At 43.4% G+C, this 56,534-nt stretch carries 60 protein-coding genes, 1 tRNA gene, 1 pseudogene and 1 riboswitch; of the genes and pseudogenes, 30 read left to right on the top strand and 32 right to left on the bottom strand.

The features are described from left to right. Position 1: 1 nt before the first annotated feature. Positions 2-1,315, bottom strand: coding sequence for an ROK family protein (locus tag BUB93_RS08180; protein WP_073270962.1), 1,314 nt, complete (start codon positions 1,313-1,315; stop codon positions 2-4). Between the two features lie 270 nt (positions 1,316-1,585). On the opposite strand from BUB93_RS08180, the gene BUB93_RS08175 reads away from it, so the two are divergent. The 15 genes and pseudogenes from BUB93_RS08175 (at position 1,586) to BUB93_RS08105 (ending at position 12,876) form a co-directional block, all read left to right on the top strand. Continuing rightward, complete coding sequence (locus BUB93_RS08175; RefSeq protein ID WP_073270960.1) at positions 1,586-2,452, top strand: Rossmann-like and DUF2520 domain-containing protein; 867 nt, start codon at positions 1,586-1,588, stop codon at positions 2,450-2,452. A 6-nt stretch (positions 2,453-2,458) separates the two neighbouring features. Further along, positions 2,459-3,301 (top strand): 3-methyl-2-oxobutanoate hydroxymethyltransferase, encoded by an 843-nt coding sequence (panB, locus tag BUB93_RS08170; RefSeq protein WP_073270958.1) that lies wholly within the window; start codon positions 2,459-2,461, stop codon positions 3,299-3,301. Beyond that, on the top strand, positions 3,302-4,156 hold the full coding sequence (panC, locus tag BUB93_RS08165; RefSeq protein ID WP_073270956.1) for a pantoate--beta-alanine ligase: 855 nt from the start codon (positions 3,302-3,304) through the stop codon (positions 4,154-4,156). It abuts the gene before it with no gap. Next, entirely contained in the window at positions 4,156-4,539 is a 384-nt protein-coding gene (panD, locus tag BUB93_RS08160) for an aspartate 1-decarboxylase (RefSeq protein WP_073270954.1), read from the top strand. Before panC ends, panD begins: the two co-directional genes overlap by 1 nt. 5 nt (positions 4,540-4,544) lie before the next feature. Further along, positions 4,545-5,321 (top strand): phosphopantothenoylcysteine decarboxylase domain-containing protein, encoded by a 777-nt coding sequence (locus tag BUB93_RS08155; protein ID WP_073270952.1) that lies wholly within the window; start codon positions 4,545-4,547, stop codon positions 5,319-5,321. Next, a pseudogene (gene coaBC, locus BUB93_RS08150) lies at positions 5,318-5,833 on the top strand (bifunctional phosphopantothenoylcysteine decarboxylase/phosphopantothenate--cysteine ligase CoaBC); the annotation flags it as partial. The gene BUB93_RS08155 and the pseudogene coaBC, both read left to right, overlap by 4 nt. 520 nt (positions 5,834-6,353) lie before the next feature. After that, complete coding sequence (locus BUB93_RS08145; protein WP_200789482.1) at positions 6,354-6,821, top strand: HD domain-containing protein; 468 nt, start codon at positions 6,354-6,356, stop codon at positions 6,819-6,821. 52 nt (positions 6,822-6,873) lie between these two features. Next, positions 6,874-6,988, top strand: a riboswitch (FMN riboswitch). Positions 6,989-7,113: 125 nt separating this feature from the next. Then, positions 7,114-8,217, top strand: coding sequence for a bifunctional diaminohydroxyphosphoribosylaminopyrimidine deaminase/5-amino-6-(5-phosphoribosylamino)uracil reductase RibD (gene ribD, locus BUB93_RS08140; RefSeq protein WP_200789479.1), 1,104 nt, complete (start codon positions 7,114-7,116; stop codon positions 8,215-8,217). Then, a complete protein-coding gene (ribE, locus tag BUB93_RS08135) occupies positions 8,202-8,837 on the top strand; it encodes a riboflavin synthase (RefSeq protein WP_073270948.1) in 636 nt (211 codons plus the stop codon). The genes ribD and ribE overlap by 16 nt, the downstream gene beginning before the upstream one ends. A 26-nt stretch (positions 8,838-8,863) precedes the next feature. Continuing rightward, complete coding sequence (locus BUB93_RS08130; RefSeq protein WP_278278383.1) at positions 8,864-10,060, top strand: bifunctional 3,4-dihydroxy-2-butanone-4-phosphate synthase/GTP cyclohydrolase II; 1,197 nt, start codon at positions 8,864-8,866, stop codon at positions 10,058-10,060. Between the two features lie 20 nt (positions 10,061-10,080). Then, positions 10,081-10,542 (top strand): 6,7-dimethyl-8-ribityllumazine synthase, encoded by a 462-nt coding sequence (gene ribH, locus BUB93_RS08125; protein WP_073270944.1) that lies wholly within the window; start codon positions 10,081-10,083, stop codon positions 10,540-10,542. A gap of 5 nt (positions 10,543-10,547) precedes the next feature. Next, on the top strand, positions 10,548-11,207 hold the full coding sequence (locus tag BUB93_RS08120) for an HAD family hydrolase (protein ID WP_073270943.1): 660 nt from the start codon (positions 10,548-10,550) through the stop codon (positions 11,205-11,207). A gap of 287 nt (positions 11,208-11,494) precedes the next feature. Beyond that, positions 11,495-11,689, top strand: a complete 195-nt coding sequence (locus BUB93_RS08115) for a DUF1858 domain-containing protein (protein ID WP_073270941.1) — start codon at positions 11,495-11,497, stop codon at positions 11,687-11,689. A gap of 1 nt (position 11,690) precedes the next feature. After that, positions 11,691-12,326 carry a hypothetical protein gene (locus tag BUB93_RS08110; RefSeq protein WP_073270939.1) on the top strand — a complete coding sequence of 212 codons (636 nt, stop codon included), beginning with the start codon at positions 11,691-11,693 and terminating at the stop codon, positions 12,324-12,326. A 1-nt stretch (position 12,327) separates the two neighbouring features. After that, positions 12,328-12,876, top strand: a complete 549-nt coding sequence (locus tag BUB93_RS08105; protein WP_073270937.1) for a hemerythrin domain-containing protein — start codon at positions 12,328-12,330, stop codon at positions 12,874-12,876. 43 nt (positions 12,877-12,919) lie between these two features. On the opposite strand, the gene lpdA is transcribed toward BUB93_RS08105, so the two are convergent. From lpdA to BUB93_RS08070, 7 genes are all read right to left on the bottom strand, one after another. After that, a complete protein-coding gene (gene lpdA, locus BUB93_RS08100) occupies positions 12,920-14,302 on the bottom strand; it encodes a dihydrolipoyl dehydrogenase (RefSeq protein WP_073270935.1) in 1,383 nt (460 codons plus the stop codon). Between the two features lie 16 nt (positions 14,303-14,318). Beyond that, on the bottom strand, positions 14,319-15,617 hold the full coding sequence (locus tag BUB93_RS08095) for a dihydrolipoamide acetyltransferase family protein (protein WP_073270934.1): 1,299 nt from the start codon (positions 15,615-15,617) through the stop codon (positions 14,319-14,321). 18 nt (positions 15,618-15,635) lie between these two features. Continuing rightward, positions 15,636-16,640 carry an ATP-NAD kinase family protein gene (locus BUB93_RS08090; RefSeq protein WP_073270932.1) on the bottom strand — a complete coding sequence of 335 codons (1,005 nt, stop codon included), beginning with the start codon at positions 16,638-16,640 and terminating at the stop codon, positions 15,636-15,638. A gap of 94 nt (positions 16,641-16,734) precedes the next feature. Next, positions 16,735-17,706, bottom strand: coding sequence for an alpha-ketoacid dehydrogenase subunit beta (locus tag BUB93_RS08085; RefSeq protein ID WP_073270930.1), 972 nt, complete (start codon positions 17,704-17,706; stop codon positions 16,735-16,737). Between the two features lie 2 nt (positions 17,707-17,708). After that, positions 17,709-18,704, bottom strand: a complete 996-nt coding sequence (gene pdhA / locus BUB93_RS08080) for a pyruvate dehydrogenase (acetyl-transferring) E1 component subunit alpha (RefSeq protein WP_073270928.1) — start codon at positions 18,702-18,704, stop codon at positions 17,709-17,711. Further along, positions 18,704-19,069 (bottom strand): Lin0512 family protein, encoded by a 366-nt coding sequence (locus tag BUB93_RS08075; RefSeq protein WP_073271002.1) that lies wholly within the window; start codon positions 19,067-19,069, stop codon positions 18,704-18,706. Before BUB93_RS08075 ends, pdhA begins: the two co-directional genes overlap by 1 nt. 303 nt (positions 19,070-19,372) lie before the next feature. Further along, positions 19,373-20,398, bottom strand: a complete 1,026-nt coding sequence (locus BUB93_RS08070) for a calcium/sodium antiporter (protein WP_073270926.1) — start codon at positions 20,396-20,398, stop codon at positions 19,373-19,375. 342 nt (positions 20,399-20,740) lie between these two features. Here BUB93_RS08070 and BUB93_RS08065 point away from each other — a divergent pair, with 342 nt between their 5' ends. Further along, positions 20,741-21,376, top strand: a complete 636-nt coding sequence (locus BUB93_RS08065; protein WP_073270925.1) for a cobalamin B12-binding domain-containing protein — start codon at positions 20,741-20,743, stop codon at positions 21,374-21,376. On the opposite strand, the gene BUB93_RS08060 is transcribed toward BUB93_RS08065, so the two are convergent. Beyond that, positions 21,324-22,688 (bottom strand): MATE family efflux transporter, encoded by a 1,365-nt coding sequence (locus BUB93_RS08060; protein WP_073270923.1) that lies wholly within the window; start codon positions 22,686-22,688, stop codon positions 21,324-21,326. The genes BUB93_RS08065 and BUB93_RS08060 overlap by 53 nt on opposite strands. After that, a complete protein-coding gene (locus BUB93_RS08055) occupies positions 22,678-23,139 on the bottom strand; it encodes a MarR family winged helix-turn-helix transcriptional regulator (RefSeq protein ID WP_073270921.1) in 462 nt (153 codons plus the stop codon). Before BUB93_RS08055 ends, BUB93_RS08060 begins: the two co-directional genes overlap by 11 nt. A gap of 149 nt (positions 23,140-23,288) precedes the next feature. Here BUB93_RS08055 and BUB93_RS08050 point away from each other — a divergent pair, with 149 nt between their 5' ends. Further along, positions 23,289-24,461, top strand: coding sequence for a GGDEF domain-containing protein (locus tag BUB93_RS08050; protein WP_073270919.1), 1,173 nt, complete (start codon positions 23,289-23,291; stop codon positions 24,459-24,461). A gap of 29 nt (positions 24,462-24,490) precedes the next feature. Here BUB93_RS08050 and BUB93_RS08045 read toward each other — a convergent pair. Next, positions 24,491-24,566: transfer RNA gene (locus BUB93_RS08045), tRNA-Arg, on the bottom strand. 65 nt (positions 24,567-24,631) lie between these two features. Between BUB93_RS08045 and BUB93_RS08040 the strand changes: the two genes are divergently transcribed. Both BUB93_RS08040 and gdhA read left to right on the top strand, forming a co-directional pair. Continuing rightward, positions 24,632-25,630 (top strand): M15 family metallopeptidase, encoded by a 999-nt coding sequence (locus BUB93_RS08040; RefSeq protein WP_200789476.1) that lies wholly within the window; start codon positions 24,632-24,634, stop codon positions 25,628-25,630. A 112-nt stretch (positions 25,631-25,742) separates the two neighbouring features. Then, positions 25,743-27,089 carry an NADP-specific glutamate dehydrogenase gene (gene gdhA / locus BUB93_RS08035; protein ID WP_073270917.1) on the top strand — a complete coding sequence of 449 codons (1,347 nt, stop codon included), beginning with the start codon at positions 25,743-25,745 and terminating at the stop codon, positions 27,087-27,089. Between the two features lie 41 nt (positions 27,090-27,130). Here gdhA and BUB93_RS08030 read toward each other — a convergent pair whose 3' ends face one another. The 5 genes from BUB93_RS08030 to BUB93_RS08010 all read right to left on the bottom strand — a co-directional run bounded on the left by BUB93_RS08030 (position 27,131) and on the right by BUB93_RS08010 (position 32,685). Beyond that, entirely contained in the window at positions 27,131-29,680 is a 2,550-nt protein-coding gene (locus BUB93_RS08030; RefSeq protein ID WP_073270915.1) for a PEP/pyruvate-binding domain-containing protein, read from the bottom strand. Between the two features lie 97 nt (positions 29,681-29,777). After that, positions 29,778-31,061, bottom strand: a complete 1,284-nt coding sequence (locus BUB93_RS08025; protein ID WP_073270913.1) for a homocysteine synthase — start codon at positions 31,059-31,061, stop codon at positions 29,778-29,780. Between the two features lie 23 nt (positions 31,062-31,084). Then, positions 31,085-31,999 carry a homoserine O-acetyltransferase MetA gene (gene metA, locus BUB93_RS08020; protein WP_073270910.1) on the bottom strand — a complete coding sequence of 305 codons (915 nt, stop codon included), beginning with the start codon at positions 31,997-31,999 and terminating at the stop codon, positions 31,085-31,087. 79 nt (positions 32,000-32,078) lie between these two features. Continuing rightward, entirely contained in the window at positions 32,079-32,267 is a 189-nt protein-coding gene (locus BUB93_RS08015) for a CooT family nickel-binding protein (protein WP_073270908.1), read from the bottom strand. Beyond that, the gene (locus BUB93_RS08010; protein ID WP_073270906.1) at positions 32,260-32,685 is read right to left on the bottom strand and encodes a DUF3842 family protein; all 426 of its coding nucleotides are present in this window, start codon (positions 32,683-32,685) and stop codon (positions 32,260-32,262) included. The genes BUB93_RS08015 and BUB93_RS08010 overlap by 8 nt, the downstream gene beginning before the upstream one ends. Positions 32,686-32,922: 237 nt before the next feature. Between BUB93_RS08010 and BUB93_RS08005 the strand changes: the two genes are divergently transcribed. After that, the gene (locus tag BUB93_RS08005; protein ID WP_073270905.1) at positions 32,923-33,147 is read left to right on the top strand and encodes a glutaredoxin family protein; all 225 of its coding nucleotides are present in this window, start codon (positions 32,923-32,925) and stop codon (positions 33,145-33,147) included. Between the two features lie 85 nt (positions 33,148-33,232). Then, a complete protein-coding gene (gene rbr, locus BUB93_RS08000; RefSeq protein ID WP_073270904.1) occupies positions 33,233-33,769 on the top strand; it encodes a rubrerythrin in 537 nt (178 codons plus the stop codon). A gap of 96 nt (positions 33,770-33,865) precedes the next feature. On the opposite strand, the gene BUB93_RS07995 is transcribed toward rbr, so the two are convergent. Further along, positions 33,866-34,324, bottom strand: a complete 459-nt coding sequence (locus tag BUB93_RS07995) for a MarR family winged helix-turn-helix transcriptional regulator (RefSeq protein ID WP_073270902.1) — start codon at positions 34,322-34,324, stop codon at positions 33,866-33,868. 172 nt (positions 34,325-34,496) lie between these two features. Here BUB93_RS07995 and mltG point away from each other — a divergent pair, with 172 nt between their 5' ends. Further along, complete coding sequence (gene mltG, locus BUB93_RS07990; protein WP_073270900.1) at positions 34,497-35,549, top strand: endolytic transglycosylase MltG; 1,053 nt, start codon at positions 34,497-34,499, stop codon at positions 35,547-35,549. 55 nt (positions 35,550-35,604) lie between these two features. Here the strand turns inward: mltG and BUB93_RS07985 are convergent, their stop codons facing one another. From BUB93_RS07985 to BUB93_RS07975, 3 genes are all read right to left on the bottom strand, one after another. Continuing rightward, positions 35,605-36,039, bottom strand: a complete 435-nt coding sequence (locus BUB93_RS07985; protein ID WP_073270898.1) for an OsmC family protein — start codon at positions 36,037-36,039, stop codon at positions 35,605-35,607. Positions 36,040-36,128: 89 nt separating this feature from the next. Then, positions 36,129-36,584, bottom strand: a complete 456-nt coding sequence (locus BUB93_RS07980; RefSeq protein ID WP_084117141.1) for a MarR family winged helix-turn-helix transcriptional regulator — start codon at positions 36,582-36,584, stop codon at positions 36,129-36,131. Beyond that, a complete protein-coding gene (locus BUB93_RS07975) occupies positions 36,581-37,273 on the bottom strand; it encodes a Crp/Fnr family transcriptional regulator (protein ID WP_073270896.1) in 693 nt (230 codons plus the stop codon). The genes BUB93_RS07980 and BUB93_RS07975 overlap by 4 nt, the downstream gene beginning before the upstream one ends. A 145-nt stretch (positions 37,274-37,418) precedes the next feature. Here BUB93_RS07975 and BUB93_RS07970 point away from each other — a divergent pair, with 145 nt between their 5' ends. Both BUB93_RS07970 and BUB93_RS07965 read left to right on the top strand, forming a co-directional pair. Next, positions 37,419-38,123 carry a 4Fe-4S binding protein gene (locus BUB93_RS07970; RefSeq protein WP_073270895.1) on the top strand — a complete coding sequence of 235 codons (705 nt, stop codon included), beginning with the start codon at positions 37,419-37,421 and terminating at the stop codon, positions 38,121-38,123. A gap of 31 nt (positions 38,124-38,154) precedes the next feature. After that, entirely contained in the window at positions 38,155-38,475 is a 321-nt protein-coding gene (locus BUB93_RS07965) for a cupin domain-containing protein (protein ID WP_073270893.1), read from the top strand. 54 nt (positions 38,476-38,529) lie between these two features. Here the strand turns inward: BUB93_RS07965 and BUB93_RS07960 are convergent, their stop codons facing one another. The 4 genes from BUB93_RS07960 to BUB93_RS07945 are packed head-to-tail and all read right to left on the bottom strand — an operon-like array spanning position 38,530 to position 41,805. Further along, positions 38,530-39,336 carry a tryptophan-rich sensory protein gene (locus tag BUB93_RS07960; protein WP_084117139.1) on the bottom strand — a complete coding sequence of 269 codons (807 nt, stop codon included), beginning with the start codon at positions 39,334-39,336 and terminating at the stop codon, positions 38,530-38,532. Beyond that, a complete protein-coding gene (locus tag BUB93_RS07955) occupies positions 39,333-40,157 on the bottom strand; it encodes a metal ABC transporter permease (RefSeq protein WP_073270889.1) in 825 nt (274 codons plus the stop codon). Before BUB93_RS07955 ends, BUB93_RS07960 begins: the two co-directional genes overlap by 4 nt. Before the next feature lie 17 nt (positions 40,158-40,174). Continuing rightward, positions 40,175-40,846: a metal ABC transporter ATP-binding protein gene (locus BUB93_RS07950; protein ID WP_073270887.1), complete on the bottom strand. Its 672-nt coding sequence runs from the start codon at positions 40,844-40,846 to the stop codon at positions 40,175-40,177. A 2-nt stretch (positions 40,847-40,848) separates the two neighbouring features. Next, on the bottom strand, positions 40,849-41,805 hold the full coding sequence (locus BUB93_RS07945) for a metal ABC transporter solute-binding protein, Zn/Mn family (RefSeq protein ID WP_073270885.1): 957 nt from the start codon (positions 41,803-41,805) through the stop codon (positions 40,849-40,851). A 112-nt stretch (positions 41,806-41,917) separates the two neighbouring features. Here BUB93_RS07945 and BUB93_RS07940 point away from each other — a divergent pair, with 112 nt between their 5' ends. From BUB93_RS07940 to BUB93_RS07930, 3 genes are all read left to right on the top strand, one after another. Further along, positions 41,918-42,352 carry a Fur family transcriptional regulator gene (locus BUB93_RS07940; RefSeq protein ID WP_073270884.1) on the top strand — a complete coding sequence of 145 codons (435 nt, stop codon included), beginning with the start codon at positions 41,918-41,920 and terminating at the stop codon, positions 42,350-42,352. 79 nt (positions 42,353-42,431) lie between these two features. Further along, positions 42,432-42,749: a NifB/NifX family molybdenum-iron cluster-binding protein gene (locus BUB93_RS07935; protein WP_073270883.1), complete on the top strand. Its 318-nt coding sequence runs from the start codon at positions 42,432-42,434 to the stop codon at positions 42,747-42,749. 284 nt (positions 42,750-43,033) lie between these two features. Further along, positions 43,034-44,617 (top strand): hypothetical protein, encoded by a 1,584-nt coding sequence (locus BUB93_RS07930; RefSeq protein WP_073270881.1) that lies wholly within the window; start codon positions 43,034-43,036, stop codon positions 44,615-44,617. Between the two features lie 5 nt (positions 44,618-44,622). On the opposite strand, the gene BUB93_RS07925 is transcribed toward BUB93_RS07930, so the two are convergent. The 4 genes from BUB93_RS07925 to BUB93_RS07910 form a co-directional block, all read right to left on the bottom strand. Continuing rightward, complete coding sequence (locus tag BUB93_RS07925; RefSeq protein ID WP_073270880.1) at positions 44,623-44,961, bottom strand: cytoplasmic protein; 339 nt, start codon at positions 44,959-44,961, stop codon at positions 44,623-44,625. 119 nt (positions 44,962-45,080) lie between these two features. After that, positions 45,081-47,684, bottom strand: coding sequence for a bifunctional acetaldehyde-CoA/alcohol dehydrogenase (gene adhE, locus BUB93_RS07920; RefSeq protein ID WP_073270878.1), 2,604 nt, complete (start codon positions 47,682-47,684; stop codon positions 45,081-45,083). A 278-nt stretch (positions 47,685-47,962) separates the two neighbouring features. Continuing rightward, entirely contained in the window at positions 47,963-48,898 is a 936-nt protein-coding gene (locus tag BUB93_RS07915; protein ID WP_073270876.1) for a 2-thiouracil desulfurase family protein, read from the bottom strand. A gap of 27 nt (positions 48,899-48,925) precedes the next feature. Beyond that, positions 48,926-49,774 (bottom strand): pirin family protein, encoded by an 849-nt coding sequence (locus tag BUB93_RS07910; RefSeq protein ID WP_073270874.1) that lies wholly within the window; start codon positions 49,772-49,774, stop codon positions 48,926-48,928. 198 nt (positions 49,775-49,972) lie between these two features. Here BUB93_RS07910 and BUB93_RS07905 point away from each other — a divergent pair, with 198 nt between their 5' ends. Then, positions 49,973-50,563, top strand: coding sequence for a hypothetical protein (locus BUB93_RS07905; protein WP_073270873.1), 591 nt, complete (start codon positions 49,973-49,975; stop codon positions 50,561-50,563). Positions 50,564-50,596: 33 nt separating this feature from the next. On the opposite strand, the gene BUB93_RS07900 is transcribed toward BUB93_RS07905, so the two are convergent. Continuing rightward, positions 50,597-51,349, bottom strand: coding sequence for an exodeoxyribonuclease III (locus BUB93_RS07900; RefSeq protein WP_073270871.1), 753 nt, complete (start codon positions 51,347-51,349; stop codon positions 50,597-50,599). Between the two features lie 127 nt (positions 51,350-51,476). Between BUB93_RS07900 and BUB93_RS07895 the strand changes: the two genes are divergently transcribed. Beyond that, complete coding sequence (locus tag BUB93_RS07895; protein WP_073270869.1) at positions 51,477-52,019, top strand: RNA polymerase sigma factor; 543 nt, start codon at positions 51,477-51,479, stop codon at positions 52,017-52,019. Next, positions 52,012-52,767 carry a hypothetical protein gene (locus BUB93_RS07890; protein WP_073270867.1) on the top strand — a complete coding sequence of 252 codons (756 nt, stop codon included), beginning with the start codon at positions 52,012-52,014 and terminating at the stop codon, positions 52,765-52,767. The genes BUB93_RS07895 and BUB93_RS07890 overlap by 8 nt, the downstream gene beginning before the upstream one ends. Positions 52,768-52,805: 38 nt before the next feature. Here the strand turns inward: BUB93_RS07890 and BUB93_RS07885 are convergent, their stop codons facing one another. The 3 genes from BUB93_RS07885 to thiD all read right to left on the bottom strand — a co-directional run bounded on the left by BUB93_RS07885 (position 52,806) and on the right by thiD (position 56,098). Continuing rightward, positions 52,806-53,957, bottom strand: coding sequence for an O-antigen ligase family protein (locus BUB93_RS07885; protein WP_073270865.1), 1,152 nt, complete (start codon positions 53,955-53,957; stop codon positions 52,806-52,808). Between the two features lie 320 nt (positions 53,958-54,277). Further along, positions 54,278-55,258 carry a biotin--[acetyl-CoA-carboxylase] ligase gene (locus tag BUB93_RS07880; RefSeq protein WP_073270863.1) on the bottom strand — a complete coding sequence of 327 codons (981 nt, stop codon included), beginning with the start codon at positions 55,256-55,258 and terminating at the stop codon, positions 54,278-54,280. A gap of 66 nt (positions 55,259-55,324) precedes the next feature. Further along, positions 55,325-56,098 carry a bifunctional hydroxymethylpyrimidine kinase/phosphomethylpyrimidine kinase gene (gene thiD / locus BUB93_RS07875; protein ID WP_073270996.1) on the bottom strand — a complete coding sequence of 258 codons (774 nt, stop codon included), beginning with the start codon at positions 56,096-56,098 and terminating at the stop codon, positions 55,325-55,327. Positions 56,099-56,534: the final 436 nt, after the last annotated feature.

Below are 56,534 nucleotides of genomic sequence, written 5' to 3'. Positions count from 1 at the left end.
TTTATCTTAACAGCCCCGCTATCGCGCTTCCCATAAGGCTTGCATCCTCGACCTTTATCCTTTCCACATGCCTCCCAAAGCTTTCTTTCATAAAATCCAGGTATCTGTCGAATTTTTCCATGAATTTCTTTGAACCGTAGAAAGCAGATCCGTCAATTACCAGGCAAACCGGTTTTTCAGGTGCCGTGCCCTTTCCCGTTTTTACAAGTATGCCGTTTATGTTCACTGCCAAGTACTTTGCAGACCTTTCGTACAAACCGTCTACTATTGCTTCAATCAGCCAGCCATCTTCTTTCGTTCCGTGCCTTCTAATCGCCTTGCCGATCAGATTTCTTCTGCCCTCCGGATCATCAAGCAAGTCTGCTGAATCAACTGAAGACAGCTTTTCCAAATCGCAAATTTCATCAGAAAGGTCCTCTGAAAGCATCCCTTCAGACGCGGCCAGTTTAATCGTTTCAAGAACGAGTTGTCCCATATACGCTCCCGAAAGCATCTTTTCCATCAGCTGTTCCCCAGGATTTATAGTCTTTTCATCCAGCTTTATATCCGCCGTTCCCCTTTTGATATTTCCGTAGCCGCCAGACTCAAGGTTGATTAGAGTATATCCCTCTGTACCGCTGAGAATCTCGCTTTTTTTTACATTTATATTTTTTTCAACATAGCAGGTGTTCATCCCAGTGCCAAGTATCAGGCCAATGAAGTCGTCATAATTTTTATCTTCTGCCATGGCTTTGCCGCTTAATAGAGTAGCAGTCGCATCATTTAACACCGCCACGCTTTTAGAGCTACCACCAGACAGCTTATTTTTAAGCTCTTTTCCTATCTCCACTCCCGTGGCATTTTTAACCTTTACTTCCTTGGTAAGGGATATTATCTTACCCTCTCTGTCAGGCATGATCTCTGCAGGGTATGAAAAGCAAAAACCTATATTTTCGCTTTTGTCAGCTATTGAGTTTAAATATCTGGCAATAATCTCAAAAAATTCATCTACTTCTACCTCTTTATCGACCCCAGGCATGGGATATTTCTTAAATTTGCTTATTATTGGCCCTTTGTTCGTAAACGTCACCAAAGCCCTTCTGAAGTTAGTTCCTCCCGCATCTACCGCAATAACTGCTTTGTTGGTTTCAACATTTGCCGATGGATCTATATAACCAGGTATCATCTTTAAAGTAGATTTTTCTCCAACGTTTAATCCATCTTCCATATCCTTTGCGAACAGACTGCTTTCATGTTCAAAGTCCAACTCATCTGCCCACATTTTATGTTGCTTCAAAAAGCCTGCAGCTTCTTTTCTAAGATTATTTTTGTCCATTTCCTCACCTCTTTTGAAATTGGTTGTTTGATACTATTTTACCACAGCCAATCACTTTAGGCTCTAGTCCTTGCATTTTTTTAAGATTTATTGTATTTTATAGTTAATGATATACAAAAAAAACCGCTTTGATCCCTTTGGGACAGAGACCTGATAAGCTCTTTTGTGCAAAACGTCCTCTATTTAAGGGATGTCTGTTTTGTCATGTCAATCGAGTCATGAAGGTCCTCTTCCAAAAGGCGGAGGACCTTTTTCTTTAGGAGGAAATGTATGAAAATAGGATTTATAGGCGCAGGCAACGCAGGAGTGTCACTGGGAAGGTTCTTTAAGGAAAAAGGTCTTCTTATTTCCGGATTTTATAGCAGAAGCTACGATTCATCTCAATTTGGCGCAAAGGAAACCTCTTCAGCGGTTTTCGATAGCCTGGATGAAGCTGCCGCAGAAAGCGATATAATAATCGTCTCTGTTCCTGACGATGCAATCATCGATATAGCCGCCAAGCTGGTCAAAACAGGCGAAATAACTAAAGACCACCTGCTGATTCACTTGAGCGGGACTCTTGACTCCGGGGTTTTTTCAGAATTTGAAAAAATCGGTTGCGGGTGCTACTCCCTTCATCCGGTGATGACTTTTCCGAACCCCTTAGTCAGCTCTTCGGCTATAAAAAACGGGTGGTTTACTTACGAGGGAAACGGCAAGAACCCAAATCTCCTCGATGCTATGTTAGAATCTGCCGGGATCAATTCCCGCATGATCAAAAGGTCCGATAAGATCTTGTACCACGCCGGAGCGTGCATCTTGTCAAATTACCTGGTAACTCTTCTAAATTCAGGATTCGATGTGCTCAAAGCCATCGGCTGGGAAGATGAGGATTCAAAGGAGGTTTTTATCCCGCTAGTTGAGGCGACATTAGAGAATTTTAAAGAAAAAGGTTCTTCGGCGCTGAGTGGACCTGTAGCTCGAGGGGACATGTCCACTATCGAAAAACATATCACTGCCCTTGAACCATTAGATGATAATCTGCTTGATCTTTACAAAACCCTTGGCAAGGTGACGGCAATAATGGCGGAGAAAAGCTCCTCCGATAAAGATACAGAAAAGATGCTAGAGATTTTTGAGAAGGATAATGGGAGGTGATTGGATATGAAAAGTAAATTCAGCGTCGATTTTTTTGCCCGTCGCAAAGATGAAAACAAAAAAATCTCCATGTTGACAGCTTACGATTATTCTACTGCCAAGATTTTTGACGAGGCTGGCGTAGACGCCTTGCTGGTAGGAGATTCATTGGGAATGGTCATGCAGGGATTGGACTCTACCCTTGAGGTTACCATGGAGGATATGATATATCATTGCAGTTGCGTTTCAAGAGGCGCAGACAGAGCCTTTGTCGTAGGGGATATGCCTTTTTTGTCTTACCACATAAGCGTGGAAGAGTCGGTAAGAAATGCCGGCAGGCTCATACAGCATGGCAAAGCCAATGCGGTTAAGCTCGAAGGAGGAATAAATGTTTCTGACAAGATTAAAGCAATAGTAGATGCTCAGATACCCGTCATGGGGCATATTGGACTGACCCCTCAGTCCGTAAACGTTTTTGGCGGCTTCAAGGTACAGGGCAAGGATTACTCGAGGGCAAAGGCTGTTCTTGAGGACGCAATTGCCGTCGAGGAAGCGGGAGCTTTTGCCGTGGTTTTGGAAGGAATCCCTGAAAAATTGGCAAAGTTGATATCAGAGACTATTTCCATCCCCACCATTGGCATAGGAGCAGGAAGATACTGTGACGGCCAGGTCTTGGTCATGCATGATCTTTTGGGTCTGTTCAGCGGGCAATCTCCCAAATTTTCGAAAAAATATGCAGATTTGAGATCTGTCATGGAAAATGCAGTAAAAGGCTACATCGAGGAGGTGACCTCAGGGGACTTTCCCGAGTCAAAACACACCTTTTCCATGGAAGATAAAATAATAGATGAGTTAAAGGAGAAGCAATAAATGGACAAAATCTACACAGTTGGTGATTTAAAGCGTTACTTAAAGGATAGATATAACAGTACACGGATAGGATTCGTCCCTACCATGGGTTATCTCCACGAAGGGCATTGTTCTCTTATAGAAAGGGCTAAATCAGAAAACGACTTGGTTGTGACAAGCGTATTCGTAAACCCATCTCAGTTCGGTCCTGGAGAGGATTTTGAAACATACCCCAGAGACCTTATAGGGGATATCTCTTTGGCAAAAGAAGCAGGAACGGACCTGTTTTTCCACCCTTCACCCCAGGAAATGTATCCCGGCAATTGTTCCACCTTCGTCGAAATCAAGGGGGATATCGTCAATCACCTTTGCGGCAGCTCAAGGCCGGGACACTTCAAAGGGGTGACTACCGTGGTAGCTAAGCTGTTAAATATCGTAAAGCCGAATAACGTTTATTTCGGAGCAAAAGACGCCCAGCAGGTGGCTGTAATAAAAAAGATGGTAAAAGAGCTGTTTTTCGATTTAAACATCATCGAATGCCCCACCGTGAGGGAATTAGACGGCCTTGCCAAAAGCTCCCGAAACACTAACCTTGCACCTGAAGAAAGGATTCAGGCTCCCCTGATTTATAAGGCTTTATCGAGGGTTGAAGGGGAGTTTAAAAAAGGGCTGCACTCCACAGATGCTCTTCTTGAAATCCTAAAGGACAGCCTTGAAGAAATTACCCTTGGAGAAGTCGACTACGGTGATATACTTGATAAAGAAACTTTCACAAAAACAGATGAAATCAAAAATGACGCCTTGGTCGCAGTAGCAGTCAAATTTAAAAATGCAAGGCTCATAGATAACATCACCTTGAAAAGCGAGGTGGAATAATGTTCATCAGCATGTTCAAATCTAAGCTTCATAGAGCTACCGTGACCGATGCGGACATCGATTATGTAGGAAGCATAACCATAGATGCCGACCTTTTAAAGGCTTCCGACATACTTCCGGGAGAAAAGGTTCACGTCGTCAACATCAACAACGGCGCCCGATTCGAAACCTATACATTGACCGGTGAAGCAGGGTCAGGTGTCGTCTGCGTCAATGGAGCCGCCGCAAGGCTGGTTCAAAAGGGAGATCTTGTCATCATCATATCCTATGCCACAATGGACAGAAAAGAGGCAGCAGAGTTTTCACCCACAATATGCATATTGGACGAGCGTAATAAACTAACCGGCATTAAGCACGAAGAAACGCCGGGTAAGATGGAGTGATAAAAATGTTGAAAGTCGTCGTGACCGCAGGAGGTACGTCGGAAAGCATCGACGGTGTCAGAAGGATCACTAATTGTTCCACCGGAACCCTTAGCAGCATGATCGCCGAGAGGTTCGTAGATTATGGATTGCGCACAGGCAAGGATCTTAAGCTTTACTACATCCATACGGACAACTGCAAAATGCCATCCATCAAGCATGGGATGGAAATGCTTAAGTTCATAAACGCCACCAGCACCTACGAAGTCAAAGACACAGTGGAAAAGCTTTTGACTGAAGAAAAAATCGACTTGTTCGTTCACTGCATGGCAGTTTCAGATTTTTCCATGCACTGTTACTTAAGCATGGAGGAGCTGGCTGGCCACATCATGGAAATGAATTTGCAGTCTCAGCCAACAAGCAAGGAAGATATCATAAAGCACTTTCAGGATCTGGTTCCCCAGGAGCAAAAGAAGATCTCATCCAAGGACGACATATGCATGTTCATGAAAAGGACGCCTAAAATCATAAACATGATTAAAAAAATCAGCCCGGAAACTTTTTTAATCGGCTTCAAGCTCCTTAGCGGAGGAAGCTTTGAGGATCTTTTGGCTTCCGCTCGCATACAAATACTTGAAAACGACTCTGATTTCGTTTTGGCTAACGATACTAAGAACATAGGAAACGGCAAGCACGAAGCCGTCCTCATAGACAGGCACGGCGACATCCTAGGAAGCTTTGAGACCAAGGATCACATAGCAGCAGGTTTAGTCAAGATGCTTGTCAAGAAGGGGGTCATATGAAAAAGACAACCGTAGTTGTAGGTGTAACAGGTGGCATTGCCTGCTACAAGGCTGCCGATCTGGTCAGCAGTCTTGTGAAAAAAGGTTTTGATATCCACGTTATAATGACTGAAAACGCTGGAGAGTTCATCACACCCTTGACGTTTCAGACCTTGTCAGGGAACCGGGTAGCCACCTCGATGTTTGAAAGAATAGCCTCTTTTGAAGTTGAGCACATTTCACTGGCCCAGCGAGCGGATGTTTTTGTAGTCGCCCCAGCCAGTGCAAATTTTATCGGAAAGATGGCAAACGGTATTGCAGACGACATGCTCACTACCACGATAATGGCTACCAAGGCCCCGATAGTGATTGCCCCTGCCATGAATACTGCTATGTGGGAGAATCCAATCCTTAAGGATAATTTGGAAAAACTCAAAAAATTCGGCGTGCAGGTGGTGGAGCCTGATGAAGGCAGGCTCGCCTGCGGAGACCTAGGCAAGGGAAAGCTTGCTGAAGTAGAGGAAATCGTTGAGGCGATCGAGAAAGCAGCAAAATGAGGCGGTGAGGCGGTGGGTCGGGAAATAAAGGTTAAACAGTCGTTGGGCAATCGGGTAACGATTGGGAAACAGTCGTAAAAGCTTTTTCCCCATCGTTCAACAATTGCTTAACTATTGTCCCACCATGGTTTAACGATTATCTGGGGAATACTGTGTTCGGTATTCGGGAAAAGCAAAAGATAAATCTTGAACCACGAAGAACACAAAGGACTCTAAGTTGTAAGAGATACGTTATATGACGGTTGAACGGTCGTTGGGCAATCGGAAAACGGTTGTCAAGCAATCGTATTGGTCGCAAAGCGACTGTGGAAATACATGTTAAACGATTGTGGGGCAATCGGGAAACGGTTGTCAAGCAATCGTATTGGTCGCTTTCTACTTTCCAACTGACCAACTTTCCACTTTCCATTTTCCAACTTGACCCAACCTACCCTTGCGTTATATAATCAAGGTGTGGGAATTAAACCATTATAGCATCCCGAAAGGAAGGTTTTTATTGGATTTTGTAAAAATTTTCGGGCGTCTTCGAAGTGAAAGAAGCGCTTTTATCGAACACCAAAACTGCATATCCGAGCTGCTGGAACATGAGGCAGTTAAAACCATGGACATGTTCAGGCACCACAAGGAGACTTCCTGCCTTGACCACTGCCAAAGGGTATCTTACTACAGCTACAAGGTCTGCAGGTTTTTTGGACTTGACTATGTCTCTGCTGCTCGAGGCGGCCTTTTACATGATCTGTTCTTATATGACTGGCGAACCACAAAACGAGATGAAGGACTTCACGCCTTTGTACATGCGGATATTGCGCTGACAAATGCCCTTGAGCATTTTCACCTCAACGATAGGGAAAAGGACATAATTCAAAAGCATATGTGGCCTGTAACCCTTGAAAGACCAAAATTCATGGAGTCATTTGTCGTAAGCATTATGGATAAATACTGTGCTTTTGTCGAATTGTTTTAAAAAATTTTATTGACATAAGAAAATACTGATGTTATTATTTAGACAATTGAATAACGAACTTCGGGGCAGGGTGAAATTCCCGACCGGCGGTTAAAGTCCGCGAGCCTAACGGCTGATCCGGTGTAATTCCGGTACCGACAGTACAGTCTGGATGAGAGAAGATAAAACAAGTGTATCCATATGCGTATTTGCATGGGATACGTTTAAGTGGATTTATAAGCCTCGAAGTAGCTACTTCGAGGCTTTTGTTATTTGCCGACTAACCGACTTTCCACCGAAAGGATGTGATATCTTGGACAAAAAATATATGCATCGAGCTCTGGAGCTGGCATCAAAAGGCATCGGCAGGACAAACCCCAACCCACTTGTAGGCGCTGTCATCGTTAAGGATGATAAGGTAATAGCCGAAGGATACCACGAATTTTTCGGCGGACCCCATGCAGAGATAAATGCCCTTAGAAACGCAACAGAATCTGTAAAAGGGGCAACGATGTACGTCACTCTCGAGCCCTGCTCTCACTATGGCAAGACTCCACCCTGCGTGGACGCCATAATAGAAAGTGGAATCAAGGAAGTGGTGGTGGCCATGACTGACCCCAATCCCTTGGTGGCAGGACGTGGAATCAGAAATCTTGAAAACAATGAAATCGCGGTTTGGACCGGACTTCTAGAGGATGAGGCCAAAGAGCTTAATGAAGTATTCATAAAATATATTACGACAAAGACTCCTTACGTCGTAATGAAGACCGCGATGACCCTAGACGGAAAAATCGCCTGCAAAACCGGAGAGTCCAAATGGATATCAAACGAAAAGTCCAGAGAATACGTCCACATCCTAAGAAGCCGACTTACTGGAATCATGGTGGGAATCGGCACGGTCTTGAAAGACGATCCTTCCCTCACCTGCCGAATTGGAGAAGGCTTGAGGCAGCCTAGACGCATAATTGTAGATTCCACCCTTAAGATACCCCTTGAGTCAAAGGTACTTAGGGATGACCATGCAGGAGAGACGATAATCGCAACAGCGGAAGGAGCGGACGTCCTAAAGGCCGAGAAGATAAAATATTCAGGGGCCAAGGTTATTTATCTACCCTCCAAAGACGGGCGCGTGGATTTGAATAAGTTAATGGAATCCTTGGGAGAAGAAGAAATAGACTCAATTTTGCTAGAAGGCGGCGGAGAACTAAATTATAGCGCGCTGAAAGCTGGAATAGTAGACAAGGTAGTAACATTTATAGCACCGAAGATACTCGGAGGCAAGGACGCACCCACACCAGTTGAAGGTGAAGGGTCCTGCAGCATGAGGGAAAGAATTGAACTGGGAAAAATCAAAGTCAGTACATTTGGCGATGACGTGATGATTGAAGGAGAGGTGAAAAGATGTTTACAGGATTGATTGAAGAGACGGGAGAAATACTTGAAATAAAAAGAGGAGCCCTGTCCGCTAGAATGAAGATCGCAGCCCACAAAGTCCTTGAAGATGTAAAAGTTGGGGACAGCATATGCGTTAACGGCATCTGCCTGACGGTAACAGAATTTGACGCTTCAAGCTTTTCAGTGGATGTCATGCCTGAGACCATAAGGGCAAGCAGCCTAAAGGAAGCAGGAAGCAATACCAAGGTAAACCTTGAGAGGGCGATGGCTATGAATGGACGTTTTGGAGGCCATATCGTTGCAGGCCACATAGACGGAACCGGCAAGGTCATTTCTAAAAATCGGGAAGAAAATGCCGTGAGGATAAAAATAAGGGCCGATAGGCCGCTTCTGAAATATATCATCAACAAAGGCAGCATCGCTCTTGACGGCGTCAGCCTGACAGTAGCCTCCCTTGGTGCAGATTGGTTTGAGGTATCCATAATACCTTTAACTGCCGAGGATACGAACCTGCTTGACAAAAGGGTCGGAGATCCCATCAACATCGAATGCGACCAGGTTGGAAAATACATCGAACGACTTATGGAATTTAAAGATGACAGCGTGATGGATCTTGACTACCTTTCAAAAAACGGATTTTAAGACTGATAACATATAATATTGGAGGAATAAAGATGAAGTTCAATACAATTGAAGAGGCTTTGGAGGATATCAAAGCCGGCAAGATGATAGTAGTAGTAGACGACGAAGACAGAGAAAACGAAGGCGACCTTTTGATGGCCGCCGAAATGGCAACGACAGAAGCCATAAATTTCATGGCAACTCACGGTCGGGGGCTTATATGCACGCCTATGGAAAAAAGCCGCTTGAGGGAACTTGGAATAAACCAGATGATTCAAAACAACTCCGACCCCAAGGAGACTGCCTTTACGGAAACGATAGATGCAGTAGGAACCACAACGGGAATATCTGCCGGAGAAAGGTCTCTTACCATACAAAAGCTGCTGCAAAATGACACTAAGCCCACTGACTTTACCAAGCCCGGTCATATATTTCCCTTAGCTGCTCAGGACGGCGGTGTTCTTGTAAGAACCGGACACACCGAGGCTGCTATCGACATACCAAGGCTTGCAGGGCTTTATCCCGCAGGCGTGATTTGTGAAATCATGAATGACGACGGCTCGATGGCCAGAGTGCCTGACCTGGAAAGCTATGTTAAAAAGCACGACCTTAAGATCATTACCATAGCGGACCTGGTAGCCTATATAAAAGTAAATGACAATCTGGTGGAAAGGGTGACTGAAGCAAAAATGCCTACCCGCCACGGAGAATTCAAAGTTATTGGATATCGCCACAAAATAACCGGTGAAGAGCATATAGCCTTGATCAAGGGGGATGTCACTAGCGTAGAACCTGTTTTGGCAAGAGTCCACTCCGAATGCCTTACAGGGGAAGTTCTGGGATCCTTAAGATGCGACTGCAAGGATCAATTCGATTCTGCTGCAAGGATGATAGAAGAAGAAGGCACAGGGGTCATCGTCTACCTTAGACAGGAAGGCAGGGGAATCGGTCTAATAAACAAGCTGAAAGCCTACGCCCTTCAAGATACAGGCCTTGACACAGTGGAGGCAAATGTTGCTTTGGGATTTGCACCGGATTTAAGGGATTACCATACAGGAGCTCAAATCTTAAAAGACCTTGGCATAAAGAACATCAAGCTGCTGACCAACAACCCTGAAAAGGTTGCAAATGTTAGCGTTTATGGAATAAACGTAGTGGAACGAGTACCTATCGTAATCACATGCAACAGCGATAATGAAGGTTACCTGAAAGTAAAAGAAGAAAAAATGGGACACATTTTTTAAATATAAGGAGGATACAATCAATGAAAACTTTTGAAGGAAAATTAATATCACAGGGGCAAAAATACGCAATCGTAGTAGGTAGATTTAACGAGTTCATCGGCGGAAAGCTCTTATCCGGAGCAATCGACGGCCTTGTAAGACACGGCGTGGAGGAAAATGATATCGAAGTGGCCTGGGTTCCGGGAGCTTACGAAATTCCCCTTGTTGCAAAAAAAATGGCGAAGTCAAATAAATATGACGGCGTCATAACCCTTGGGGCTGTCATCAGGGGATCTACTCCTCATTTCGACTATGTGGCAAATGAAGTATCAAAAGGAGTAGCCAGCGTATCTCTGGATAGCGATATTCCAGTAGTATTCGGCGTACTGACTACGGATACAATCGAACAGGCTATTGAAAGAGCCGGAACCAAAGCAGGAAACAAAGGATACGAAGCTGCCGTTACTGCTATTGAAATGGCAAATCTTCTGGCTCAGCTTTAAACCGTATGCTATCTGATGTTAAGACCATAATCTTTGATTTTGACGGCACCCTCCACGAGAGCATACGCATCTATGCCCCGGCATTTAGAAAGGCATATGCGTATTTGGTTAACGAAGGCTATGTGGAGGATAGACATTGGGCGGATGAAGAAATTTCCGCCTGGCTAGGCTACAGTCCTTTGGACATGTGGAAAAACTTTTTGCCGGAGCTTGAAAAATCAGTTCGCGAAAAGGCCAGCTTGATAATCAGGGATGAAATGAGCTCTCTTTTACAGAATAAAAGGGGCCGTCTTTACGACGGAGCCATCGAGGTTTTGGAACATCTTAAATCAAGGGGATACCTGCTGGTTTTTTTAAGCAACTGCAGAGAGAGCTACAAGGACGCGGTGAGGGACATTTACGGATTAGACAAGTATTTTGTCGAATTCATAACCACCGAAGCGCATGGGTTTAAGCCAAAGCACCAAATCGTAAGAGAAATAAAGGACAGATTGGACCAGGAAATTCTTATAATCGGCGATAGGCTGCAGGATATCGAGGCGGGATTCTTAAACGACATCGAAACCATAGCCTGCAGGTACGGCTACGGAAAGGAAGAAGAATTTATTCTTGCCAATCATATAATAGACGACATAAGTGAACTTTTAAAGGCTGCGGACATTTGACCGCAGCCTTTTTTATGCCTCCAGCCTTCATAGGCCTGCTCACCTTACTTTATAAACATCTAGAATCTTTACTTTTGTAAAATTTATGTCATCACCATATTCGACGGTTTGTCGATTATTTGAATTCCCAGATCTTTTCTTCAAATACTTCATCCATGGTAGATTCATTTCAATTACTTTCATTTTTGTATCTCAGGCAACAGATTTTTCTTTTGATAAGTATTATCATTAAATCATATTATGGCTTCAGAAATTTGAAGCAAAACTAACTTAACGGAGGAATAAAAATGATTAATAAAGATATGACTATTGGAGAAGTATTAAAGGTTGACAGGAATTTGGCTGCAACGCTGATGGAATTTGGAATGGGCTGCGTAGGATGCCCTTCAGCACAGGCGGAAACTCTGGCTGAGGCAGCAAGCGTCCATGGGATAAATGGGGAAACCTTGGTCAATGCGCTAAACGAAGCAGAGGGTAAATAATATGAGCTTATTTTTAGGCAAGATACACTATTGGCTTTACAACAAGATAAACTGGTTTGAATCCCTAGAGCTCGATATCCTGGCATATGCCACCAAGAAGGGAATGCCTGCAGAAGGCTGGTCTGAAGAAATCTACACAGCTTATGGCTATCCCACAGGCAACAGGCCTCTTGAGGAAATAATCGATACCGGCAATATCCACGGATGGCTTCAATACAAGATACAAAGGGCAGAAGGGCGACATGCGGCATTTATCACAAAAATATTGGACTCCGACCCCTCTTCCATGGCTGAATTGAAGGATGTATTTGCAAAACAAGGCCATAGCGCAGCTTCAAGCCTCCACATCAAGACCGATTCACCTGAAGGCGCATTCAATGCCCTTAACGATTTCCTCCTTGAGGGGATGCCTTGCGACAGGGTAAATGAAGTGCTGGCATCTGACGATAACGAGCTGACTTGGGAAAGCACTCTGTGCCTACATGAATCACACTGGGAAAATGTCGGAGGAGATGTTGCCAACTTCTACAAATTAAGGGATGAATGGATCATGGCATTTGTAGAGACTTTAAGTGACGACCTGACGTTTAAAAGGTTATCGGGCAATACACAATCTATCCGAAGGGAGGCTGCATGACATGGATAGCATACAGTTAATGGTGGACGAGCATGTATATATCAAAAGGATGCTCTCAGTTCTCAGAAAGTACAGCTACCGACTTTTAAAAGGAGAAGAAGTTGATTTTGAGGATTTCTACAAGATGATCGACTTTGTCAGAAATTATGCTGACAAGCACCACCACGGAAAAGAAGAGGATCTGCTCTTTAACAGGATGGTGGAAAATCAAGGCCCGGCTGCTGAAAAGCTCGTAAAAAATGGGATGCTGGTGGAGCACGATCTGGGAAGGCTTCATATGCAGGGACTGGAAGAAGCCATTGAAAGAGTAAAGGCAGGAGATGATGAGTCTAAGCTGGATGTTATCGCAAATGCCATATCCTATACCCATCTGCTGCACAGACATATCGACAAGGAAGATGCAGTGGTGTACAAGTTTGCACAAAATGGCTTGTCGAAAGAGATAATAGATGAAATAAACGCCCAGTGCGAGACTTTTGAAAACGAGGCCTCTGCACAAGGCGTTCAGGAAAGATATATCAAGCTGCTTGAAGAGCTTGAACAAAAATAAACTAGTTATAAGGTGTTGACAGAGTGTCAACGCCTTATAAGCGTCAAATGTGCAAGGTCGTTCCATGCACTCCGTGAGCCGCCTCATGCAAGGCCTCTCCCACCGTCGGGTGGGCGTGAATCGTGGTAATTATCTCGTTGATCGTGGCCTCTAGCCTTATGGCAAGTGCCCCTTCCACTATCAGATCCGTAGCCCTGGGTCCTGCAATATGCAGTCCGAGCACTTCCTCCGTCACAGCGTCGCACACAAATTTCACGATTCCCCCGGTTTCGTTCATGATCATTGACTTTCCATTGGCATATAGGGGAAATGTTCCCGTCTTTACATCGTAGCCCGAATCCTTTGCCTGCTTTTCAGTCATCCCTACCGAAGCCAGCTCAGGCTTTGTATATACACAGTAAGGTATTGTCCTGAAATCCACCTTGGGATTTTTGCCCATTATCGCTTCGGCTGCCACTATCCCTTGGGCACTTGCCACATGAGCCAGCATGGCGCCCCCTGTGCAGTCGCCTATAGCGTATATATCTTCTGAACTCGTCTTCATGTTCTTGTCTATGAGTACCTTTCCTTTATCCCTTTTTATCCCTAATGCCTCAAGTCCTAAATCGTCGGTTACCGGGCTCCTGCCCACAGATAGAAGAACTTTCTGTGCTTCTACTTCCAGGGCGCCGTCCATTCCCTCGGCTGTTATTTTCAACCCATGGGCAGCTCTTTCGATTTTTTTAACCTTTGTATCCGTATATATATCAACTCCATCCCTTATAAGCCCCTCTTTTAGGGGCTTGACTATATCAAAGTCCATGTTTGCAATTATCTCCGGCAGCATTTCGATAATAGTTACTTTGCATCCTAGAGCTTTATATATGCTCGCAAACTCGCTGCCGATCACGCCTCCCCCGATTATGCACATGCTCTTTGGGACCTCTTTAAGGGACAGGGCTTCATTGCTGGTTATCACTCCCTCCAGATCGTGACCGGGTATAGGCACCATGGCAGGAACCGACCCTGTAGCGATGATGGCCTTGTCATATTCTATTTCAAGAATCCTGCCCTCCTTATCCTTTACCTCTATAATGTTGCGTCCTACAAACTTTCCTTGCCCATCAACGACAACGATTCGGTTAGACTTCATAAGTCCTTTTATCCCCGATACCAGCTTGCTTACCGTCTTGTCCTTCCTCTTTTGGAGACTGTCCCAGTCAGCCTTGAAGGCTTCTGCCACTATCCCCAATTCCTTCCCATCATGCTTTAAAGTCTCGAGAAGTTCAGCAGTATGCAACAGAACTTTCGTTGGGATGCACCCCACGTTAAGGCAGGTTCCCCCCAGCTTTTCCTTTTCTATCAAAGTGACTTCAGCCCCAAGCTGAGCCGCTCTTATCGCGGACACGTAACCTCCCGGTCCGCCTCCTATGATCACTATTTTCATCACAATCCACCCTCCATCAAAGTAGCAATCCCGGTTTCTCAATCACCTCTTTTAGCCTAGCCATAAATGCCGAAGCAACTGCACCGTCTACGGCTCTATGATCTGCGGTAAGGCTTAGGTTCATTAGAGGTTTTATCCTTACTTCCTTATTGACTGCTACAGGTGTATCTATGATGGCATTGATGCCCAGTATCGCCACTTCAGGTTGGTTGATTATCGGAGTGAAGGATTCCATGCCATACATCCCCACATTCGTGATGGTAAATGTGCCCCCTTTTATCTCATCCTGATCAAGTTGATTTGTCTTTGCCCGAGATGCAAGATCCTTGATTTCCTTTGATATTGTCTTTAAATCCTTCACGTTCGAATATTTAACTACAGGCACTATAAGGCCATCCGGCAATGCCACGGCCACCCCCATGTTTACATAGTTTCTAGTTATTATTTCATCACCTTCTATGGAAGCATTCAGGAGCGGATACTCTAAAAGCACCTTAGAAAGTATCTTGACTAGAAGGTCTGTGTAGGTTACCTTTTCTCCCGTTTCTTTGAACTGATTGCGTATCTCGTTAAGATTGGTGGCATCCACCCTTAAATTGTAATTTACCACAGGAGAAATCTGTTGGCTTTGAAGCATCCTCTTTGCAATTACCCTTCTCATGGGGCTCATCTGCTTTCTAAAATCCTGAGGCGCAGCGAACTTTTCCAGCTCCTGAGCACCTTTTATCCTTATGACGTCTTCCTTCATTATTCTTTCATCTTTTTGAATCCCGGAAAGGTCCACCTCTAATTTATCCGCTATGACAGCCGCCGCAGGAGAAACCTTATTCTCTTTTGCTTCTTGCTTCGAATACCCTTCCACATCTTTTTCAGTTACGGAACCCTGTGGCCCGGTTCCTGTAATCATGTTGATATCTATACCCATTTCTGCTGCAAGCTTTTTCGCCCTTGGAGACGCTTTTACCCTGCCTTCTGATTTTTGAGGTTTTTCTTTTTCCTCAATATTTTTAACGGGAGCATCAACCTGCTTTTCTTTGGCTATTTGCGGAGCGTCTCCTAAAAGGCTTGATATATCCTCATCAGCAGTACCTATTATCGCAACAGGCTTTAAAACATCTACAGTCCCCTCTTCAACGAGTATCTTTCTTAAAACCCCTGAGACCGTGGACTCGAATTCGTTGGTGAGCTTATCGGTTTCCACGTCAAATATAGCCTCCCCCTGAGCGATTTCATCTCCCTCCTTTTTTCTCCAGTTTGCTATTGTTCCTTCTGTCATAGTAAGACCTAATTTTGGCATCAATATATAATCGGCCATTTGATTTCCTCCCCTTGATTATTTGTCGCACACATTGAAAAAACCGTTTTTTTGTGCCGCTTCCAAAGCTTTTTTAACCTGCACCCTGAAGGGTCCTTTTCTGGTCACCCTGAAGAAATAATCTTCTCCCGGCCCAAACTCTATCTCCCTCTCCCCATCCAAGGCAATCGTCCCCCTGCATCTTGTAGTGTATCTGTACTCCTCACCAAAGGGCAGTACCTGTGGCTGGTCTATGGGTATGGGCACGACGATTCCTGCTGACATCGGTGCCAGTATGCAGCTGTAATCTGTGTTGACGTTTACCATAGCGCCGAAATCATCTTCACAGCTTACTATCATTTTATTTCCAATCACCGAAGAAAAGCCTATGGATGCAGGGTGAGCCCTAGTTACGAAAATCTTTTCTATGGTTTCCACCTGCCAGATGGCTTTTGCCCCTACGAAAACATCCTTTGATATCACCGCATCGATTAGGGCTATATCTATAAGCTTTTCCCGATGGTAAATTTCTATCCGTTTGTCCTTTTGAGTGAATTCCCTTTTGTCAAATTCCCCGGATGCCACCACTGCCGCCGCTATCCCCGCCAGTGTCCCTTCTATCATTTCAGGATAGACGTTGTTGGTGCCGGTTGATATGGCAATCAGGGGAGTCTTTACTATTGACTTGGCGGCTGCCCTATTGGTTCCGTCTCCCCCCAAGGTAATTATGCAGCCTACCTTTTTGGCTTCCATTATCCTGGCGGAATTTATGGTGTCTTCTATGCCTTCGTTTTCGTATATCTCTATGATTTCGATTGAACACTTTAGCTCACCGGTGGTTTTTAGCTTGTCAGCCACCCTGTAACCCATGTTGTATGGATCCGGCATCATGTATACTTTCTCAACTCCACATTGTTGTGCGCCGAGTATCACTCTTTCTACAATGTTTATTTTTTCGTTGTTGTCAATCACAGTGGCGTGTGACACAAGCCTTCGGATGTCTCTTCCTGAAGCCGGATTCGCTATTATCCCTATAGAAGTCATGACAAACCTCCTCCTGATGAAATCAAAAACCGACTGATTCAAATAAGTTTTGGAAACCGCCAAGGCGGCTCCCAAAACCCTAATTGATGCGTATCTAAAATAGCGACTTGACTGCGTCTACTATTTCCTTTTCGCCCGGAATAACGTAATCTTCGAGAACCGGACTAAAGGGTATCGGACAATTTAAAGCTCCTACCCTCTTGATCGGGGCGTCACATTCAAAGAAGCATTCTTCTGCTATCATAGCAGCAAGCTCTCCGGTAAAAGCTCCTCTCTTAGCTTCTTCGGATACCAACACGACCTTATGGGTCTTTTCTATAGAATTGAAAATAGTTTCTTTGTCTAATGGATATAGACTTCTTAGATCTATGACCTCCACGTCGATATCTTCTTTTGCCAAGGTCTCTGCAGCCTTAAGGGAATCGTATACCTGTTTCCCGTAAGTTATTATCGTTACGTCGCTTCCTTCCTTCTTGATATTGGCCTTGCCAAATGGTATTGCCTTTACGTCGTCTTCCACCTCGCCGGTCAAGCCGTATAAAACCTTGTGCTCTATAAACATTACCGGATTGTCATCATCTATCGCCGTCATCATAAGGCCGATAGCATCCTGAGGACTGGAGGGATATACCACCTTAAGCCCCGGCACGTGTGCCAGCCAGGCTTCAAGAGACTGGGAGTGCTGCGCTGCTGCCCTTACACCTGCTCCTGCCGGAAGACGGACCACCATGGGAAGAGTTATTTTCCCGCCGAACATGTATCTCATCTTAGCCGCCTGATTGACAAGCTGATCCATTCCCACAGTAGCAAAGTCGATGAACATAAGCTCCGCTATGGGCCTTAGTCCTGCCGCTGCAGAACCTACCGCTGCTCCTATTATGGCACCTTCCGATATTGGAGTATCTCTAACTCTTTTTTCACCAAATTCGTCGTACATTCCAGCTGTAACTCCGAAACATCCTCCAAAGGGTCCAACATCCTCACCAAATATAAACACGTCGGGATTTTCCAGCATCTTTATTCGCATGCCTTCCTTAATCCCCTGGGCATATGTCATTTTTCTCATATCTATCTTGCCTCCTCTACGATATCGGTATAAATATCTTCAACAGCGGAACTAACATCAGGATCTTTGCTCTCCAGGGCAAAGCTGGTAGCATCCTCAACCTGGCTTTGAATCTCGTCATTTAGTGCCTTGATTTCCTCGTCACTTAATACCTTGTTGTCGATTATATATTTTTCCATCCTGGGTATCGGGTCTTTCTTCTTCCACTGATCCACTTCTTCAGTACTTCTGTATGTGGTAGGATCTCCTTCAAAGTGTCCCCTGTGCCTGTAGGTCTTGCACTCTATCAGTGTAGGCCCCTGTCCCTTTCTAGCTCTCGAAACCGCCTCGCTGACAGCCTCGTATACCGCGAACACGTCATTTCCGTCAACAGTTACCCCTGGGATATTGTAGGATACGGCCCTCATCGATATGTCGGTTATGTTCTGGTGCTTTTCCTGGCTTAAAGATATTCCATAGCCGTTGTTTTCGCAGACAAAAACTACAGGAAGCTTCCATATGCTTGCAAGGTTTAATCCTTCATGGAATGTGCTCTGATTTGTAGACCCGTCGCCGAAAAAGCATACGCAAACCTGCTCGTTTCCTCTATACTGGGCTGCAAGGCCTGCTCCAACTGCGATGTTGTGACCGGCTCCTACGATGCCATTTGCACCTAAAATTCCTTTTGTCGCATCTGCAATGTGCATTGAACCGCCCTTGCCCTTGCAGTATCCGGTTTCTTTTCCAAAGAGCTCAGCCATCATGTACTTAAGGTCTCCCCCTTTGGCTATGATATGGCCGTGTCCCCTGTGAGTGCTGGTTATGTAGTCGTCATCATTAAGGTTTGCGCATGCCCCTGTAGCAACCGCTTCCTCACCTATGTACAGGTGAACAAAGCCAGGTATCTTCCCTTCTGCAAATAGGTTCATGGCTCTTGTCTCAAACTTTCTGATCTTAAGCATCTTTTGATACATTTCAACTACCAAGTCGTTTGAAATTTTCAATGTACTTCCTCCCATCAATCATTTATTTTTACCTGGACGCTTGCAACTGCCACTTCAATGGTGTCATCCTTGTCTCCAAAATTGAGAAACATAAAACCAGGACTTTTCAAGCCTCCTTTTACAGCACTAACTTGGGCCTTTCCAACAGGAAAGCATTCTTCGATCCTCTTGACATCCAGCTCTTCCGGTCGGTCTACCCCCACAATAGCTTCGATATAAACGTTTTCATTTAGGTCGTCCGCTTCAATGCCGCAGATTTCATTAAGCCCCACGAGACAGCTTCTGGATATAGCATCCTTTACTGCTCGGCTTGCAGCGACATTTACATCCTGTCCGTGAAAATCGATTCCCATGCCGAATTCAATCACAAATCTTTTCATATTCAAGTATAATCACCTCCGACCAAAATAGTTCTTCTACGCTGTGAATTGACCTTACAGTTTTATAATAGATGCAATTTATGTGCCAATGATCTCCAACAAGCTATAAGCAACCTCAATCATAGGCACAATGCCTTTAAACTCCAAGGAATAAAAGAATGAGAGTCTGGAATCCATCTTAGGCTGCCCACAGCAACCTCATCCGAGAGTCTCATTTTTTCTCAAATTGAGTCTCAAAATGAGAAAAGCAGTCTCGAGTTGAGACTGCTTTCATTTCAAATATTTAATTCATTACTTAAAATTTCAGATCCAAAGGTAATTAAGAGCCAGGTATACGAAGTACATCCCCAAAAGCACGATTCCTTCAGGCTTTGTAATGCTGTCTCCCCTTTTTTTTGTAAAAAACCTGAATACGAGAAGTATAATAACCATAGCCGGTATCTGCAGCTTGAAATAGTTTGATGGAACTACAAGCCCTCCAGGAGTGACCGCAGCAGCGCTTCCCACCACGAACAATACATTAAGTATGTCCGCTCCTACTATGTTTCCAACCGCAAGCTCTCCGTGACCCTTTCTTACCGCATTAACAGCCGTTATGAGCTCAGGAAGGCTAGTGCCAAAGGCTATCAGCGTAGCCGCTATGACGCTTTGTGGAATCCCCACCCTTACAGCCGTAATCTCAACAGATGATATCAAAACTTTGGATGATAAGATTACCATAGCTATTGCTGCAAATATCTTCCCTATCAAAAGCAGGACAGAGCCATCTGCCTCTTTCGTAATTTCTATCCCATCCTCATCGCCTGGTCCAAGGGCATCAGTTATTTTCGACCACTTAATTGAATAATATATGTATAATCCCAAGAGCACCAGAAACAGGATTCCTACCATCCGGCTTATGTTTCCTCCCTCTCCAGGGGATAGGAAGGGCAGGCAGACGACTGCGAGCAAGATTCCCGCTCCCAGCTGAATCTTTCCCTGCCTTTCCACGACCAGCTTTTCTATAGGCAGATGTCCCAGCAACGAAGCCAAGCCAATTATAAGGCCTGTGTCAGCTATGATCGAACCTATGGCATTTCCCAATGCCAGATCGGCATTCCCCTGCATGGCAGCCAACACCGATACGCTAGCCTCAGGAAGGGTGGTGCCCAAAGAGATTATCGTGGCTCCGATTATCATCTTAGGCACTCCCCACTTAAAGGAAAGGATCACCGCCTCGTCCACTAAAACATCTGCCCCCTTGCTGAGCACCCCAAGGGACACCACTATTATCGCTGCCAACAAGAGCGTGGGTAATGATATTAAATATCCATGTATCAGTTCTTCCATTTCATCCTCCGAGCATGCATTTATTTAATTCTGAATATAAAAAAAGACCCCACAACCAACACCCCTCAATCTAAAGCGGTGATGGCTGCAGAGTCTTGCATGACCTAAGTCATTATAGCCGGGAAACCTGGGTTTCCGTATTGACGACTGTAATCCCACATATGTGGTTAGCTACTCCCTCTAACAATTTAATTGTAAATAAAAATCTCGTCCCTGTCAATACCGCAGCGGCAGTTAAATCCTTTACGCTAATCATAATTAATTTGATTATTATAATATTTAGTGCTATAATAATGAACATTATTCGAGAGACGTTATTGTAAATCAAGGAGGAATTATAACATGATCGACGAAAAAGTAGCACAGCTGATAGGTGATCTGGAGGAAGAGGATGTCCTGGAAATAATCGAGGATTTTGTCGCAAGCTCTCCTTCCGAAGAAGATTCCAAAAAAGTTCTTGCAGCCTGTCAAAAGGGCATGGCCATAGTAGGCGACAGATTTGAAAAAGGTGAATATTTCGTAGGTGACTTGATCTTTGCAGGAGAGCTTTTGACAGAATCCATCGACCTTCTTAAGCCCGTTCTTGGAAGCAGCCAATCTGAAAGAGTTGGAAAGATCGTCCTGGCGACTGTTAGGGGAGACCTTCACGACATCGGAAAGAATATATTCAAGACCATGGCTGAAGCCGCAGGTTTCCAGGTCATAGATTTAGGCATCGATCAGTCTGAGGAAATGATCGTAGAAAAAATCCGAGATGAAAACCCTGATATCTTAGGCATGAGCGGAATTCTTACCCTTTCTTTAAAATCCATGAAAGACACCGTTGAAGCCTTAAAGAGCGCAGAGCTTAGAGATTCAGTAAAAATAATCATCGGAGGCAACCCGGTAACCAAGGAAGCCAGCGACGACATAGGCGCAGATGCCTTTACGACAAATGCCGCCGCGGGAGTGAAGATGTGCCTAGATTTTTTACGCTGAAATAAAACCAAGCTCCAGTCAACATAAAGGAAAATATATCTGCAAAAGGGGCTGCGCGAAGTATTCCGTCCAGTCCCCAAAACCTCGGAAATATCAAAAGAGCAGGAATCAACAGTATTACCTGCCTGGTAAGTGTCAGGAACATAGCCGTCTTGGATTGCCCGATTGCTTGAAAATAACTTGCCGCAATGATTTGAAACCCGATCACCGGCATGAAGAAAAACCATATCCTAAGGGCTTTTGTTCCAAATTCCAGCAGCACCGGATCTCTATTGAACATTGCTATGAGCGCTTCAGGGAACGCTCTGGTCAATGAGTAGCTTATGACCACTATCACCGTGGCGATTGCCACCCCCTGTTTTGCGGCGGATTTTACCCTATCCTTTTTCGCCGCTCCGAAGTTGAAGCTTATGATTGGCTGAAGACCCTGTCTGAGACCTATCACGGGAAGAAGCAACAGCATCTGGAGGCTGTTGATTATCCCCATTGCCGAGACTGCTATATCTCCCCCATATAAAAAGAGGTTCTTATTCAAAATGGCATTCAAAAGACTGTTTGCCATCTGAAGAGAAGCTCCGGGAATGCCCAAGGCAGTGACGCGCTTAACTATTTTAAGCTCCGGCATCAGGTTCTCTTTTTTAATCTTTACCTTGCTTTTACCACTGATAAAATATCTCATGACCCATACAAAGGATATGCCCTGGGCCATAACAGTTGCCAGTGCAGCTCCCCTCATGCCCATCTTCAGGCCAAATATGAACACAGCGTCCAATAGGATGTTCATCCCCGCTCCCATAAACATTGTTATCATCGCTGTTTTCGGCTCTCCGTCAGCCCTTATGAAATTGTTCATCCCCATGCTGCCCACTTGGAACACGGCTCCGAAGAATATCATCCTCATATACTCCACTGCGTATGGCATCACTGTAGCGCTGGCTCCAAACATAGATAAAAGGGGTCTTAACAACATTTGGCCAAATACCATAAATAAGACGCCGGATATCAAGAGCATGGAAAATGAATTGCCAAGAGCCTTTTCCGCTTCTCCTCTTTTCCCTTCACCCAGCTTGATGGAAAACAGCGTAGCCCCTCCTAATCCGAATAATATGCCCATGGACATCAATATGATCATAATAGGAAATGCGACGGTAATTCCCGCGAGGCCATCTGCTCCCAAATCTGGGCTATTGCCTATGAATATCCTGTCTACTACGTTATAAAGGGAATTTACCATCATTCCAACCATGGCAGGCATAGAATACTCTATTATGAGCTTGTGTATCTTTTCTTCTCCCAAGGGGTTATTTGTCATCAACGCCGCTTACCTCCATCTTTTTTCTCATGTCATGCCTTTCGATTTTTAGAACCATCTCTTCCAGTCCTTTTAGCATAAACTCCACCTTCTCCGGCTCCATGCCCTCGGTGAGCATTTCGCTCCAGCCAAGTATCTTTTCCTTGACCTTTGACTCTATCCCTTTGGCCTTTTCGGTCAAAAATACGCGATTGTACCTTTTGTCGCCTTCATCCTTTAGCCTAATGACATATCCCTTTTGTTCCAGGGACTTTATAGCCCTTGCTGTTGCCGACTTGTCTATATACAGATAGGTTGAAAGCTCTTCTTGGCTTGCGCCGCTGTGATGGTACAGATACATCAAAAAAGAATACTCCGCTGATGTTATTTCGAATTCCTTTAAAGCAAAGTTTATATATATTTGAGCCTGTCTGTGCAATATTGACAGATACCTTCCAATCAAACGTTTCATGGAAACCTCCTATGGTTGACTTGTCAACTATTGTACATCCCTTTTATAAAGCTGTCAAATTTCTTATTGTTTGATTTTTCCACTTTTATAGAGTAAAATATTATTACACCCCCAAACATATCCGTTCCATATCGGAAGGACGTGAGTTTTTGACAGCCACTTTGCCACTGCTAATTATTAATTGTCTTTACTTTTCGTTTATATTTGTATTTTTAATCGAAAAACAGATCAGTCCTATCAAGGTTCGGTCATCAGCCGTATTGTACGATCTGTTTGTTTTCTATGCTATTTTTATTTTTCTATTATCCTGGTTTCCTGAATATTATTCCTATCCGGTGTTTTTTTTATCATCCATACTTATTGTTAAAAAAGAATACGAAGTGTCTGTATTCACCTCATCGCTGGTGTCCTTTATAGCTGTTTTTGTTATCGGAATTTCTTTTTCTCTAACTGACCTTGTGTTTTCATTGATGTCAGACAGCGAATTGGTCAGTTTAATTCCGGAATTTGCCTTAATGGGGGCAAACGGATTTTTGACCTTTGCCTTTTCTTTATTTTTACTGGGATTCATGAATCGAATTTTTAGATCCATATATATAGACAGGCAACTGCCCTCAAGGCATGAGGCAGGCTTTAACATTATCATGACCGGAACGATACTAGCCTTTGGAGCCTTGGAAATATTTACCGAATTGTTTCCGGAGATACCCGATACTTACAGGGCCTTCAAGATTTTTTTCTCAGCCTTGCTGCTTATGCTCACCCTATCATTCGTCATAATGCTCAGAGACTTCATTTATGAAAAGAAAAGCCTGGAGATACTAAAAGCCCAGGTGGAACTTGACCCGATGACAGGGACGATGTCCAAGAATTCAGGTTTGAAATACATGAAAGCTTTGATGAAAAAGGCTATAGAAGAAAACAACTACATAACATTTGGATTTATAGACATGAACAACCTGAAATTCATAAACGACAGATACGGCCACCAGGAAGGTGACAGAAGCATCATCGAGACCGCTTCCATCATAAAAAACAACCTTAGAAGCAGCGATATAATCTGCCGGGTAGGCGGTGACGAATTTGTCATAGCCTTCAACGGATGCCGTCATGCCCAGGCACAAGACATCATGGAAAGAATCGACAACTCTCTCGAATCAATTTCTCATGCCCTGCCTTATGAGATATCCATAAGCACAGGGCTTTTTGAAAAAGAGCCCTACAGAAAGATGCTGCTGGAAGAAATCATCAGAATCGTAGATGAGGAAATGTATGTGAAAAAAGCTGAATACAAGAAAAAAAACAAAACCAAGACGAGATGACAGTCTTGGTTTTATGGTATAATCTTATATGGTGCGCCTGAGATGAATCGAACATCCGACACATGGTTTAGGAAACCATTGCTCTATCCCCTGAGCTACAGGCGCAAGGACAACTATTATATTAACATAAAAATATGCAGGTTTGCAAGTTGTAAAAGGAGGTTTTATTTTTGAAAAGATTTTTTATCATAATGCTATCGATAGCACTGCTGTCCTTCTCCTCATGTTCCTCCGAAAAAATCACGGAGATAAACGGAGTGAAGTTAAAAGGAGAAATCACCATTGACAAGGTGGAGTTTTTGAATATTCCCGAAAACAATTTTGTGCTTCCCGGTGAACTTATAGAAATAAAAGCCAAGATCACATATATCGATTCAGAAGGCACCACAGCATCAAACACCGTAGACACCATAGAAACAAAAGTCATCACAGGGGAAGACCTAATATCCATCCTGGACGGATCCATAGGAATCAGCGAGGAAGCTTTAAGCGGCCAAAACATCACTATCGACGCCGGGCTTACAGAGGAAGACTTTCAGACTTCTCTTAATCTCACCGTAAGGAAAAACCCTGCAGACTTTATAACTGCAGAGGGAGTCATTACAGACTTTAACGATATAGACAGCCTTGTGAACAAGGAAAGAGCTCTGCCCCGGGATTACGTCCCTATCGACCTGGTAAAGCTCACCGTTCCCACAGTGCTTGCAAACCCGGAAATCAATCAGCTGAGAAAAGCAGCTTCCGATGCCCTTGAAGATCTTTTCCAAGCCGCAAAAGAAGAAGAAGGCTTCAGCTTAAGCGCCAGATCCGGTTACCGGTCCTATGCCACGCAAAATTCACTCTACAGCTCCAATGTTGAAAGAAGAGGCTTGGAGCATGCACAAAAATATTCTGCCCAGCCCGGCCACAGCGAGCACCAGACCGGACTTGCCATAGACATAACCAGCACTTCTGTCAACAACCAGCTGACAGAGTCTTTTGGAGAAACTCCAGAAGGAATTTGGGTATCTGAAAACGCCCACTTATTTGGTTTCATCATAAGGTATCCCTACGGGAAAGACTCAATCACAGGCTATTTTTACGAACCATGGCACCTTAGATATGTAGGGAAAGATCTGGCAGGAAACATATTTGAAAGCGGCTTGACCATGGAGGAATGGTTCGAGTGATTTAAACAAGTATTTTGTTGCAATTATATAATTTCCTATGGTAAGATGTTTACACGATAAACCTAATTTGTATGTAATTTTTAAAATCTATAATCTTTAAAGGAGAGTTGCAATGAATAGCAAGGAATATGTTCAATCAGTTTACAACCAAGTAGAAAAAAGAAATCCAAATGAAACCGAATTCTTAGATGCAGTTAAAGAAGTGTTGACATCTTTAGAGCCTGTTTTTGATAACCATCCGGAGTACATAGAAGCAGGTCTTCTCGAAAGAGTCACAGAACCCGAAAGAGTCGTTTCATTCAGGGTTCCATGGGTGGACGACCAAGGCAAGGTTCAGGTAAATAGAGGCTTCAGGGTGCAGTTCAACTCAGCAATAGGTCCTTATAAGGGCGGGCTTAGATTCCACCCTTCAGTAAATCAAAGCATCATCAAATTCTTAGGGTTTGAGCAGACTTTTAAAAACTCCTTGACAGGCCTACCCATCGGCGGCGGAAAAGGAGGATCTGATTTTGATCCTAAAGGCAAATCAGACAATGAGGTAATGAGATTTTGCCAAGCATTTATGTCTGAGCTTCAAAAGTATATAGGTTCCGATCTTGACATCCCTGCCGGAGATATCGGCGTTGGCGCCAGAGAAATCGGATACATGTTCGGTTACTACAACAAAATCAAAAACGTACGGGAACAAGGCGTTCTTACGGGCAAAGGCCTTACGTACGGCGGAAGCCTTGGAAGAACTCAAGCCACAGGATACGGCCTGGTTTATTTCACAAACGAAATGCTTCAAGATGCAGGTAAAAGCTTCAGGCATCAAAGAGTCGTCGTCTCCGGTTCTGGCAATGTTGCCATTTACGCCATCGAAAAGGTCCAAGAGCTGGGAGGCACAGTAGTAGCATGCTCCGACTCTGACGGATACATAGTAGATGATAACGGAATCCAGTTGGACCTGATCAAGGAAATCAAGCTCGTGAGAAGAGGACGCATCAAGGAATACCTGGAAAAAGTCCCTACCGCCAAATACGTAGAAGGCTTTACAGGAATCTGGAGCGTAAAATGCGATATAGCCTTGCCATGTGCCACACAAGGAGAGCTAGACGTGGAAGCTGCAAAGGTCTTAGTGAAAAACGGAACTTATGCAGTTGCCGAAGGAGCAAACATGCCTTCTTCCCTAGAAGCCATCAAGGTTTTCATAGACAACGACATTCTCTTTGGACCGGGCAAAGCCGCCAATGCAGGTGGAGTCGCTTGCTCTGCTCTTGAAATGTCTCAAAACAGCATGAGATATTCATGGACTTTTGAAGAAGTTGACGAAAAATTAAAGCGGATCATGGCTGATATCTACACAAACTCGAAGGAAGCTGCTGTAGAATACGGATATGACAACAACTTGGTCGTGGGATCCAACATAGCCGGTTTCCTAAAAGTTGCCGAATCCATGATGGCACACGGAATAGTTTAATCGTAAAACTAAAGCTCAAACCGATATGGTTTGAGCTTCTTTCATTTGCAGAGCACCTTTTGTGAAATTATATCTGAATACAGCTCCATTTCTGAAACATCCGCAACGTGAATCACATCTTTAAGCCCCAGGGAATTTGGCGCTATCTCACCCAGCAAATTCTTTCTATCCAGCACATATCCGGGATTGTAGGACACCTCCGGATATCCGTCAAATATGGCAGCATAGAAAATATCCGATTCCACCATATCCTGGAAGAAGTGGCTTCCGTAAGAAAGCTCCGGCATGAATCCACCTATGTTATAGGCGAGCTCGCAAATCGCCTTTACATTACAGATTTCAGCAAAGTTTACCGTCACCCCCAGCGTAGGAGTCGTGGTTCCCCACCTTCCCGGTCCCATTATCATCATGGTATTGTCCTTGAGTTTGTTGTTTATGATCCCTACTGTTCGGGCAACTGCGTACTTGTCCTCCAGCGAAAGCTCCATGTATCCCTTCGGGTCCACCAAAATTATATAATCCAGGGGCAACCTTATGTTGCCTCCCATGAAATTTCCTTTAAATGTGAAGAGGCATTTATTTGTATCGCTTATCTCCGGCATTTGCACCGGCTCCCCCGGACCCTTTGTCTGCAGCGGACGGCACTGGACCAAGTTTATCTTGTAGCTTTCATCTTCTCTGAAGTTTGCCGTAAACTCTATGTCAACAGGATAATCATACATCGCCTCCAAGGTCGCAAGCATCTTTCTCATCCACAGAGGAAAATCCGTTTCCTTAAGAAGCTTCTCAAACCCCAGTATATAATGGCTCTTGCCCTTAAGGCCCAGCTCTTTCATCTTTCTGTTCGTCTTATGATCAGGCTTTGCAAATATATCCGATCGAGTCTTTAAATCAAGGTTTATCACTTCTTCCAACGGCTTTTCCAAAAGGGCGTTTTCTTTTAAATCAAGAACATCTACTTTCCTTTGGGAAAACTTCGCTTCATCTTCGTAGTCCAACAGGGGGGACTGTTCGGGTCTGTCAAGAGACACTATCCTGGGATAATCCCCCATGATCCTGTCTACGGCTCTCGTCCCCAGTCCAAATACCAGCCTGAGCATCCCTGCATGCCTGTCGATGCTTTGATCCCAAACATATAGATTGGAGGAATTGCCCACTCCCGCAAGATGAGGAAAGAAATAATCTCCGTGATAATCTCCGGAAACACGTTGAACCAGTATGGCCATTTGCTCGTCCTTATTGAATAATCCCCTTTTAAGCCTGTAGGCCAGTGCCTCTTCCTTCATGGTGCTTGCGTAGATTTTCTTGACAGCTTCCTCAAATGCCCTATACCGCTCTTCCGGGGTTCCTTGATTGGCGCAAAAGACGCTTTCGTACTTCCCCGCAAAGGCATTTCCGAAGTCGTCTTCCAAAAGAGAACTGGACCTGACTATTATCGGAGACTGTCCGAAATATTCCAGCATCTGCTGGAACTGCTCCTTGATTACCTCCGGAAACTTTCCCTCAAGCATCCTCTCCTTAAGTTCCCTGGCATACTTGAAATATCCGCTTTCCGTCTTTTGCTTTCTTCTCAGCTTCCACCAACCGTTTTGCACTATGTATGTATAGAAGATATCTGATCCTAGGTAGAATGAATCGTGCTGCTCAAGTATGTCTTCAAACTTTACCTCTTTATCTTCTTCAAGTATCTTTCTAGCCAGGAGCATCCCAACGGATTTCCCTCCGATAAAACCCGTGCCTATCTGCCTGAGCTGAATATTGAGAAGATCCTTTAATGTCAGATACTTATTGACCATGTCGTTTATCCGCCTGCTCCTGCCTACCATGATGTTTATTATCATGTCCTTTATCTTCTGTTGTTCGGACTCATCCATGAACAAGGCTTCTCTTGCAGAATCGAATAGGTTTATCCAGTTGTCTTTTCTTTCAGCCTGGATGCTCGTATATGAGAATATTTCGGCCAGCTCCGCACTTGCCGTCACGGGGGTGAACTCGGTTTTTGTAGATTTGTGGGGAATAAACATCGTAGAGGAATACCTCTCCCAAACCTTCAAGGGATGTACGTAGTATTGGTTTTTTATATGGTATAAATCGAACAAAACCTGTGTAGTCTCCCTGATTCGTGCTATCGTAGAGTAAGTGTGCTTATTTCTGAGTAAGGCAAAATAAGCCACTGTGTCAAGTTCAAACAAATACGGACAGGCAATCCTAAAAAAGTTTCCGATCATCAGATCCGAATGCCAGTAGGTCAAAAGCTCGCTTAAGCAGTCGAATACGTAAAAAACCTCTTTTCCCTCATCTGTTATGATATCGTACACATGCGTACTGAAAGATTCAAATCCCTGGTCAGGATCAAGCTCGTAATATCCTATGCCCTTAAGATCATCTATCAAGGGGTCGTGGGGGGCAAAGTGTATATAGACGATCTTTCTTCCATCTTTTCTTGCCCTTTTAACAAATGGAGCTACATATCCCTTGTAATCAACTACAGAATCTACCTGCCATACTACGTTATCTCCAAGCCTAAGCATGTCAATGGCGTTGTCGAAGCCGGTTATTCCCGTGCTGGCTCTATTATAAATCTTGCTCATTTTATCGACACCCCTTCTTGTGCGAATTTCCGTTGATAAGTTTCTGCTTTTTTGTGGATAATTCGAGAAAACGGCCTGGAATCCAGACCGTTATGTTTTATATCTTTTGTAAAGCTTGATCTAAATCGCCGATAAGATCCTCAGCGCTTTCGATGCCGATTGATACCCTTATCATATCCGGTCTGACGCCGGCTCTTAATTGATCTTCTTCAGAAAGCTGGGCGTGAGTAGTGCTTGCAGGGTGTATCACCAGGGATTTTGCATCTGCCACATTGGCCAGCATTGAGAATATATCCAAGGAATTGATGAATTTTTTGCCTTCCTCGGTACCTCCCTTCAGGCCAAATGTAAATATGGAGCCTACTCCTTTTGGAAAATACTTTTTGCAAAGCTGATGGTACTTGTTGTCCTCAAGCTCCGGGTAATTCACCCAGGACACCTTGGGATGGTCTTTTAAGAACTTCACGATTTTTCTGGTGTTCTCCACGTGTCTTTCCACCCTCAGCGAAAGGGTTTCAAGCCCTTGCAGCAGCAAAAATGAGTTAAAGGGGCTAATGGCCGCTCCAGTGTCTCTTAAAAGCTGGACTCTGCATTTTACGATATAAGCTGCAGAACCGAAGGCTTCAGTATAGCTTACTCCGTTATAGCTTGGATCCGGATCTGTAACTTCACCGAACTTGTCGTTTTGTGTCCAGTCAAAATTTCCCGAATCTACTATGACGCCCCCTATCGATGTACCGTGGCCTCCAATGAATTTTGTAGCCGAATGGACTACTATATCCGCTCCAAAGTCAATCGGCCTTATAAGGTAAGGGGTACCAAAGGTGTTGTCCACGATCAATGGAATCCCATAGCGGTGGGCGGTTTTAGCAACAGCCTCAATATCTATGAGGTTGATCCCGGGATTGCCTATGGTCTCTATGTACAAAGCCTTCGTATTCTCATCTATCCCATCAGCGAAGTTTTTTATATCGTCAGGATCTACGAATTTTACCCCAATGCCCATTTTAGGCAGGGTGTTGGCAAACAGATTGTAGGTTCCCCCGTAGAGAGTGCTTGCGGAAACTATATTATCTCCTGCTTTTGCAATGTTGAGTATCGCATATGTTATGGCAGCTGATCCCGAAGCTACAGCCAAAGCCGCTACTCCTCCTTCCAAAGCTGCAAGTCGTTTTTCAAATACATCCGTGGTAGGATTCATTATTCTGGTGTAGATGTTTCCTGCCGCTTTAAGGGCAAAAAGCTCCGCAGCATGATCCGCATCGTCAAAGACATATGATGTAGTCTGATAAATGGGCACCGCTCTAGACCCAGTCGCCGGGTCTGGTTCCTGTCCCCCATGTACTTGCAAAGTTTCAAATCCGTATTTGTTTTCCTGCATTTTCCATCACTCTCCCGATTTCATTATAATTTGTCCAGATCATAAGGGGTTTCTTGGTATACATAGTAGTTCAGCCAGTTGCAAAAAAGAAGGTTGGCATGTCCCCTCCACCGGACAATCGGCTTTTGAGAGGGATCATCCTTGGGATAGTAGTTTTTGGGGACTTCTATGTCAAGTCCCAGGCTTATATCCCTATCGTATTCGTTTTTCAGCGTGTCCCAATCGTACTCGGAATGACCCGTTACGAATACCTGCTTGTTGTCCCTGCTTCTGACCATGTACACTCCCGCTTCCTTTGATTCAGAAAGCAGCTCAAGCTCATCCACCTTTTCTATTTCTTCCCGTCGCACTTCAGTGTACCTGGAGTGGGGCGCGTAGTACTCGTCGTCAAATCCCCTGACCAACATCGTTGTATTGTTCTTCAGGTAGTGAGGAAATATTCCAAACATTTTTTTAGCAAGGGGATATTTTTTAACACCGTAATGGTAGTAAAGCCCTGCCTGGGCTCCCCAACAAATATGCAGAGTCGAGAACACATGGGTTTTGCTCCACTCCATGATACTCGTCAACTCCTGCCAGTAGTCTACCTCTTCGAACTCCAGCTTTTCAACGGGAGCTCCTGTTATTATCATACCGTCGTATTTTTTGTCTTTGACATCGTCAAAGGATTTATAGAAATTTTCCATGTGATCCTTGGAGATATTCTTGGAAACGTATGTGCTGGTATTCAACAGGTCTACTTCTACCTGGATGGGCGTATTCCCCAACAGACGCATTAGCTGAGTCTCTGTGACTATTTTGGTAGGCATAAGGTTTAATATGATTATCTTAAGCGGCCTTATATCCTGGTGGGCAGCTCTTTCCTCGCCCATAACGAAAATATTCTCACTCGCCAAGATATCAATCGCCGGTAAATTATCAGGTATTTTAATTGGCATGCACTTTCACTCCTCGTGTGTAAATAATAATCATATCGAAAAAATAAGATATATAATAGATATTATAACATTTAATCCATCATTTCGCCAAGATAATGCTGTGATCTACAAGAGCCATTTCCTTAATATGCCCCTTGACCGTTTTTCTTTCACCAAAAATATTTTCAAGATATACATCCTTTTCACCGGGGACGATTTTATCCACTGATTCCATTATCAGGCTTCTTTCTCCGTTGGCATCAAGGATATAAACATTCGATTCACACATTTTTCATTCCTCCCATAAGCTCTTTTACTATATCGATACAGTGATCTACGTAATGAGGCAGCGGCTCGCTGATTACCCCCGCTATGTACACGTCGCACTTATTTAGAGGCACGAATACCTTTTTTGCCTCGCTTCTGGAAATCGCTCCAGCCATTTTGTCCGTTAGCTCCCCTGTCATGGAATCCGGGACCATCAGAGCTATGCTGCCGATTATTATGTCTGCCTTTTTCGCATTTACCACAATCGCATTTTCTCCCGTTCCGCCTTCATTGGCTCCGGATTTAAGCATCGCAGTAGTCGCCAGCCCATTTGTTCCCAAAGCGACTATATGAACCTTTTGCTCAAATTCCTGCCTAAGCTTTTCAATAACCAAACGGCCTATCCCGCCGCCCTGTCCGTCAATAACTACAATCTTCATTTCACACCACCAGATCTATTTTTTCGATATAGAGGATCATAGCCTTGAATGCTTTCGCCAACAAGCAGCAAGCTGTCTTTTTATCCCGACCCCTCTATTATCGAATATTGTACCACAAAACCTTCTTATTTTGCCATACGCCGACTTCTTTTCTCTCTACTAGCCATCTCCTGAGTTTCAAACAGGAAATTCCGGGTAAATTTAAGCATAATGATACAACAAGGAGGCAACCAGCATATGAAACAAGCCAAGATTTACACCTGGGGCTACTGTCCCTATTGCCGGAAGGCACTATCCCTTTTGAAGAAAAAGGACATAAGCTTTGTAGAAATCGGCATAGACGGAGACAGGGAAACATTTGAAGAACTATCAAAACTCACAGGGCAGAGAACTGTCCCCTTTGTATTCATTGACGATGAATTCATCGGAGGATACAGCCAACTGGAGTCAAAGCTAAAATAATTTTTATTGTTTGCGCTTAACTTATCGGGGTATAATCAAATGAGTAAGGTCAAGACCTAATCAATACAACAGGAGGATTCAACAAATGAAAGATTTAAAGGGAACACAAACAGAAAAAAACTTATGGACCGCATTTGCCGGTGAGTCTCAAGCCAGAAACAAGTACGACTACTTTGCAAGCGTTGCAAAAAAAGAAGGCTATGAGCAGATCAAGTTCATTTTCGAAGAAACATCCAGGAATGAAAAAGAACATGCAAAGCTTTGGTTCAAATACCTTAACGGTATAGGCACTACCGAAGAAAACCTGCTTTCTGCTGCTGAGGGTGAAAACCACGAGTGGACTGAGATGTATGCAGAATTTGCGCAAACAGCTAGAGAGGAAGGCTTTCCTGATCTGGCAGCCAGATTTGAAGGCGTGGCAAAGGTCGAGAAGCTTCACGAGGAGAGATACACAAAACTATTGGAAAACGTAAAGAACAAGGCTGTCTTCGAAAAGCCTTCCGAGCAGGTTTGGGTCTGCAGAAACTGTGGACACGTCCATGCAGGAGCAAAAGCTCCCCAGATATGTCCTGTTTGCGACCACCCACAAGCTCACTTCGAGCTTAGGAGCACTAACTACTAAAATTAAAAGCGACCAATTTGGTCGCTTTTATTATTCTTCCTAGTTCATTTCTATTTCAACGATTCAATCATCCTGTCTGCTCCCCGTATACTGTACTTAGTCGTCCTTTAAATCGATTTCCATGTAATTGGCTTTCATCCTGGACAAAAGGCCTTTTAGTACTTCCTTTTCTTCATCCTCAAATCCTTTGAAGGCCTCCCGCCCCATCCGTCTCATTATTTTTTTTGCTTCTTCCACTGTTTTCATGCCGTTTTCAGTTAGAGACACCCTGGTGACCCTCTTGTCGTTTTCATCCTGAACTTTCGTTACTATATCGTTGTTTTCCATGCACCTTATCATGGTTGTCATAGTGGAAGCCTTTACGTTGATCCTTTCAGCCAATTCCTTTTGACTTAGACCTTTTTCCTTGTCAAGTATGAATAAAAGAGGAGGCTGTCCCGGGTATATGTTTATTTCCTCAAGAAGAACGTGAAGTCTTTTATAGTGATACCTGAGCAATTGGCTAAATTCCATATAAGCGGATTGTGTCTTTTCATCTACATCATTTTCATACATTTTTCTTCTCCTACACTTGGTGCCCTATCGGCATTTTTAAATAGTATATCATAGATCACCATTTCATTTATTTTAAATGTTTTTATAAGAATTCTATGTTATCATGATATTGCAGGCTGATATCCAGCGGCAATTAACAATAAATATATCATAAATTCGAGAGGTGATGTACATGCCCGGTAAAAAACCATGGTATTTTTTAATAGGTTTTATAGCCATTGCCGCCATCGCTTTGGCTAGCTCCTATATTGCATACAGCTCCATGTTAAGTCCCGTATCCAGGGAGGATGAATCCATCATATTTGAAGTCCGCCAAGGAAGCAGCATCACATCCGCTGCAGACAAGCTTCAGGATGAAGGTCTCGTGAAAAACGCTTTGGCCTTTAGAATCCATGCAAGGCTGGAAAACTACACGAATCTTCAAGCAGGCTACTATGAACTTTCTCCGACCATGAGCACCGAAGAAATAGCCGAGAAGATTTTCTCCGGAGATGCAGTCTTTCCCGATGCAGTTATTGTGACTTTCCCTGAAGGCAAGACTATTGATGAGATGGCAAAAATCCTAGCCGATGCAACTGAAGGAAGTCAAGACGAAATACTAGGTGTCTGGGAAAGTGAAGATTTTCTTGATTGGGCTATTGAAAATTACTGGTTCGTGACGGATGCTGTGAAAAACCCTAATCTGAAATACGCTTTAAACGGATACTTTTTCCCCAGCACGTATCAGTTTAAAAATAAAGACGTGACCAGCGGTGAAGCAGGAAAGGTGATGCTAGATCAAATGGAGAAGGTCTTGTCAAAATATAGAGAGGATATAGATAACAGCCCTCTCAGTCCTCATCAGGTGCTGACCATGGCTTCCATCATTGAATATGAGGCCATATTTGACGAAGACAGGCCTATAGTTTCAGGGGTTTTCTACAACAGGCTGGAAATTGACATGCGCCTGCAAAGCTGCGCCACATTGCAGATGGCCCTGGGCGTGCACAAGCAGATATATTCCGCATCGGATATGAGGGTCGATTCCCCTTACAATACTTATTTGGTGAATGGCCTTCCCGTAGGTCCGGGAAATTCTCCCGGAGAGCCCTCTATAGCTGCAGCCCTAAATCCCCAGGATCACGATTATTTCTACTTCCTGTCGGACATTTACGGGGATAACAAGACATACTACTCCTCCACCTATGAGGAGCACAGGCGACTTCAAAACGAGATATTGAGATAAAAAAGAGCCTTCCTTTTCATTTAAATGATTAGGAAGGCTTTAAATTTCCATGGGTCTATGCCAGCTCAATTACTACCGGGGTGGCATTTGCTATATTGTCGCTTACGGGACATCTCTTTTCTATTTCTTCAAGCCATTTCTTCAGCGTTTCCTCGTCTGCATCTGTATCCGGCTTTACGCTAACCCTTACTTCCTTATATCCTGTTCTTTCAGCATCTGATTTACCCATGAACTTCATTGGGTTTAAGTCTCCTTCTATCTTGAATTCAACTCCTCTGAGCTCAAAGCCCATTTCTCCCGCTATCATGTGACTTACCACATTCAAGCACCCGGCCAAAGCGGCTACGAGATATTCTACAGGATTGGCTCCTTCATTCGTTCCCCCCAGATTTTTGGGCTCGTCGATTACCATGGTAAAGCCTCTTGTCTCCACCACCGTCTTCGTGGGATTTTCGCTTCTTGCCACAACTCCAAATTTAAGATCTGCCATTTTTTATCCTCCTCTTTATTATAATTGGCATTTTCATGCCATTTAACATAGTGCACTAACACTTAGTATAGCAAGTTTTTAGGTGGATATCAATACTCATCGGCTCTTTTTATCATTAAGTCCAAAACTTTCATGAAGGTCTTCATGTCTTCATCACTCACGTCCTGAGATATGTAATAGCTGTATTCTTCTCCGTGGTGAAAGCTCTCAGCTCTAAGGTCTCTTCCTTTTTCAGTAAGGGTCAATGACACCTTGCGTCTGTTGTCAGGGTCATTTTTTCTTTTTATCAAGCCTTCCTTTTCCATCCTGTCGATTAAGCGGGTGGTTGACGACTCCCTTATCCTCATTAGATCCGAAAGCTGCTTTTGGATCATCTCTTCGTCTCTGCCTATGTAATAAAGGGCTGTCCATTGGACCCTTGAGATGCCATAGGCCTTTAATTTTTTGTCAAACCCTTCCGCCAGATTCTTGCTTGCATTTGTCGCTATGTAAGATACACAGTTCTCTAGCTTAAACATCGTCTTTCTCCTTTGTTTTTTTGTCACTCTGCCATCTCCTTCAAGCCGTCAAAGTCTATGATCCTTATTTGATTTTTCTTATAATCGATTATTCCTTCCTCTTTTAGCTTTCCCATCTCTCGAGACATAGAGGGCCTTGACACATTTAAAAAATCTGCCAATTCGTTTCTATTCATGGATAGGTCCAGAACCTGACCCTTTGACTTTTTATATTCCTCCAGAAAAAAATTGCTCAGCTTCCCCCTCATGCTCTTTATTGAAAGGTACTCGACTTTTTTGTTTAGCATGAGCGCCCTGTTGCTGACGATCTTAAGCATGTTTTGTATCAAGCTTTTATGCCATGTGCACATTTTAGGACAGTCACCGACGATAGCGCTTTTTTCCATAAACATTATGGTTGCATTTTTAGTCGCCTGAACGGTAGCAGGCCATTTCGAAAAATTTGAAAATGCTATCATCTCTCCAAACATGTCTCCCGGATCCAATAGGGACATCATCACCTTGTTGCCGGATGCATTTTCCTTGATTACAGTTACTTGTCCTTCGAGGACTACCCCTATTGATGTGAATTCATCCCCTGCAAATGCTATGAATTCATTTTTTTCGTAGGTTTTAACCTTGGGCTGGAGACATCCTAAGAGCTGATCTATGCTGTAATCGTCGATATTATCAAAAAGAGGATTTTTCTCAAGTATTTTATAATATTTTTTCAACATTTTTTCACCTTCATCGTTTTTGTATCCTGGGATACGGACCATTTTGTTTTATTATAATACAATATAGCATGTAAAGCAACAAAACCCATGCAGACAAGAATGTGTCTGATAAATTAAATTAAACTTAAAACAAGGAGAATTTTAAATGAAAAGAACTGTAATAAAAATAGACGAAGAAAAATGCGTTGGCTGTGGACTTTGCGTGTCTGCATGTCATCAGGAGGCTCTCCAGATAATAGACGGTAAAGCGAGATTGATTTCAGACACTTACTGCGATGGACTAGGCAAATGCATGCCTAAATGCCCGACGGGAGCTATGACATTGGAGGAAAGGGAAGCTAAGGCTTTTGGAAATACCACCCAAAGCAAGCCCACCTCTCCTAAGGTTTCTTCAGGCGGCTGCCCCGGTTCAAGAATCCAATCATTTGATTCTGCTGATAATATGCCAAAGACAGAGAATCAGGCACTCTCTCAAAGACCTGTTTCACAGCTTAGACAGTGGCCTGTCCAGATTCAACTGGTTCCCCCAAACGCGCCTTATCTTGAAGGTTCGCACCTATTGATAGCTGCAGATTGCACGGCTTTTGCATATGCCAACATCCACGAAGATTACATGAAAAACAAAGTCACCATCATAGGATGTCCGAAGCTGGATAGCGCAGATTATTCTGAAAGGCTCACGGAGATCTTCAAGCACAACGATATCAAAAGCGTCACCGTTTTGAGAATGTCAGTTCCATGCTGCGGAGGAATAACTCACGCTGCCGTTACAGCAATGAAAAATGCCGATGTAATGGTTCCATGGCAGGTAGTTACAGTAGGCACTGACGGAAAAATTATCGAAGCATAAAACCAGAATACTAATAAATGGAGGTACCAATATGTTAGAAAAACTCTACTCATATGCACTCGTTGCAGAAAAGACTATCGAAAAAATCGTTGATGACGAAAACGTAAATGTAAACCACATGGTCTTGCCAAAAGGTGATGCCCTTCCTGAGCACTACTCAAATTCCAATGTTTACATGATAGTAGCGCAGGGAACCATAACTCTGCAGCTCAATGAACAAGACAACCATTCTTATGAAAAGGGAAGCATAATAAACATCCCCTACAACACAAAAATGAACGTATTCAACGACAGCAGCGATTTGGCTGAAATCTTTGTGGTAAAAGCACCGGCACCGGCGGCGTTTAAGTAACGAATTATTAATAAAGAAGCAGTTTCCATTAAACAGGAAGCTGCTTCTTTATCTTTAGAAGAACATTCTCTTTTTATCCCTTTGTCTTTTAATAAATCCATAAGCCATTACCGCCAAAGTGAGTACGGCCGCTGCGTAGCAAGCGATTATGACCTTGGGGTATGCTCCTTCGAATACGTCAACATGCTTTGAATATATCCCAAAAACAGTCCACAGAAAAACCGAACCAAATGCCATGTCCCTCTTTGATGCGACGACTATGGACACTATCAAGGTGGCCACAAATATCATAACAACTGCCCAAAACTCTTCTGAGAAGCCAAAGCCGTCCCAACCGATTTTGACCAAGAGGGCCGTCACATTTGCCACTGTAGCTACAGTGACCCACCCTGCGTAAATCGAAAAGGGCCATTTTACAAATATCAGCTCAGTAAGATCTCTGTTCATATCTTCTTGGACAAGTACGTATATCCTTAAAAGCACTGCAAGGAGAAGGACCATAACCACCAGGGTCAATTCGATCATCAGGTAATGCCACAGTACTATCCATGCTGAATTTAAAATGCAGGATATAAAAAACAACAGCCCTATCCTTTCAACCGATTCTTTGTATCGTTTTTTTCCGATCAGATTAAAATTATAAATTACGAAGAGGATCAGTCCTGCATATATGACCCCCCAAATTGAAAATGTAAATCCGGTTGGTGCAAACAGATTCGGAAAAGAGTCGGACACCTCTCCGGTACCAATTCCGTTTATCGGCAAGATATTGGCCAGAGCATTAACTGACAGGACCAAAATCAGCCCCAGCAGATTCACGCCTTTCAACCAGCCCGGCACATTTCTTTCATTGAACATCATTTCACATCCTTGGCTTTAAAAGCAATGGTTTTAACAGGGTACATAAGACCGTACACCAGAATCGACAACATAATTATGGTCGCTCCGGAAGGGATATTGTACAGATACGATATCCACATCCCTCCTATACTGGTCCCACACCCTATCAGAGTAGAGTATATCATAATCTGGCCTAAATTTTTAGCAAAAATTTTAGCCGTCGCAGGCGGAATAGTTAAAAGAGCTATAGCAAGGACTATTCCCACCACCTTAATCAAGATTACTATACTAAGGGATATAAAGCCGTATAGAAGATACTCCAGGACAGCAGTATTCACCCCGAGTATCTTCAGATATTCATCATCAAATAAAAAGCTCTGCCAATACCTATACAAGCTGAGGATCAATAAAAATATCACCCCGGCAAGTCCGGCGATCACCTTTACGTACATGTTTGAAACGGTCAGTATATCTCCAAATAGATAGGATGTCATGTCTGGCGGGTAGCCAGGGTTGATAGCAATAAATATAACCCCCAAAGCCATGCCCACTGCCCAAAACATTCCGATAAGGGTGTCTGATTCAGTATTAGTGCTTCTTTTAATTGCTGATATGCCCAGAGCTGCCCCTAGGGAAAATGCCAGGCCTCCTATGAGGGGCTCGATTCCCATAAAGTATCCCAGTCCTATCCCCCCAAATGATGTATGAGCGATACCTCCACTCATGCTTACAAGCTTCTTTTCCACTATTACAGTACCTATCATTCCGCAGATAATACTGGACAAAACGGCGCTGTAAAAAGCATTCCTCATAAAAGTATATTCAAGTATTATCTCCAGCATGGCAATCCTACTTTCTACTAATGATTATGGCCCTCTTTCGGTCTATTGACCGACTCGCCCCTATAAATGATCTTTCTATTTAACAAAATTACGTCCCTGCTGTTTTCACTTAAGTACTCAAGGTCATGAGTAATCAATACCACTGCCTTATCCTTGTTGAAATCGTGAAGGACTCCGTATATTTCCCTCTTGTTTTCAACATCTAAGTTGGCAGTAGGCTCGTCCAAAATCAAAACCTCCGGATTTCCCACCAACGCCCTTCCTATCAGAACCTTTTGAAGCTGGCCACCAGAGAGGCTGCCTATCTGTTTCTTTTGTATATGCTCCAGCTTGAGAACTTTAACCACCCTTTCAGTCGCTTCTTTGTCCTCTTTTGAATAGCCTCTAAAGCAAATTATCTTGTTTTTTATTCTTCCTGAAATTATTACATCGAATACGCTTATGGGAAAATTCCTGTCGAATTTAGTGTATTGAGGAACATATCCGATTTTCAAATTTTCTTTCAAGGTCACTTTTCCTGACCAAGGCTTTACAAGACCCAGCACTGTCTTGATAAGAGTTGTCTTTCCTCCGCCGTTAGGTCCTATTATGCTCAAAAACTCCCTATCTTGGACGGCTAGATCTATTCCGTCAAGCACGCTATCTCCGTTGTACCTGACAGATACGCTCTCCAGCTTGATAATTTCCAAAATCAACCCTCCTGGCTGAGCACCTTGCTGAATGCTTCTTCTATATTCTTGAGATTTTCTATATAATCAGGAGACAAGGGCGCAATTTCCAAAACCTCGCCGCCGATTTCCCGAGCTATCGTTTCTGCTTGATTCTTGTCGTGTTCCTGCTGATAAAACACTGCCTTGATTTCATTTTCCTTGGCAAAATCTATTATGCCCTTTAGGCGCTGGGCTGTGGCTTCCTTGCCCTCTTCCTCGATTGCTATCATATTCAGTCCGTAATCATCGGCAAAATACCCCATTGAAGGATGATATATCAAGAAAGTCCTAAACTCCAAGCTTTCCATAGTCTCACTGATTCTTCTGTCCAATTCATGAAGCTGGAATATATATGCGGCAGCATTTTCCTCGTATATCTCAGCATTTTCCGGGTCTATCCTTGAAAGGTTGTCCCTAATAGCTTCTACCATCACCACGGCTCTTTTCGGAGACATCCAAATGTGAGTATCCCTGCCTTCATGGTTATGGTCGTCCTCTTCTTCATCGTAGCTGTGATCATGGTAGTGATCATCTTCATGATAAAAATTATTTTCTGAGTATTCGATATAGGGATATGCGCTGTCTACAATATCCGCTAAGTCTACAAACTCCATTTCAGTGTTCAGATCTTTTGCACTGGATAAAAGTCCGGCTTGTTCAACAGGCACGCCTATGGTGAAGTAGATCTCCGCCTCGCTGAAAGCCACCATGTCTCTCGGTCTTGGCTGATAATTTTCTGGATTGTTTCCCGGAGGTATCATCGTCACAACCTCCACCAGATCCCCACCTACCTTTTCCACAAATGTAGCCTGTGGTACAATAGATACCGCTATTTTAATTTTTTCTTTCTCTTCGTTGTTTACCCCTTCCGCGGTGCAAGAAACAAGTAACATCCCCATCATCACCACAAGGATTACTGTTTTTAGCCTCATCTTCATTGAATATCAACTCCTTATTGCAACTTATTTGCATTTACTTATATTTTACTTTTTTTTTATTTGAAGGTCAATACCGAGATGTATTATAATGAAGCAAGTGGAGGAATGAACGATGAACCTAGATGAACTTTTCAAGACAATAAAAGAATCCGGACTTCGGATGACATCCCAAAGACTGCTGATCCTGCAGGCTCTCGTAGATTCTGCAGACACCCTGATATCAGCCGAGACGCTTTTGAAAAAATGTATAGAAAAGATGCCTTCAACCAATATGACTACCGTGTATAGGAACCTTGAGGCTCTTGAAAACCTGAAGCTTCTCCATAAAACTACGGATGCCAAAGGAACAGCCCTATACAAACTTATTTGCTCTAACTCCCACCATCATCATATCCAGTGCATCGGGTGCGGAAAAATTTTAACTTTCGATTTCTGCCCAATAGCGGAGTTTCAGCAAATTGCCGAAGGCAAAAGGTTCCGCCTGGTAGATCATCACATCGAGCTTTTCGGTTACTGTGAATCCTGTCAGAAAAACAGGGAGGAATAATGCCTTGACGAATCAACGTGTCATTTTTAGGCTTTAATGGTAACATGTATAACATTATAAGATCAAGGAAGTGATATAGATGAATAAAAAGATAGCAGTAGCAAGCAGTGACGGGAAATTTATCAATCAGCATTTCGGCCATGCCACAAAGTTTTTGATTTTTTCTGCAAGAGATGGGTCTTTCGATTTCTTGGAGCTCATTGAAACCCAGCCTTATTGCAACTGGGGAGAACATGAAGACGAGGATTTAAAAGAGGCTGTGGAAAAGCTTCTTGGCTGCGACATGGTCATTGCCAGCCAAATAGGGCCGGGAGCATGGGAAGTTTTGATCCAGCACGGAATCGAGCCCATACAAAAGCACGGTTTCATAGAAGATGTGTTAAGCCAGCTTTTCTAGCCAAAAAAAGAAAATCCCGAACACTCACTTTGTGAGTCCGTTCTGGATAATCAGTTTAATGCATCCCGTTCCATAATGCATCCCCCAATAAAACATTCAACGATTAAACTTATCCAAAACAATTTCGGGAATTTTAACTATGATATTTAAAATAACAGCAACCTGAACTGTTAAGTATATTATATCCCATGTCGGATAATTTAATCTTCTGACAAGACAATTGTCATTGACATTTATCGTCACGGTATGTCATTATGAAAATATAGATACTTGGGGGTGAATTCATGAGTTTTTCAAAAAATTTAAGTCAATTAATGGATTTTTTAAAGATCAACAACAGCAAGCTGGCTAAATTTGTAAAGGTAGACCCTTCTCTCGTGAGCAGATGGAAATCCGGAAAGCGAAGCATCAGCATAAATTCAACTTATATTCTTTCCATTGCAGAATATATAATTCATTCCTGCACATATGATTATCAAAAGAATTATATCTACGAAATAATAAAATCACACAAGGATTATGTGGAAGAATACAAAAAAAACAGTGATTTGGAGATCCTGGCGGATTGGCTCGCCACCTATGGCACCAATAGCAGAAATGTTCCGGACAGCGCAGAAGCTCTTTCATCGGGCATAATAAACAGAATCAGCAAGCTCAGCTCCCATGAAGACAGCATTCCCCAGCCATTCGACTCCATGCCAGAGATAGCCCCCGGGTCGGCTCCCGATAAATACGATTTTGAAGTATACGCAGGCAACGAGGGCAGAAGACATGCCGTACTGAATTTCCTCAAGTCTGTCTTAATCTCTGATGCCAAGGAAGAACTTTATCTGTTAAGCGAAGCCAATATGGAGTGGATGACTGAAGATGGAGAGTTTTTAAAAGCCTGGGCCAAGCTTCTAGAAAAAATCATCGAAGAAAGACATCAGGTCATTATAATCCACACAGTAAACAGGGATATCACCGAACTGTACAGCATCCTAACATACTGGATACCCTTGCATTTAAAAGGAAAAATCAAATCCTATTACTTCCCCAGATATGTAGAATCCCGGGTTAAGCAGACCTGTTTCATCATAAAGGGAAAAATGGCTCTGATCGCTTATGAAAATTCTGACTCGAACGAGCCCAACAGAACATTTTGCTACTCGGATCCTGTGTCCACGAAAGTTTTTGAAAACAACTTCCTGGCTATACTTAGCCAGTGCAAGACATTGCTTCGATTATACGAAAAAGAAAACAGGGACTCATATTTCAACTACTGGGACGCTACTATGTCATATCCGGGATGCTACCATACGATACGGAATCATTTGAATCCTGTTTTCATAGATAAAGAATTCATCGAAAACCATTTTTCAGACCAGACAAGCCTTGGATTCTATCTTAACATAAAGAACGTCTTCTCGGACAAGCTTGACGCTTTTACGATATGGGATTATGTCAACCTAGATGTCCTAGAAGAGATAACCCATACGAAAACCTATCGACACCCAATGGGCACTTTGCTCTCAGAAGGCCACATAACCTTAAAAGGGGAGATCCTCGTCTCCTATTTGAACAACATCGTCAAAGCCCTGAAAGAAAACCCAAACTACAACCTTTGCTTCTACATCAGGAGTAAGGAAATAAACCTGGAGAAACTGAACATATTCTACAAGGAAAATTCTGCCGCCACCTTCAATATCTACAACAGGCGGTCGGGAAAGTATATTTTCCTTGTATTGGATGAAATCAATATATTGAAGACTTTTGACTATTATTTTGAGGATTTTAAAAGCAGGATACCCTCTTTCTACAAAAAAAAGGACGAGGTAATCAAGCTGCTTGAACGGGCAATCGAGATTGTAGATGGAAAGGCTTTGTAGTTTAACTACATCACTATAATCTCGTATCCTTCTTTCATGTACCGGTACATCGATGGATGACCTTTAAGGTCCTCGCCCATGGGTATACCTAGACTTTCGTTAAATTCAAGAACGCCCATTTTTGCCGAACAGGCCTTGCAGATGCTGTCTATAAGGCCTATTTCTTTAGCCTTTAAGTACAGATTGTTTTTGTTTTCCTCCAATGCTTTCGGAAGCTTCACCGCTTCTCCTTCGAAAATTATTTTAGCCTCCTCCCCTTTCTCATGAAGATCCAACGCGTTTAACAGCACGTGAACGAAGCACATTTCCTGTCCCCTGAAGGCAAAGAACGCAGTTTTTTTCAATTCAATCTCCTCCATTTAAATCTTTTATCTCTTTATATATACCCATAGCCGCGCAAATTAAATCGAGGGAAAGGATGCCAGCAGGCGTCCTTTCCCTCAAAACATTTTGTATGAATCTCTTAATACGCTTTTTTATATATCTCGGCTAATTCTCTCACCAGGGGCATTTTGGGATTTGCCGTGGTGCATTGGTCTTCAAACGCCCTTTCAGCCAGGAAATCAACCTTACTCACAAATTCTTTTTTATCCACTCCGCAGTCCCCTATTGTTGCCGGAATCCCTACTTCCTTCGCCAAGGCCCGGATCGCCTCTACAAGGCTTTTTACTCCCTGCTCCGGGGTAGCTGCCGGAAGCCCCAGCACTTTCGCTATTTCAGCGTACTTTTTGTCAGCTATAAAGGTTTCATACTTGGGGAATGATACGAACTTATTAGGTTTTTTTCCATTGAACTCAACAACATGGGGCAGCAGTACCGCATTTGCCCTCCCGTGGGAAATGTGGAATTCCCCTCCCAGCTTGTGTGCTAAAGAGTGGTTTATCCCCAGAAACGCGTTAGTGAATGCCATACCCGCTATGCAGCTCGCATTATGCATTTTTTCTCTCGCCAACTTGTCCCCCCCATCCCTGTACGCTCTTGGCAAGTACTCGAAAACAAGCTGAATGGCCTTTATCGCCAGTGCATCCGTATAATCCGAAGCTAAAATGCTGACATATGACTCAATAGCATGGGTCAATACGTCAAGCCCGGTATCCGCTGTTATGGTTTTGGGAACAGTCATAACAAAGTCAGGATCCAGTATAGCTACGTCCGGTGTCAGTTCGTAGTCCGCCAGAGGGTACTTTATGTTTTTGACTTTATCGGTAATCACCGCAAAACTAGTGACTTCAGAACCTGTGCCGCTTGTAGTGGGTATTGCCACCATCTTTGACTTGCTGCCCATCTTAGGGAATTTGAAAACCCTCTTTCTTATGTCCATAAACTTAAGCTTAAGAGAATCGAATTCAAGATCTGGATGTTCATAAAAAAGCCACATTCCCTTAGCTGCATCCATCGCGCTTCCACCCCCCAAGGCGATGACCACATCAGGTTTGAACCTCTCCATAGCCTTTGCTCCCTTAAGGACGGTTTCTACTGAAGGATCCGGTTCTACCTCTGTGAATATTTCGCTGTGTACATAAGTCTGACGCTTTCTAAGGTAATACAACACCTTGTCAACGTAGCCCAGGCTCACCATGGCTGGATCAGTTACGATAAACGCTCTGCTTATGTCCGGCATCTTTTCGAGATACTGGGTGGACCCAAACTCGAAAAAGATTTTCTCGGGGATTTTAAACCACTGCATGTTCACTCTCCTCTTGGCAACTCTTTTTTTATTGATCAAATTCACGGCTGTTACATTCGCAGTCGTTGAATTTGCCCCAAAGCTTCCACACCCTAGCGTCAGTGAAGGCATATTGGTGTTGTATATATCTCCTATAGCTCCATGGGTGGATGGGGAGTTGACTATCAGCCTTCCACACTTGATCCTGGCTGCAAATTCTCTGATCACTTCATCATCATCGCTATGTATGACCGCTGAATGCCCCATACCTCCAAATTCCACCATTTCTTCAGCTCTCTTTATTCCGTCCTGAATAGTATCGGCCACTAAATAAGCCAATACCGGGCTTAGCTTCTCTCTTGAGAGCGGGTAAGCAGGTCCTATGCCTTTAATCTTGGCTACTAGAATCTTCGTGTCTTTATCTACTTCAAAACCTGCATTTTTAGCTATCTCCCATGGGGGTTTTCCCACTACCTCAGGATTAACCGCACCTTTGGCAGCGTTTATCACATACTTCTCAAGTTTTTCTCTTTCCTCTTCGGTGGTGAAGTAGCAATTGTTTTCTTTCATATATGATTCAAATTCCTTAGATATCTCCTTGTCTACGATGGCTGCTTGTTCTGAAGCGCAGATCATGCCGTTATCGAAGGATTTTGACAACATCAAGTCGGTAGCAGCCCTTTCCACGTTTGCGGTCTTCTCTATGTAGCATGGGACATTTCCCGGACCCACGCCTAGGGCTGGCTTACCAGTGCTGTATGCCGCTCTTACCATCCCCGATCCTCCAGTTGCAAGTACCAAGGCCACATCCTTGTGGTTCATCAGCTGATCCGTAGCATCTATCGAAGGCTGTTCAATCCACTGGATGCAATCCTCTGGTGCTCCTGCCTCTATTGCCGCATCCCTTACCACCCTTGCAGCTTCTGAGCTGCACTTTTGTGCGGCAGGATGGAATGCAAATATTATGGGATTTCTAGTCTTCATAGCTATTATCGCCTTAAACATGGTGGTGGATGTTGGATTCGTTACAGGAGTGACCCCCGCTATTACCCCCACAGGCTCTGCAACCTCTTCGTACCCCTCCAATTCGTTTATATTGATCGTACCTACAGTCTTGTCGTATTTTATGCTGTGATACACGTATTCAGTTGCAAACAAGTTCTTTGTTATCTTATCCTCGTATACTCCCCTGCCTGTCTCCTCTACGGCCATTTTTGCCAGTGGCATGTGTTGATCCAGTCCCGCCATGGACATGGCCTTTACTATTCCATCCACTTTCTCCTGATCGAAAGCCATGAATTGATCAAGCGCTCTCTTCGCTTTTTCCGCCATAACATCCACTATATCAGACGCATTTTTCTCCATTACTATTTTTTCTTTGCCAACCTCTTTAACCGCCATTTCCAACCTCCTGTTATTTTGTATTTTTAGCTCAACTTTTATTTTGTTAATTATTTATCATTGTCTTGTTGTTTCTAATTATCTACGATAAATAGTTGCAAGTCAATAGGTTTTAGATATATTTTTAACGATAAATCCGATTAAACGTTTGCAGGTATTTTTCTGCTTTTCCCTTTTGTATCAATGTGTTTTTCTCATAATAAAAAGATCTTTTCGGAATTTCTTCCTTCAAAGATCTTTTTAATCCAAAGTATTTCGTTTGTTATTTAACTATCAACTTATCTTCTCGACAATCCTTTGTATATCACTGGAGATGTCCCAAAAAAAACTCCCTTATCGTAGGCCGCCCTTTCCATGACTCCAAGCTCCTTTGCCACTTTTGTTACGTTTCTAGGAATGTCCGGTTCATATATCCCCTCTATTGTTTCATGGGTTACCCTTCTGTAGTAGCTGTAGTTTTTCCAGAGACTGTTTACTATTTTATTCGTCTTAGAAGGTTTTCTCAATATGTCCAATATCTCTTTTTTGAAAAAGCTTATATATTCTTCATCCACTCCATTTGAAAGGCCTGCAAGCTCTCTACCCTTTTCCCTGGCCCAAGGCTCGTCTAGCTCCTGACATATAAACTTATATCTGTACCAAACATCGTAAAGCTCTTTCTTATTTGTAATGGCTGCATCTTCCAGCCACAAAAACGCCAGTAGCCTTCTCTTCCAGTCCCACCATCTTATGGGACTTTGAAGATCCAAAACAGGTATCAAGAAATAACCCTTGTCATAAAGCATGGACCCGAATACTCCCGGCGGCTTGCCTATCCTCTTGTTTTTCAAGCTGGTTCTGTATACTCCGCAGGAGGGGCTTCCGTCAAGATATACATATGCCCTTGCCTCGGATTTCTCCAGTATAGAAAGAGCAGTCACGCACCCTTCTAATATTTCGGAAGTTACGTCTTTTCTGCCTCTGTTCGATACCTTGGCAGTTCCTCTCCATACATCCCCTCCGTTATCACCGGCTATATGGATAGGGTCTCTCGGAACCCCTAACCCAGAAAAAACTTCCGGGCACACGGGGCACCATATAAAATCATTTTTTTCTCTGCCTATGGAATCCAGCATGTTCCATCCCTTGCCATTGTACCTTACAGGGCTCCCCATACAACAAGCACTTATCCCAACGACAGGCTTTTTACTTATAACAAGCGGTCCCTTGTCCATTTTATCACCTACCCTAAATAAATAATTTTAAAAATTTTTGTGCTTGATGAACGTGCCTTGGTCCAGTTCCTTGAAAGCCCGTTCCAACTCCTCTTGGGTATTCATAACTATCGGACCTCCCCAGGCTACCGGTTCTTTCAGCTTCTTGCCGGAAAAAACCAAGACCCTTGCCTCCTGGGAACCGGCGCTAAAGGTGATTTGATCTCCATCTTCATATAATAAACCTGTCCTTTTAGAGTGCAGCTCGCCTTCGAATATCCCCTCTCCGTCTATAATAAAAGCAAATACGGTATCCTCATGCTCGGTTTCAACGGCAAATTCCTTTCCGGGATACAATAGTATGTCTAGGAATCCAGGTGCCACGGCTATATCCCCAACCGGTCCTTTTTTCCCGCCATAGCTGCCGGCGATAACCCTTACTTGAGCGACATCGTCATCTCTTGCAAGCACTACATCAGGTTTTCTTATATCCCTATATGCAGGATGAGACATCTTCTTTTCTGCAGGAAGATTTACCCAAAGCTGTACGCCAAGCATCCTTTCACTGGCTTGAGGCATTTCTTGATGTATTATTCCGCTGCCGGCACTCATCCACTGGCAGCATCCTTCATCTATGGTGCCGCTGTTACCCAAACTGTCCCCGTGTTCGATCTTGCCTTCGAGAAGGTAGGTAACTGTCTCTATGCCCCTGTGAGGGTGCCATGGGAATCCTTTGATATAGTCATTGGGATCGGTAGAGTCGAAAGCATCCAGCAATAAAAACGGATCCAAATCCTCTACAGTAGCTCTTGAAAAAACCCTCTTTAGGTTTACTCCTGCTCCGTCTCTGCCGTCGTGTCCGTATATGATTTCCTTTACTTTTCTTTCAACCGTCATTTTATCAGCTCCTTCCAAACACTCATCTATAGTAAAAGATACCCTTGTTCTTGCCTAAATAAACCTATATCCACTTCCACATTTATCTTGTTTTTAGCAAAAATCAACCCAACTTAAACTTTAAATAAGCTTTTTGTTTACGCCATGAGATATTTTTGATATAATTCTTTTGCTTATTAAAAAAAATCGAGGTATCCAATGAAAAACAAAAACCAAATATACATACTTCTTACCGATACTGGCACTGTTCTCAACAGGCTTATTAAAATGTATACGAAAGATCCCTACAATCACGTCTCTATCTCCTTTGACAAGGATTTGAAGGAGCTATACAGTTTCGGGCGAAAGAAGCACTACAATCCCATCATAGGCGGGTTTGTAAAGGAAAATATAGACAGCATCATCTTTTCAAATGCCAATTGTGCAGTATATTGTCTACACGATATAGACGACATGACGTATGATAAAATCCGAGAATATATAAAGCTTTTCGAGCTTAACAGGGACAATTACAGATATAACCTTATTGGACTTTTCGGAATCATGTTCAATATCCATATCCAAAGATGCGATGCTTTTTTTTGCTCACAGTTCGTGGCTTCAGTATTCGAATTTAGCGGCAGACCCATATTTGACAAGCCCTGCGTATTCGTGACCCCGGGAGATTTCCAGGCTAATCAGCTGTTTTCGAGAGTTTACTCGGGAAGATTAAAAGACTACCGAAATTTTCTGCAAGAAACAGAGAGCATTCCTTCAATAATGTTCGCCGAAGAAACGGTACAGGCATAAAAAGGCTTGAATCCTCAAGATTCAAGCCTTTGATTATTTTAGGAACAACCCAACGGGGCAGTGGTCCGATCCTGTAATGTCAGAATATATGATAGCGTCCTTTGCTTTTTCCTTGATGGCTTCGGATATTAAAAAATAATCGATTCTCCACCCTGCGTTGTTCTTTCTTGCGCTATACATATATGACCACCAAGTATAGGCTCCTGTAACATCGGGATAAAAATGCCTGAAGGTGTCCACAAATCCCGCCTCCAAAAGGCTTGAGAACTTTTCTCTTTCCTGGTCTGTAAATCCTGCGTTCTTTCTGTTTGTCTTCGGATTTTTCAAGTCGATTTCTGTATGGGCTACATTCAAGTCTCCGCACAGTATTACCGGCTTTTTCTCCTCGAGGTTCTTAAGATATCTTTTGAAGTCCTCTTCCCATTTCATCCTGTAATCCAGCCTCGCAAGCTCTCTTTGAGAATTTGGAGTATATACATTGACAAGGTTGTACTCTTCAAACTCCAAGGTTATTATCCTACCTTCCTTGTCGTGCTCTTCGATTCCCATCCCATATTCCACGCTGACCGGCTTTTTTTTGGTAAATATGGCGGTGCCGCTGTATCCTTTCTTCTCTGCGTAGTTCCAATAAGATTCATAACCCTCAGGGCTTAAATCCACTTGGCCTTCTTGGAGCTTCGTCTCTTGCAGACAAAATACGTCCGCATCCTCTTTGACAAAAAACTCCTCAAAACCTTTATTCAAGCAAGCCCTGAGCCCATTTACGTTCCATGACAGCAATTTCATATTTTTGATTACCTCCGATTATGATTTTATATTATATAATTATAACCGTAAAAAAATCTTTAAAACAAAAAACTTTTTCTCTCCTCCCCGGGTATATAGTATAGAGAGACAAACAAGGAGGTGCCAAATGGAACAGGCTTTGATAGAAAAAATCAAGAACAAGGACCAAGAAGCTTTCCGACAGCTTTATGAGTCCCTATCCGATTATGCGCTCAGGACTGCCTACGCCATAACTGGAAATGACGCCAACGCATCAGATGCCGTACAGGAAACTTTTATAAGGATTTATTACCACATAGGTTCCTATGATATTTCCAAACCCTTCAAGCCCTGGTTTTATAGGATACTTGTCAATGAATGCAACAGATTGATGAAAAAAACCATGAAGATATCCTTTTTAAGCGATTATCTGGAAAACAGCCCTGATTTTAAAACAAACGACAGCTACAGGTTTCAAGAATACGAGGAGCTCTACAAGGCACTCAAAAAGCTCAGCGATATCCACAGGATCCCTATAGTCCTTAAATATCTGTCGGGCTTCACAGATGAAGAAAGCGCACAGATTTTAGACATCAATGTGAACACTCTTAAATCCAGAGTGCACAAGGCTAAGGCAAAACTGAAAAAAACTATGGAAAGCTCATTGGAAGGGGGTATCAACAATGGCTAAAGACGCATTTGACAAATTGATCGAGGATACATTGCACAGCAAAACCGAAGATATGGATGTTTACAAGAGCATAACCTTTGATAAAATATCCGAAGAAATACAAAGGAGGGAGCATGAAATGAAAAGACCATCTAAAAGACCCAGGATGAAGATCGCAGCAGCTCTAGCAGTATCGTTCATCGCCACTGCGGCACTGCTTTTGACTACATCACCCGGACAGGCCGCTCTTGGGCGATTCATCGATCTCTTTGCCCCTGAAAAAACTGTGGACCAGGATATCGAAGGACAAAAAGAGCCCACCGACGTGACCTTGAGAGAAGACAAGATGGGTTACCTTATATATATCGACGAATCCACATACAAGGTTGAAGAAATAGACGGTCAAGACTTTATCCTTCCGCTAAATCCTGGAGACAGCAGCGTGTATCCTGAAGTCTACATGAAAATCACTCAGGAAGAATCCAAGTCTCCCACTGAGCTTTACGCAGAGCATGAAGCCGCCCTCAAGACCCAATACGAAACCGTGATAGCTTACGGAGACGTAGAATATCCACTGGAAGGAAAGATGCTGTACGCAAACCAAGGTGACGAATGGAACTCCGAAGTAGTAAAATACTACTTTACAGACAATACTCAAGGAGGCGCCTTCATCATTGAACAAAAATTATTTCTGGAAGCATCTGAAGGACACGGAGCAAGGTTTGACAACATGCTAAAGGATTTTACGATCATACCTGCCGAAGATTAATAATAATAAGGACTTGGCCATTAAGCCAAGTCCTTGTTTTATCCTATGATTTTTTGACTCAACTTTCTTGCAAAAATATGAATCTTTTCTATTGCTACTACAGGGTAATTTTCATTTTTCAGTGTCAGCGCGCTGATTAGAGCAGATGATGCAAAAAACACCACTCCACCTTGAGGAGTCATCATCGTAAAGTCTACCAAACCATGGACTATCACCAGTCCTTGTACCGATGCCAAAAGCGGCGCAAGAGAGCTCTCTTCATTATACAATGTGAGAAGACCTCTGAAAAGATAAGTCTTAATCCAAATGTATAAGGCCAGCCCCATCAAACCCAAAGTCGTTATCAGGGTTATCCAGATGTTGTGTCCATGTATATTGCCTATGTGTTCCATTATCCCAAACAGTCCCCATCCGCTTACCGGCTTGCGGGTGAAAAGCACCAGACACTGTGCCCACAGATTGTCCCGACTGTTCAATGCGTGATTTACTTCCGGCGATAGCATAGCCATTGCCAGAACCCCTACAAAAACTCCTATTAAGACTTTTCTGGTTTTTGGATTCCTTGAAAACAACGCGTACACCAGCAAAGCGGCCAACACCCCCATGGTAGCCCCTTTGGACCCGGTAAAAATCAAAACTGCGGCAAATGCTATGGTTCCTGCAAAGCAAATCTTTTTGTCCCTGCCAACGCTTCTTTCAAAAAGATATATGCTGACAAGAACCATCATGGCAAACCACGTCCCCGTCACATTTGGATTTCCAAATGTGCTGTATATGCGGTAATGCTCCGCAGAGGGAATGTAATTGGGGCTCCAGAAGTAGTTTGACACCCAGGTCATATCCACGAAATATGACGCTCCTTTTTCGGCCATGCCAATTAAAGCCGCTACAGCGGAGATCTTGAACAAAGCCTTTAGAAGCGACTCTATTTTCTCCTGGGTATTGAACGTATTTTCAAAATATACTCCCATGCCGGCAAAGGCCAAAATCCCCCCCGCGCCAATCACCGACAGAATATTCCTATTGATGATCCCTGTAAATAGCGCCCAGACAAAGAGAAGTCCTGCCCCTACGTTCAGAGGATTCAATGAAACATTCATTTCATCCTTGTACACCTTGTACATCATCCTAACCACAGGCAAAAAAGCCAGGTAGGGTGACATCACAATCATAATTAAAGCTAGTTGCATGTTTTTTCTCCCTTTTCTTTCAAATAATTTTCATAAACATTTTATCATGGATGTGATTCCAAAACATAATTTCCATCCGGTTTTAATCTTCAGCTAAATTAATTTTAATTTTTTTCTAATGAAACTACGAGCTGCTTTAATTTTAGCTCTTTTACATAATATTTTCAATTAAATATCAATTTGTTTACTAAATATTTACTTCTTTCTGCCGATATGATACGTGGTATATCTTAAATATTTAAATCTTCAATGGATTTGAAAGGAACCGTCGGATGAAAAAATACAAAATTCAAGCAGCCGAAAGGCTGCTTGTTTTCAAATCACATATTCTTTCTGACGCTGACTTCTCCCGAAGAAAGAGTTTCCCTTGCTCCCGAGTCGTATTCCACATTCAGATTTCCTCTGTCGTCAATATCAAGCGCTTTGGCCCTTCTCTCTTCACCGTTTTTAATTACCGTGACTTCCTTTCCTGTCAGAAAAGATCTCTTTCTGTAAATTTCAAGAACGTCTTTAAATTCCCAATGCATATAAAGCTCTTCAAATTTATTTAAAATCAATGCGGCAACTTCATTTCTAGACCTGTCCTTGTCCGCAAATTCTGTAATGAAACCCGCCGTCTTGGCGACATCTTCAGGAAGAGCTTCTTTAGTTCCGGCAACATTCACCCCAATTCCCACCACCACGTACTCCAGCTTGCCGCTTTCCATCTCCATGGAAGCTTCGGTGAGTATGCCGGAAACCTTCCTGCCCTTTATAAAAATATCGTTTACCCACTTTATTTCAGCTTTAATATCAAAGAGCTCTTCAATTGCCAGTGATTCAGCCACTGCCGCTATTACGGTTATTTTGAGGGCACTCTCCGGATCCATCTCAGGCCTTAACAAGATGCTCATGTAAACGCCCTTTCCCATCGGCGAGTGGAAGCTCCTCCCCCGTCTTCCCTTTCCTTTCGTCTGCTCATCCCCTATCACAACCGTGCCTTCGACTGCACCTTCCCTTGCTAAATCCTTGAGAAGATCATTGGTGGATTCCACGCTTTTGTATATCTCTAGCTGCTTTCCTATAAATTTTGTATTCAGCATGCTGCTTATTATGTTTTTTGATAGAATATCTTTTTTTTCATCCAGGTAATATCCCTTGTTCGGAACTGAAATCACGGGATATCCATCATGGATTAGTGTCTGTATGTTTTTCCAAACTGCCGTTCTGCTAATGCCTAGCTCTTGTGCCAAAAACCCTCCTGAGAAGATTTTCCCCGTGCCAAGTTCAAGGTACCTCAATATCTTTTCCTTGTTGGACATGCAAACTACCTCCACTCTTATCTTGCATACCATTATAGCCTATTTTACACCTTTTAAAAACCTATATCAAAAATGGTGCAAGAGGGGTCCTCTGCCTTCTCCCAAGTCCAATCCTTCCCTTATTGCCGAGTTGACATACCTTTTGGCCTTGAATACGCTCTTCTTAACTCCTATCCCTAAAGCTAGATTGGAGGCTATTGCAGATGACAAAGTGCAGCCCGTTCCATGGGTGTTTTTATTGTTAATCTTTCTGGCTTTAAGCCAAAGCTTCTCATCTTTCGAATATAGCAGATCATCGCAGCACTCTTTTAAATGTCCCCCTTTGATAACAACCCAGCCGTCAAGCTTGTTTGATATCTCCATAGCAGCGTCCACCATGTCTTTTTTATTTGAAATTTTCCCTCCACTGAGTATCTCAGCTTCGTAAATATTTGGAGTTATGACCCTAGCTAGAGGAAACAGATGATCCTTAAGAGCGCTCAGAGCATCCTCAGACAGTAGTCTATGGCCACTGGTGGACACCATGACAGGATCTACAACTAAGTTGCTTCCTTTGTGCCTTAAGAGCCCTTCAGAAATGCACTCTATGATTTCAGGGTTCGAAAGCATCCCCGTCTTGATTGCATCGGGAGGCATGTCGGTAAATACGCTTTCCATCTGGTTTCGAATCATCTCTACAGGGAGCTCGTAAACGCTTTTTACTCCTGTAGTGTTTTGAGCTGTAACAGCGGTTATGACGCTCATGCCATAGACCTTGTGAGCGCTGAATGTCTTAATATCTGCTTGAATGCCGGCGCCTCCCGAAGAGTCCGAACCGGCTATTGTCAGCAATTTTTTTATGTTCATTTTTTCACCTTCTTATCAATTGGGTACAATTCGTAAGTATGCGTGGAAATAACAGTTAAACGGTCGTTGGGCAATCGGGAAACAGTTGTCAAGCAATCGTATTGGTCGCAAAGCGACTGTTTATTGTCCGGCTCTGCCGCACGGGAAATGACTGCTGCGCAGTCGGGAAATGAGACTCCGTCTCGTAAAAAAGTTGTAAGCTTTAAGTAATTAAAAGGTTTTTCCTTTCCAACTGACCAACTTTCCAACTGACCAACTTCCTGCTTTTACTTATATCTTAGAACTTATTACTTGAAACACGCGCGTTGCGCTTTTCCCGTGACCAAAGGGAGCATCCCACGTGAGCGAAGTGAACCTTTAACCATTGTCCCACCATGGTTTAACTATTATCCGGGAAATACAGGTTAAACGGTCGTTGGGCAATCGGGAA

The organism is Alkalibacter saccharofermentans DSM 14828, from assembly GCF_900128885.1.
GTDB lineage: Bacteria > Bacillota > Clostridia > Eubacteriales > Alkalibacteraceae > Alkalibacter > Alkalibacter saccharofermentans.
This window is presented reverse-complemented; position numbering and strand designations above follow the sequence as displayed.

What these genes read in the sequence shown, in the direction of transcription:
- BUB93_RS08180 (WP_073270962.1), bottom strand. Translation starts at nt 1,315, where the DNA reads ATGGACAAAAATAATCTTAGAAAAGAAGCTGCAGGCTTTTTGAAGCAA.
- BUB93_RS08175 (WP_073270960.1), top strand. Translation starts at nt 1,586, where the DNA reads ATGAAAATAGGATTTATAGGCGCAGGCAACGCAGGAGTGTCACTGGGA.
- panB (WP_073270958.1), top strand. Translation starts at nt 2,459, where the DNA reads ATGAAAAGTAAATTCAGCGTCGATTTTTTTGCCCGTCGCAAAGATGAA.
- panC (WP_073270956.1), top strand. Translation starts at nt 3,302, where the DNA reads ATGGACAAAATCTACACAGTTGGTGATTTAAAGCGTTACTTAAAGGAT.
- panD (WP_073270954.1), top strand. Translation starts at nt 4,156, where the DNA reads ATGTTCATCAGCATGTTCAAATCTAAGCTTCATAGAGCTACCGTGACC.
- BUB93_RS08155 (WP_073270952.1), top strand. Translation starts at nt 4,545, where the DNA reads ATGTTGAAAGTCGTCGTGACCGCAGGAGGTACGTCGGAAAGCATCGAC.
- ribE (WP_073270948.1), top strand. Translation starts at nt 8,202, where the DNA reads ATGTTTACAGGATTGATTGAAGAGACGGGAGAAATACTTGAAATAAAA.
- ribH (WP_073270944.1), top strand. Translation starts at nt 10,081, where the DNA reads ATGAAAACTTTTGAAGGAAAATTAATATCACAGGGGCAAAAATACGCA.
- BUB93_RS08120 (WP_073270943.1), top strand. Translation starts at nt 10,548, where the DNA reads ATGCTATCTGATGTTAAGACCATAATCTTTGATTTTGACGGCACCCTC.
- BUB93_RS08115 (WP_073270941.1), top strand. Translation starts at nt 11,495, where the DNA reads ATGATTAATAAAGATATGACTATTGGAGAAGTATTAAAGGTTGACAGG.
- BUB93_RS08110 (WP_073270939.1), top strand. Translation starts at nt 11,691, where the DNA reads ATGAGCTTATTTTTAGGCAAGATACACTATTGGCTTTACAACAAGATA.
- BUB93_RS08105 (WP_073270937.1), top strand. Translation starts at nt 12,328, where the DNA reads ATGGATAGCATACAGTTAATGGTGGACGAGCATGTATATATCAAAAGG.
- lpdA (WP_073270935.1), bottom strand. Translation starts at nt 14,302, where the DNA reads ATGAAAATAGTGATCATAGGAGGCGGACCGGGAGGTTACGTGTCCGCG.
- BUB93_RS08095 (WP_073270934.1), bottom strand. Translation starts at nt 15,617, where the DNA reads ATGGCCGATTATATATTGATGCCAAAATTAGGTCTTACTATGACAGAA.
- BUB93_RS08090 (WP_073270932.1), bottom strand. Translation starts at nt 16,640, where the DNA reads ATGACTTCTATAGGGATAATAGCGAATCCGGCTTCAGGAAGAGACATC.
- BUB93_RS08085 (WP_073270930.1), bottom strand. Translation starts at nt 17,706, where the DNA reads ATGAGAAAAATGACATATGCCCAGGGGATTAAGGAAGGCATGCGAATA.
- pdhA (WP_073270928.1), bottom strand. Translation starts at nt 18,704, where the DNA reads ATGGGAGGAAGTACATTGAAAATTTCAAACGACTTGGTAGTTGAAATG.
- BUB93_RS08075 (WP_073271002.1), bottom strand. Translation starts at nt 19,069, where the DNA reads ATGAAAAGATTTGTGATTGAATTCGGCATGGGAATCGATTTTCACGGA.
- BUB93_RS08070 (WP_073270926.1), bottom strand. Translation starts at nt 20,398, where the DNA reads ATGGAAGAACTGATACATGGATATTTAATATCATTACCCACGCTCTTG.
- BUB93_RS08065 (WP_073270925.1), top strand. Translation starts at nt 20,741, where the DNA reads ATGATCGACGAAAAAGTAGCACAGCTGATAGGTGATCTGGAGGAAGAG.
- BUB93_RS08060 (WP_073270923.1), bottom strand. Translation starts at nt 22,688, where the DNA reads ATGACAAATAACCCCTTGGGAGAAGAAAAGATACACAAGCTCATAATA.
- BUB93_RS08055 (WP_073270921.1), bottom strand. Translation starts at nt 23,139, where the DNA reads ATGAAACGTTTGATTGGAAGGTATCTGTCAATATTGCACAGACAGGCT.
- gdhA (WP_073270917.1), top strand. Translation starts at nt 25,743, where the DNA reads ATGAATAGCAAGGAATATGTTCAATCAGTTTACAACCAAGTAGAAAAA.
- BUB93_RS08030 (WP_073270915.1), bottom strand. Translation starts at nt 29,680, where the DNA reads ATGAGCAAGATTTATAATAGAGCCAGCACGGGAATAACCGGCTTCGAC.
- BUB93_RS08025 (WP_073270913.1), bottom strand. Translation starts at nt 31,061, where the DNA reads ATGCAGGAAAACAAATACGGATTTGAAACTTTGCAAGTACATGGGGGA.
- metA (WP_073270910.1), bottom strand. Translation starts at nt 31,999, where the DNA reads ATGCCAATTAAAATACCTGATAATTTACCGGCGATTGATATCTTGGCG.
- BUB93_RS08015 (WP_073270908.1), bottom strand. Translation starts at nt 32,267, where the DNA reads ATGTGTGAATCGAATGTTTATATCCTTGATGCCAACGGAGAAAGAAGC.
- BUB93_RS08010 (WP_073270906.1), bottom strand. Translation starts at nt 32,685, where the DNA reads ATGAAGATTGTAGTTATTGACGGACAGGGCGGCGGGATAGGCCGTTTG.
- BUB93_RS08005 (WP_073270905.1), top strand. Translation starts at nt 32,923, where the DNA reads ATGAAACAAGCCAAGATTTACACCTGGGGCTACTGTCCCTATTGCCGG.
- rbr (WP_073270904.1), top strand. Translation starts at nt 33,233, where the DNA reads ATGAAAGATTTAAAGGGAACACAAACAGAAAAAAACTTATGGACCGCA.
- BUB93_RS07995 (WP_073270902.1), bottom strand. Translation starts at nt 34,324, where the DNA reads ATGTATGAAAATGATGTAGATGAAAAGACACAATCCGCTTATATGGAA.
- mltG (WP_073270900.1), top strand. Translation starts at nt 34,497, where the DNA reads ATGCCCGGTAAAAAACCATGGTATTTTTTAATAGGTTTTATAGCCATT.
- BUB93_RS07985 (WP_073270898.1), bottom strand. Translation starts at nt 36,039, where the DNA reads ATGGCAGATCTTAAATTTGGAGTTGTGGCAAGAAGCGAAAATCCCACG.
- BUB93_RS07975 (WP_073270896.1), bottom strand. Translation starts at nt 37,273, where the DNA reads ATGTTGAAAAAATATTATAAAATACTTGAGAAAAATCCTCTTTTTGAT.
- BUB93_RS07970 (WP_073270895.1), top strand. Translation starts at nt 37,419, where the DNA reads ATGAAAAGAACTGTAATAAAAATAGACGAAGAAAAATGCGTTGGCTGT.
- BUB93_RS07965 (WP_073270893.1), top strand. Translation starts at nt 38,155, where the DNA reads ATGTTAGAAAAACTCTACTCATATGCACTCGTTGCAGAAAAGACTATC.
- BUB93_RS07960 (WP_084117139.1), bottom strand. Translation starts at nt 39,336, where the DNA reads ATGATGTTCAATGAAAGAAATGTGCCGGGCTGGTTGAAAGGCGTGAAT.
- BUB93_RS07955 (WP_073270889.1), bottom strand. Translation starts at nt 40,157, where the DNA reads ATGCTGGAGATAATACTTGAATATACTTTTATGAGGAATGCTTTTTAC.
- BUB93_RS07945 (WP_073270885.1), bottom strand. Translation starts at nt 41,805, where the DNA reads ATGAAGATGAGGCTAAAAACAGTAATCCTTGTGGTGATGATGGGGATG.
- BUB93_RS07940 (WP_073270884.1), top strand. Translation starts at nt 41,918, where the DNA reads ATGAACCTAGATGAACTTTTCAAGACAATAAAAGAATCCGGACTTCGG.
- BUB93_RS07935 (WP_073270883.1), top strand. Translation starts at nt 42,432, where the DNA reads ATGAATAAAAAGATAGCAGTAGCAAGCAGTGACGGGAAATTTATCAAT.
- BUB93_RS07930 (WP_073270881.1), top strand. Translation starts at nt 43,034, where the DNA reads ATGAGTTTTTCAAAAAATTTAAGTCAATTAATGGATTTTTTAAAGATC.
- adhE (WP_073270878.1), bottom strand. Translation starts at nt 47,684, where the DNA reads ATGGCGGTTAAAGAGGTTGGCAAAGAAAAAATAGTAATGGAGAAAAAT.
- BUB93_RS07915 (WP_073270876.1), bottom strand. Translation starts at nt 48,898, where the DNA reads ATGGACAAGGGACCGCTTGTTATAAGTAAAAAGCCTGTCGTTGGGATA.
- BUB93_RS07910 (WP_073270874.1), bottom strand. Translation starts at nt 49,774, where the DNA reads ATGACGGTTGAAAGAAAAGTAAAGGAAATCATATACGGACACGACGGC.
- BUB93_RS07905 (WP_073270873.1), top strand. Translation starts at nt 49,973, where the DNA reads ATGAAAAACAAAAACCAAATATACATACTTCTTACCGATACTGGCACT.
- BUB93_RS07900 (WP_073270871.1), bottom strand. Translation starts at nt 51,349, where the DNA reads ATGAAATTGCTGTCATGGAACGTAAATGGGCTCAGGGCTTGCTTGAAT.
- BUB93_RS07895 (WP_073270869.1), top strand. Translation starts at nt 51,477, where the DNA reads ATGGAACAGGCTTTGATAGAAAAAATCAAGAACAAGGACCAAGAAGCT.
- BUB93_RS07890 (WP_073270867.1), top strand. Translation starts at nt 52,012, where the DNA reads ATGGCTAAAGACGCATTTGACAAATTGATCGAGGATACATTGCACAGC.
- BUB93_RS07885 (WP_073270865.1), bottom strand. Translation starts at nt 53,957, where the DNA reads ATGCAACTAGCTTTAATTATGATTGTGATGTCACCCTACCTGGCTTTT.
- BUB93_RS07880 (WP_073270863.1), bottom strand. Translation starts at nt 55,258, where the DNA reads ATGTCCAACAAGGAAAAGATATTGAGGTACCTTGAACTTGGCACGGGG.